The following is a 57,671-nucleotide window of genomic DNA, read 5'->3' as shown; positions in this document are numbered from 1 at the left end:
CTGGTAGAGGTCGACGAGCAGGGGGAAGTCCCGCGAGGGCAGGCAGTCGCCGTACCAGGAGGATTTCAGCGCGCCGCCGCGGCCGAACACGTCGAGCAGCGGCAGTTCCAGGGTCATCTCGGGGGTGGGGACGCCGACGAGGACGACCGTGCCGGCCAGGTCGCGGGCGTAGAACGCCTGCTTGTAGGTTTCGGGGCGGCCGACGGCCTCGATGACGACGTCGGCGCCGAACCCGCCGGTGAGTTCCTGGATGGCGGCGACCGGGTCGGTCTCCTTCGCGTTCACCGTGTGGGTGGCGCCGAAGCCCCTGGCCCATTCCAGCTTGCGCGGATCGGTGTCCACCGCGATGATCTTCGCCGCGCCGGCGAGACGCGCCCCGGCGACGGCACCGTCCCCGACTCCGCCGCAGCCGATCACGGCGACCGAGTCGCCCCGGCCGACCTGCCCGGTGTTGATCGCCGCGCCGAGGCCGGCCATCACCCCGCAGCCGAGCAGACCGACGGCCGCCGGACGCGCGCTCGGGTCGACCTTGGTGCACTGGCCGGCGTGCACGAGTGTCTTCTCGATGAACGCGCCGATACCGAGTGCGGGGGCCAGCGGCGTGCCGTCGGTGAGGGTCATCGGCTGGGTCGCGTTGTGGGTGTTGAAGCAGTACCAGGGCCGGCCGCGCAGACAGGCCCGACAGGTGCCGCAGACCGCCCGCCAGTTGAGGATGACGAAGTCGCCGGGCGCGACGTCGGTGACGCCGGCGCCGACGGTCTCGACGATCCCGGCCGCCTCGTGGCCGAGCAGGAACGGGAAGTCGTCGTTGATGCCGCCCTCGCGGTAGTGCAGGTCGGTGTGGCACACCCCGCAGGTCTGCACCCGGACCACCGCCTCCCCCGGGCCGGGATCGGGCACCCGGATCGTGGTCACCTCGACCGGCGCCCCCTTACCCCGGGCGATCACCCCACGGACTTCCTGCACGGTCGTCTCCTCTCGACGCTGGGATCACGCATCCACCTGCTCGGCGCACCGCGCGAGCCACCGAGATCTCCACGCCACCCGGCCACGCCAGCTACCCGACTACCCGGCTGTTCCGGCTCCGGCGTCCGGGCCGGGCGCGGATCTGGTCTCGGTGGCGTTCGGTGGGCCGGCGGCGGTGAAGGTGGTGCCGGGTGGGTCGATGGCCCAGGCGGGGGCCTCGCCCCAGGTCTCACCGTAGACGAGTTCGGCCAACGGCCGGCGCCGTACCGGGCCGTGCTGCCCGGCGGGCCGGCCGAGGGTGATCGCGCCGGCGATGACGGTGCCCTCGGGCACGTCGAGCAGCGCGCGTAGCTCGGCATCGACGGCGAGGCCGAAGCCGGTGAGCGCTCCCCCGTAGCCCAGCGCGCGTGCCGCGAGCAGCAGGTTCTGGCACGCCGGATACACCGAGGCGCCTTCCATCAGCGTCGGCTCCCGGTAGCGGACCAGACAGGGCAGGATCAGGACCGGTACCTGTTCGAAGGTGTCGACGTAGTGCCGCATGGTCCGCGCCAGCCGGGCCCGGGGCGATGCGGGTTCGGCGTCGGCCCGGTCGTAGCCGTCGGTGTGCTGCTTGGTCTGCCAGATCCGGCGGGCCGCGTCACCGACGAGCCGTTTGGCGGCGTCGGCGTTCGGGCCGTCGGCCAGCACGACGAACCGGAACGGCTGCCGGTTGGAGCCGCTCGGCGCGCGGGTGGCCGCGAACAGGATCGCTCGCAGCGCCTCGGCCGGCACCGGTTCGTCCCGGTAGCGGCGGATCGCCCGGGTGGTGGTGAGCCCGGCGAGCAACCCCACCGTGTCGGCCGGTAGCCCCGCCTCGAGCGGGGACGGCCCGCCCGGTGCGGCGGACTCGAGGGTGTCGGCGGCGGGTTCGAGGGTGTCGGCGGCGGTGGCGAGCAGACCGAGGTGGGTGCCGGCGGCGGCGGCGAGTTCCTTCGCGGTGGCCACGTCCTTGGCGATGTACCGGCCCGCGGCGGCGTGCAGGCCGGCGGACGAACCGGCGGCGCGCACCGTGCCGAGGGCGTAGCTGGCGCCGCTGCAGTGGCCGATCGCCTCGAGCGCGCGGGCGGGATCGATCCCGAGCTCTTCGGCGAGCCGCTCGGCCTCGGCGACCAGGGCGACGTTCGCGCCGAACAGGGCGTTGTTGACAAGTTTGACCCGCTGCCCGTCGCCAAGCCCGCCGACGTGCAGGATCGGCGACGCGTAACTGGCGAGCACCGGGCGGACCCGCTCGAGGACGGCCACCTCCCCGCCGACCAGCAGGGTGACGCGCCCGGCCGCCGCGTCCGCCGGGCCGCCACTGAACCCGGCGTCGAGCACGCTGACCCCGCGGGCCTGGCCCACCCGTGCGAGCTCCGTCGGGGTCTCGGGGCTGCAGGTGGTGTGAACGACCAGGGTGCTGCCCGCGGGCAGTGTGGCGAGCAGACCATCGTCGCCCCCGCACACCTCGTGGACCTGCGCGTCGCTGAAGACGCAGACCACGGCCACGTCAAGGGCGGCGCCGAGCTCCGCGGGCGACGCGACGCTGGTGGCCCCGCAGACGGCCACCTCCCGGGCCACCTCGGGTCGGCGGGCGTGGAACGACACCTCATGCCCAGCCCGAACCACCTGCTCCAGCATGGGCCGACCCACGCTGCCGACACCTACGAAGCCGACTCTCAACCCACGCTCCCGATCCGCCGATGACCGCCCGCGCACCATCCTGCGCCCGGTGCACCGCCTCACGAAAGCGGTTCAGACCGCCTGGGCCAACGTGGGGCCCCGCCGACCCGCGCGCTCCCGCCGGCGGGCGAGAAGCGCGTCGGCCAGGGCATCGGCCCGTTCCATGTCATCGAGCGTGGCGCGGGAACGACCCTCGACCGCGAGGATGGCGGCCAGCAGCTCCGCGGACAACCTCGTGCGCCCGGCCACCCGGGCCACGCTGGGCGGCAGAACGCCCGCGGCGGGTTGGGCCGCTTCGAGGCCGTCGCCGGTTGCGGCCCGCTGGGCGGGTACCTGCTCGCCAGAACCAGCCTGGCCCTCGGACCCACCCCGGGGACGTGCCCGGACCGCGAACACATCACGAACGCCGAAGGCACGCGCCGCGGAGGCCCGACTTCCGGGCGCACGGCTGTGAACGACACGAGATCCGGAGGCATCGAACATACATTCGATAATGCCCGGTGGGAGATCGTCCTGTCAAGGACGCCGACGCGGACGCGAGCCGTGCCGGGTCAGGGTCGTCCGGTGGCGCCGGGCAGGACAGTCGTCGAGGCTCCGGCGGAGGGCGGATCGGTGCCGGGCAGCAGCTGGCCGACGGCGCTGGCCATCGGGTGCGACGCCCCCCAGATCCGCACGATGTCGGCGAGCAGCGCGGCCAGCGTCTCGCCGGCGGCGACGCGCTGGCCGGCACCGAGCTGCAACAGCCCGATCTGACGACGCAGCTCGAGCACCCGGGGGTCGTCCACGCCGAACTCGCGTTCCTGGTCCGGCCGCAGGGCACCCAGCTGCGCCAGTGCCCGCTCGACGTCACCGGTCATCGCTCGGCAGGTCGCCTCCCGCAGGCGGACGTGCAGCAGCCGCTCGCTGTCCCGGTCGTCGCGGCGGGTCAGTTCGTCGACGAGCTGTGCGTAGCCTCGGGCGGCGCGGTGAAAGTCGCCCCCGTCGAACAGGATGTCGGCGAGCTCCAGACGCAGCGCGAGCACGTCGGCACCGGCCACCGAGGTGGCCCGCGCGGCCCGGTCGACCGCGTCGGCCAGCACGGCGGCGGCCTGGCTGTAGCGGGAGGCACGGGCGAGCCCGCGTGCCTCGTCCCGGGCCTGACGCAGCTCGGCGCGGCCGACCTCACCGGCGCTCCCGCCCTCGCGCGCGGCGGGCACCACCGGCATCGTCGGCCCGGCCGTCGCGGCTGGCCCGACGGTCACCGACACCCCCACCAGACCGGACGGACCAACCAGGCCGGACGGACCAACCAGGCCGGACGGACCAACCTGACCGGATGGGATGGACGGGACGGACGCCGGTGGCGAGGTGGCCGAGCCCGGTGCGTCGCAAGGCCGGGCTGGGTCGGTCCGCGCGTCGGCGAGAGCCGGCCCACCAGCACCGGCCGGCACCACCGGCGGGGGTGCGGGTGCGGTGTCCGGATGCACCTGGGCGGTGATGCGGGCGTAGGTCCGTACGGGATTGTTCGGCTCGGGGTCGATGACGCCGGGCAGCGGTTCGAGACCCGTGGCGATGCGGGCCAGCACCTCGTACACCGCCTCCACCCGCGCGGGACGATCCCGCGGCGCCTTGTGCAGCAGGTCGGCGACAAGCTGGTCGAGCTCTGCGGGCACGCCCGAGCGCAGGCTGGCGACCCGGGTGGGTATCTCCTCCACCTGACGGTGCATCACCGAGTAGGACGACGGGCCGCCGAACAGCCGCCGGCCGGTGAGCATCTCGAACAGCGTGGCGCCAAGGGCGTACAGGTCGGTGGCCGGGGTGCTGAGCCCGGCGAGGACCTGTTCGGGCGCCATGTAGGCGGGGGTACCCAGATGCTGCCCGGTCAGAGTGATCTTCGAGAGGTCGGCCCGGTCGAGCCCGACGGCGAGGCCGAAGTCGAGGACCTTCACCGTGCCGTCCGGTTCGAGCATCAGGTTCGCCGGCTTGAGATCACGGTGGACGAGCGAGGCCCGGTGTGCGACGGTCAGCACGGAGGCGACCTGCGCGCCGATCGCGGCCGCCCATCCGATCGGCAGGGCCCCGGCCTCGGCGACCAGATCCGCGACGCTGATGCCATGCACCCGCTGCATGACCAGATAGGGACGCCCGTCGTGCATGCCCGCGTCATAGACGGCCGGGACCCCGGGATGCACGAGCCGGGCGGTGATCCGTGACTCGCGGACGAATCGGCGCACCAGATCCTGATCGGTCTGGCCATCGGGAAAGCGGACGAACTTGACCGCGATCTCCCGGTCGAGTTTCACATCCCGGCCCGTCCAGACCTCGCCCATTCCGCCTTTGGCCAGCGGTAGCGCGTCCAGCTCGTACCGCCGGTCAATCAGCCGACGTTGACTCATCGGATCAACCCCCACCCCGCAGATCGCCGAACTATTCTCGCACGGACGAACCTCCCGTCAGGGGACGCATCCCCCGGATGCCCATCCGCTGTGTGGGGCCGTCCGGGTGGAGCTCGTCAGAGCGTCTCGGGCGGTCCGTCGGCCGGGGGGAACCGGTGGTCGGTGAAGCTGAGATAGCGCAGTCTGAGCAGCTCGGACCCGACGTTGTCGATGGTGCGGATGGCCGCCTCGAGCGCGGCGAGCTGACGCTGGTCGGCACCCAGCTCCCGCTGGTCGGCAGGTTCCAGGACGGGGATTCGTACGCGGTGGAGGTCTCCGCCGACGAGGGAGGCCGTGGCCGCGGCGGGCCGCGCGGAGGTACGGGCCGTCGCCGTGGCGTCCGCGCGATGTCCCGCGGCCTGGAGGCAGCCGGCGAGGAAATACGGGTCCAGCCGGCGGGTGTCGCCGCGCAGCAGGACGACTTTCGGCCCGAGCAGCGCACCCGGTTCCTCGATCACCCGCGCCACGATCAGGTCCGGTTCCACCAGGCAGACCACATCGGCGGGGCGTAGCCGCAGCATTCCGGGAATGTGCTCACCGCGGCCGGAGGCGGGCCGTCCGTGGCGCATGTCGGCGGCGGTGAGCATCGGCAGTTCACCATTGTCCGTTCTGGTCCGAACGGGCGCCGTCAGTACTGCCAGCACACCCTGTCGGGCCAGTTCGCCCACGGTGCACCATCCGGGCAGGGACGCGTTGGAAGGCGGAGCTGGACGAACAGCGGCCGCGGCGTCGGTGAGGGTGGCGGTCGCGGCCAGCAGGTCCGCGCGTACCGCGGTGAGATCGCGGGACCGCTCGGTGGCGGGATACGCGCTCCCCGGGGAGGTGACGGTGCCGTGGCGGCGCGGGCTCACGTCGACGTCGGCGTCGGCGTCGAGCAGGTCGGTGACCGCCACCCGGTGCACACCCGCTGGCAGCGCCAGCTCAGCCGCGGTGGGCGCCACGGCGGTGTCGGTATCGGCGGGTGCGGGCAGGACGGACGACCAGGTCCGGGCGAACGCGTCGAGGTCGGCGGTGGTCTCCCCGAGCAGCAGCACGCCGTCGCCGGGAACGCCGGTGGTCGCGCGCAGCAGCCACAGGTCCTGCGGGGAACCGGCGGTGAACAGCTCGCTCGGCAGGGCCAGCACCGCGCGCAGCACGCCGGCCCGCAGCAGGTTCGCCCTGATCCGCCGCCCGGCGGGTCGGGACGCGGCGGCCGCGGGCATGAGCAGCAGCACCGGCGCGCCGTCGGCGGCGTGTGCCAGGCAGTGCTGCACCCAGGCCAGTTCCGGTTCGCCGCGCGGCGGCACGCCATAGCGCCACCAGGGTGATCCGACCAGTTCGTCATGACCCCAGCCGCGCTGACCGAACGGCGGGCCACACAGGACGGCATCGGCCCGCACGGCGGCGAAGCCGTCCGCCAGCAGCGAGTCGGCGGCCACGATCCGGGCCCGCGCCCCGGCCAGCGCCAACCCGACGGCGGTGAGACGGGCCGCCGTGGCATCGACGTCCTGGCCCAGCAGGTGGCGCGCCCCGGTGTCCTGGGCGGCCCGCAGAAGACCACCGGTGCCGCAGGCGGGGTCGAGCACCCGCGGCCGCGCCGGGTTCGTTCCCACCTGCCCCTGGCCGGACTGGCCGGGCAGGCCGGGCAGTCCGGCGAGGGCGACCATCAGCCGCGCGACCGCCGGTGGTGTTTCGGCGAGCTGGCGGGCGTACACCTCGCGGTAGCGGGCGCGCAGCATCTCGAACACCGGGTGATGTCCCTGGCGGTCCGCGGCGGTGGCGGCGACCCGGGCCAACGGGATCAGGGACGGCGGCCACGGCGCACCCGGGTGGTCGGGCAGTTCGGGTGCGGCCCCTGCGATCGCCGCCGCGAGCTCGGCTGCCAGGGCATCGTCGGGCTGGCCGAGGCGCCGCAGCGCCCCCGGCCGATCCCGCTGGTGGTAGAGCAGGAATCCACCGAGCTGCCCGACGACCGCGCCGAGGTGCGGATCGTCGGCTGCCGCCCGGATCTGCTGCCAGAGTCGATCGCCGATGTCGACCTCGAAGGTGCGGTCGTGTCGGCCGAACCAGCCTTCGACCGCGTCGAGCGCGAACAGCGGGCTGCCGGACGTCCCCCCGACCGGCCGGGGGAAGTCGTCGAAGCGCCGCCGCCAGTTGCTGACCGCCGCGCGTCCCACACCGGCCAGCCGGGCGATGTCGGACGCGGTCACCGTCGCCGAAACGACCCCCGCGCCACCCGCGCCCGCGCCCGCGCCCGCGGCACCGTTGCCATCACGGCCGGTGCCGGTGCTGCCGCCCTCGCCGGGCCCGGTCCCGGTCACGGTGGGGTCTCGCGCTGCCGGGTCGAGGTCGGGGGCGGACCTGGGCTGACGGCCAGCCGGGCCAGTTCGCCGCTGGCGCGCAACGCGTGCACGTGTTCGGCGGCGCGGCGCGGCGGGATGCCGCCGCGGACGAGCAGGCCGGCCTCGATGCTGTCCTCGACGCCCGTGAGGGTCAGGTTGGCGCTGGACACCAGCAGCAGCCGCCGGTCGGCCACGGCGATCTTGGCATGCATGCGGGCACCGGGACGAGGCCGCCGCGCGGTGGGCCAGTGCCACAGGTCAATGCCACGAACCTGCGCGAATGCCGCCGCCGGTTCGCTGCCGGCGAGTCCGGAGCCGGCGCCCTGCAACGTCTCGACGACGACGCTGACCGCCACACCCCGCGCGATCGCGGTGTCCAGGGCGGTCAGCAGCGGCGGATAGGGCCGAGCCGCGTAGGTCATCAGCATCAGTTCCGTGGTGGCCTCGGTGACCAGCTCCATGAGCACCCGCGCGGTCGCCCGCACCGGCACGGTGTGGCTGCCCGGCCCGCTCCAGACAGCCTCGACCTGGGATTCCTGCGCCCGCTGCCCGTAACCGGCGGCGACCCCCCGCAGGTAGACGGCCGCCGGCACGGGTGCGATCCGCTCCGCTCGCCGGGCCGCCAGCACCGCCTGGACGGCCTGGCGCGCCGATGCCCCGGCGACCGCCGCCACCGTCGCCGCATCCTGCCCGGACGACCCGGATGGCGCGGTCGGGTCCGTCCCTTCCCGCACCTGGCCGGCGGGGGGGTCGATCCGGTCGGCGAGCTGGCCGAGCCGGGTGGGACCGAGCTCGCGCACCGCCGCGGCCACGGCCGCCACGAACCCGCCCTGGCCGGCCCCCGGGCCCGCGTCCGATCCGTGGGTCAAGGCAGGTCGCCGAACAGGGCGAGGGCGCGACTGTCCGGGTCGTCGGCGAGGGGGACGACGAAGCGCCGGTCGAGGAACCGGTTGCCCCGTTCGCAGGTGGTCTCGGAGACGAACAGGCAGACGTGGCAGGCGGCGCCGTGCAGGGCGTCGGTGGGAGCGTAGGGCAGGCGTTCGGCGCACAGCGGGTCGGACGAGCAGTGCCGGGCGTCGGTGAGAGCCCGACGGGTGAGCCGCAGCAGTTCGGCCGGTTCGGCCAGTGACACCAGACCACCGAGGGTGCCTTCGGCGTCGGGGACGGCGGTGTAGATGAGGATGCCGCCGCGCGGGTCGTCGTCGGTGCCGGCGTAGATCCGTTCGCTCAGGCTCGCGGAGCTGTAGCCGCATTCCAGCGCGATGGTGCGGATCAGCAGATGGGACAGCGAGTGCAGGGCCAGGTAACGTTCGCCGGGCCAGCCGTGCATCGGGTCGAAGTCACCGGTGAGACGGTCGGAGAACCGGTTCGCCCGGAACCGTCCGAAGGCGTCGCGGTGCTCACGCATCTCGGTGGTGTCGGCGACCCGCGCGGCCCAAGGGCCGACGATCTCCTCGGGAATCCGCAGGAAGATGCCTTCGCCGCGGACCTCGCTGGCCGGCACCCAGGTGGCACCGCCGCGGCTGATCGGTGCGCGCACGACAAGTTCGGGGTCGTCCGGGTCGGGCGCGTCCAACCGGGTGAAGCCGATCAGTGCCCGCACCTCACGGAGCCGTTCGGCCTGCACCACGTCCGCGTAGAACGGGGTGAGCCGCGGCGGCACACCGTCCGGTTCGCGACGCAGGGTGAAGTCGGCGGTGGGTTCGGGCAGCTCCGCCGCGGCGAAGATCTCCCATTCCGGGGTGCGCAGATCCGGGTGGCCCCTCTCCGGCGCGGTGTCGGCGCCGCCACCAGCACCGTTGCCAGCGTCCTGGCCCAGTGTCTGACGGTGACGTTCGACGGCGGCCCAGATCTCGGCGTCGGTCCAGCGGCCGAAGTGCGTGTGCACGGGGCTTGAGACCTGGCCCCGCGCGTAGGGCACGAAGCCCTGGTCCGGCATCGGTTCGAAGGCCGCCCAGTGCTGCTCCACCAGGGTGGCGAGCTCACTGGCGGCGGTGCGTGGGACGGAGAGCACCGACAGGGTCTGGGCGAACCACTGGTTGGACGCGCCGACGACGATGACCCGCGATTCGGCCGGGCAGCCACCGTCCGCGAAGGAGGACAGGTGCGGATGCCGGCCTCGGCAGCGGGGCAGGTTCTGCGCGCCGCGACGACCCATCGCGTCGCGGATGTTGCGGCGCGCCGAGCAGACGACGCACTGGATCTCCACGTTGGCGCCGAGGTTGCCGCCCCGGTCCTCCATCCGTAGCCGGGGATGGCTCGCCTTCGGGCACTGCCCGCCCCGGTGGACGAACAGTCGGTACGGGAAGTCGTCGAGATGCCCGTTGGTGCAGGCCAGTACGAACCGCGCGGCCACGGCGAGCGGACGGCGGCCGGTACGCCTGCGTCCGCAGCCGCCGTGGAAGAAGCGGGCGTCCTGCGGGCGGCTCGCCCACGGGTTCTCGAACGTGAACGTGCCGGAGGAGATGACGTCCAGCTCGTTGCAGGCGGTGCAGCGCAGCCAGTTCGGGAACGGGACGGTAGGCACGCCGATCCGGGCGTTCTGCCCGCCGTGGTCGCCGGGGGCGGTGTCCGCCCAGGGCGCCGAACGCAGCTCGCAGACTCCCCGGTCGTGGATGCGCCGCACGGCGGCGAGCAGCCGGGGCTCACTGATCTGGTAGTCCTGGGCGTCCCGGTAGTTCCAGTCGTCGAGCCCGCGGACCAGGGTGGCGAAACTCGGCAGGTCGACGAGCGCGCCGACGCCGCTGGTGAACATCAGATGGCTCGGCCGTACCGTGCCGACCCGCTGGTGGAACGCGGCGGCCATCAGGCTCCCCTCCCGTGGCGGGCACGCGGCGCGTCCAGCTGCGTCTCGCCCAGTTCGTCCCCGACCGGCGCGTCCTCGGAGTCAACGGAGTCCTCGGAGTCAGCGGAGTCAGCGGAGTCAGTCGGGTCTGCTGTGCCAGCGGAGTCGGCTGTGTCGTCGGGGGGTGGGCCGAACGTCCAGTCGGGTTCGTTGTAGCCAGCCTCGTAGATCTGGTCGGAGGCGGGGACGAGCAGGCCGATGTCATGTTCGGTCTCACGCATCGACTGGGCGACGGTGCGCCGTCCCCAGCGGCCGTGCCCGGCCGGTTCGAGGAGCTTCCTGAGCTTGCTCGCGCCGGTGCCGGGCTGGTAGCCGAGCCGGGTGTCACCGGTGCGCCGCAGTTCCCAGCAGTCGATGAACTCGGCCAGTTTCGCGCCCAGGTACTCGGCTCCCCGTGGTCCGGCGACGGCTTCGGCGCGGGCCAGCAGCCGGCCGATCAGCGCGGTGACGGCGGGGCCGGTGAGGTCGACGTCGTGGGCGTCGTGGTTGCGGCTGTTCGCGTCCTCGAGGTGGCGTACCGCGGCGACGAACATGCCGGTGGCGGTGCGGTCGAGTGAGCGGCGGGTGTACGGGGTGACCGACAGCGCTTCGACCTGCCGGTAGAAGCTGGCGTGGTAGGGCTCGAAGTCCTCGTAGTGGGCGAGGTCGCGGGGCCGCGCCCAGTTGTACAGGGTGACGACGAGCCCCGGCCGCTTCTCGTCACGGCCGACCCGCGACGACGCCTGGATGTACTCGGCGGTGTTCTTCGGTTGCCCGATGACGGCCATCAGCCCGAACCGGGAGACGTCCACGCCGACCTGCAGCATCGAGGTCGCGAGCACCACGTCCACGGGCACGCGGTCGGCCCGGCCGCGGGCCCTGGCGCGTTCGGCCACGGGATGCCCGTCGGGAAGTTCCCTGCCGCGGCCTGGGCGGGATCGGCCGTCGCGGGCACCCAGCAGCTCGCGCCAGTGATCGGCGATCGCACGCCGACGGGTGGACGTGTCGAGGTCGGGGTCGAAGGCGATCTCGAGGCGCTTCAGCACGTCGCTGATGTCCGCGGAGGACACCCGGGAGGTGAGCTCGGAGATGGTGAGCATGCCGGAGGCGGGGACGATCCGGTTGGACAGCCCCTTGCGGGTTCCGTGGGTGCGCACCCGGGTGGTCACGTCGTCGTCGAGGTAGCGACGCATACCGGCGAGCTCGCGGGTGGCGTTGAAGTAGCCGACCAGGGTCTGGTAGGCCTCGGCGGCGTCGCCGTGGCGATCGAACAGGGTCTGCCCGGCGATCAGCAGGATCTCGGCGAGACGGATCTCCGCCGACTTCATCCGCGTCCCGTGGGCGCAGACACCGAGGTAGCGCCGCCCAGGCGTGGCCGGGGTGACGGGAACCTGCCGGGAGAAGAACGTGTCACCGACATCGATGACCTGCGGTGGGAAGACCGCGAGCTGCCGACCGAACACGCCGAGTACCTGGTCACGCGCCCGCCTGGTGGTCGCCGTGGACGCCACGATCTTCGGCCCGACCAGTCGCGAGGCCACCGGCCAGGTGCACAGTTCGTCGACGGCGGCCTCGAACAGGCCGACGGTGGTGCCGAGCGCACCGGAGATGAGATGCAGCTCGTCCTGGATGATCAGATCGGGTGGCCGCAACCGGCGCACCGGGGTGCTGGTGACGGCGGGCAGGCCGCCGCGGGCGCGGTGGCGGCTGCCGCAGCCGGTGCGGGCGTCGAGGTCGTCGTGCCGGTAGCCATGCCGGGAGCAGTGCTGGTGGACCCGGCCGAACAGGATGCCGGCCTCACCGCGCCAGGGCAGTTGGGCGAGCTTGTCGACGGTGGCGATGACCAGGCTCGGCGCGTACCGGTAGATCTCCTCGTCGACGGTGAGCACGGGCAGCCCCTCGCCGCGGGCGAGCCGCTGGGAGAAGGGGCAGGCGTCGCCGCCCTCGCCGTTGGGGCAGTAGAGCAGAACCCGACGGCGATCCTCGTCGACGTGGGCGTCGGTGTGGGCGGCCAGTGCCGTGCCGCACCACGGGCAGCTCAACGTCTGCAGGACGTTCGCCCGCTTGCCGTTGCCGGCTTCCCGCGCCTGGCTGATCTGGTCGCGGGCCTCCTCGAACCGGTTCGGGGAGACACCCCCACCGACCCACAGTCCGATCCGGAACGGCTCCTGCCCCCAGGTGGCCGGGTCAGCCCGGCGCAGCACCTCGGCGGCGCAGACGAGGGCCGCGGCCCGCTGGAACTGCTGGGCGGTGAGCAGTCGCAGCGTGTAGCGCATGAGCACGGCGACCCCGGCCGCGCCGTCCCGCGCGTCCGGGCCGGTCCCGACGACGCCCCGCAGCCGACGGATCGCGAAGGTGAAGGCGGTCAGGCCCAGGTAGGCCTCGGTCTTGCCACCGCCGGTCGGGAAGAACAGCAGGTCGACGACGGCGCCTGCGTCGGCGGCCCGCTCCGGGTGTGTCGGGTCGACCAGCGACGGCAGGTTGACCAGCACGAACCCAAGCTGGAACGGCCGCCAACTGGCCGCTGCCGCACCCCTTTCCCGGACCGTCAGCGCCGCCTCGGCGTAGCTCAGACCCCGCTCGTCCCGTAGCCGGGCGATGGCGGTGTGCCGGCGCTGGGCGGCCATCGCGGCGTTGGCGAACCGGAACGCGGCGAGCGTTTCGGCGTGGCCGGGCTGGCTGGTGTCGGTGAGCAGCCCGATCCCGGCGCGGATGCGTGCGGCGGCGACCCGTGCCTGACCGAGCGCCGTGCGCGCGGCCGGCTGCAGCCGCGGCGGCAGGCTCGGCACCTGCGCGTCCCGCTCGTCGAGCCAGGTGACGTACTGCTCGACGAGTGGTGCCAGCCCCGTGCCGAGTTCCCGCGCGTCGGCGACAGCGAGCGCGTCCATGGACAGCTCAAGATCCGCCAACGGGCTGCCCGCGCCGGCCGGCGCGGTGGTGGACGGGACGTCGTAGGCCGGCAGCCAGGTCGTCTCGAGCCGGTAGGCGCGCCGCTGCCCGTCGCGCACCGACGGATGCACGGCCACGTTGCGACCGTTCGCGTAACGGCGCTGCTCCCGGTAGAGCAGCCGCAGATGCAGATCCTCATGATCGCTGTCGAGCTGGTCGCCGCCAGGCCGACCAGCGGCATCGCCCTCGTCGGCATCGCCCTCGTCGGGGTCGCCCTCGTCGGCATCGCCCTCGTCGGGGTCGCCCTCGTCGGCATCGCCCTCGTCGGGGTCGCCCTCCTCCGGGTCGTCGATGGGCAGGAAGATCGCACGCTCGCCGTCGAGGGCGGTCACGGTGAGCTGGGGCTGGAACAGCCAGGCGGTGTCCGCGTGCGACGGCGGCTCCGGCTGGCTGTTGACCAGGGTCAGCTCGACGATCCGCCGCCCGCCCCGCTCCCGCAGCACGACCGCGAGGAAGACACCGGACTCGGCGCTGAAGCCGCTCGCCCCGCCAAGCCCGCTACCACCAAACCCGCTGGCACCACCAAACCCGCTGGCAGCCCCGAAACCGCCGGCTCCGCTGAAACCGCCGGTCTGGCCGAAACCACCAGGCGCGTCCAGCGGGACGCGGAAGGCGTCGGCGCCGAGCGAGCCGTCCAGGCGGATCTCCCGGTTCGCGTGGACGACCGGCTCACGGGCCCAGACCGGGTGCGCCCTGCCCTCGTCGTCCTCGACCTCGCGGCGGACGTAGCGCCCCCAACTGGCGGTGACGGCGACAACATCGACCGACGCCCCATCCGCACCGGCGGAAACAGCGAACGACAGGCCCATCGACGAGGCCCAGATCCGCCCGCGGTTCTGCGGGGTGAGGATCTCGGGCAGCTCGCCCTCCGCATCGCCCTGCACCGCCGTCTCGGTATCGGCGACAGCCTCCACGGCCGCCGACTCGCGGGCTCCCCGCGGCGCCGGCTTCGGGCCGAGCATGCCGACGAGGTAGCGCTCCCGCGGACCCATCGCCCGTGGATGAAACTCCTCGTGCTCCCCCTCCCAGGGCCCGAGCAGATCACGCCGGACGAGCTCCTCGAACGCATCCCGCACCTCATACGGCGTCGCCGGAGCGAACGGCTGGGCCTGGTCAAGCAACTGCTCCGCCGACGGCCCGGACGCACCGCCGCCCCCACCAGCCCCAGCCCCAGCCCCAGCAGCCCCGCCGGCGGCACCTACGCCGCCCGCGCTCGCACCCCCCGATGCGAGCGTGAGCCCGGCGCTCTCACTCGAAGGAAACAGCCCGCCCTGACCAGCTCGCGTCACCACGGCGCCATCTCCCCCTCCGAAGCAGCCGGACCCCGCGCCTCACACGCCAACCCCGGCCGGGTGTGTATCGAGTTCACACGCTACACGATCTCACCCGACCGACACACCCGGACCCTCCCACCCAGACCCCCACCGACTCCCGCGGCGACGGCCGGAGCATCACACCTGCGCCGTTCCACCACACCCCGCAACCAGCCTCCAACAAGATCCGCCTACACGGGTCGTCGTGGGGGGCATATCGGACACGAACGGCCCCACGACGACCCGTGTGCACTCTGCACACCCGCGACCCCTACAAGATGCGTCACAGACCGTGACCCTGGTCAGGTCGTGGGCGCTGTTACGACTCCGGGAACGGGAACGGGCGTCAGTCGGTGGGGGGTGGGCCGGGGTGGACCTCGGGCTGGACGGGCGTGATCGTGAGGCCCATGGTCGTCGCGCGCTGTTCGCCCCAGGCCCACATGGCGGTGAGCACGGGCGAGAGGCCGCGACCGGCCTCGGTGAGGCTGTACTCGACGTGGGCGGGGGCGGCGCTCACCAGGGTGCGGTCGATGATTCCGGCACGCGCCAGCTCCCGCAGCCGCTGGGTCAGCATCTTGTCCGTGATGTCGGGGATCAGGCGCCGGATCTGCGCGAAGCGAAGGTGATCGTTCTCCTTGAGGTGGGCCAGGATCACCGGCGTCCACCTGCCACCGATCACCTCGAGGGTCACCTCCACCGCGCAGTGGTAGGCACGCTCGGCCATCGACTCTCCGTTTCGTCGTGCTCCGGCCTGCGCCGCACCGCCGCTCGACCACACCACACCACACCGCCACACACCGTGGGTACGCACCAGAAAGTGCGTACCCACGGTACCGCAACCTTCTGATAGCGTCTGCCGCGGGAGGTTCTGAAGAATGATTCTTGAGTACATCAGATATCGCATCCCAGAACATCGGGCGGACGAGTTCGAAGAGGCCTACAAGCAGGCATCAAAATCTCTCGAAGAATCGCCGGAGTGCCTGGACTTCGAACTTTCCCGGGGAGTCGAGAGCCCGGAGAGCTACATCCTTCGGATACGCTGGGAATCCCTCGAAAGCCATCTGAACGGATTCCGGAAAAGCGCACTTTTCCAGCCGTTCATCGCCCAGGTGGGCCAGTACATCGAGAGCATCGAGGAGATGCGGCACTACGCACCGACCGAGGTCGTGGGCGTGGGTGCCGGGACTCCCCGGCCGCCCACCCTCTACGAGTGGGCCGGTGGTCAGGATGCCTTCGAGCGGCTGTTCACGCGTTTCTACGAGACCGTCGCCGAGGACGAGCTTCTCATTCCGCTGTTCGCCGGCATGAACCCGGCCCACGCGCATCACGTCGCGATGTGGGTGGGTGAGGTCTTCGGCGGCCCGGCCGCCTACACCGATCTTCGCGGCGGCTACGAGAAGATGCTTGCCCATCATCTCGGCAAGGCCATCACGGAACAGCAGCGTCGACGGTGGATCAATCTGCTGGTCGATGCCGCCGACCACGTCGGACTGCCGGACGATCCGGAGTTTCGCGCGGCCTTCATGAGTTATCTCGAGTGGGGAACCCGCCTCGCGGTCGCCAATTCGCAGCCCGATGCGACGCCGATCCGGCGTGCTCCGGTTCCCCGCTGGGGATGGGGTGTGGCGCCGCCGTGGTCGCCGTGACCGGCTTTCAGGCGTGCTGGGCCTGGTGGTAGGCGTCCTGGATGGACTGGGCGATGCGGCCTCGGTCGGAGACCTCGTAGCCGTGGGCGCGGGCCCACGCCCGTATTTCGCCGGCGTCGTGGTCGGCTGCGGCGGGCGGGGTCCGGCGTCCGGATGTGGGCCGCTCGGGGGGCGGCTGGGTGTCGGGGGTGGGGTGAGCGTCGGTCGAGCCGTCGGTCCACTGGACGAGTGAGGCTCTGATCTGGTCGGCGTCACGCAGGTCCGCGGGCATGACGACCGGGGCGAGGCGGCTGATCCGCACGGATTCGCTGAGACTCGGATCCTCGAAGGAACGGATGATCTCGGCGAGATGGTCGTGGTGGGTGAAGACGATGATCTGCCAGTTCTGGGCCAGTTCCGCGAGGACCCGCAGGGTCGCGGCGGCGCGGCGGTCGTCGAAGGTGATCAGGATGTCGTCGAGGGCGACGGGTAGCGGTACCTCCCCGCGGGCGATCCGTTCGTTCTGCAACTGGCTGATCGCGGCGAGGCGCAGGGCGAGGTAGACCTGGTCGGCGGTGCCTTCGGACAGTTCACCGGGTTGACGCTCCACCTCGTCCGCACGAACGACACGCAGAAACCGCTGGTTTCCCTGTTCGATGGCGCGCAGACCCACGCAGAATCCGCCGGTGAGACGTTCGAGAACACGTCCGGCGGCGTCGAGCAGGGGGGAGGCGTGGCGGCTTTCGTAGGCTTCGAGCTGATCGCGTAGCAACCGGTACTGCATGGTGGTGACGAGGTAGCTCTCGGCCCGTTCCGCGACCAGCGCGAGGTGTTCCCGCGACTGGGCGAGCAGGACGTTGACGCTGGGTTTCTCCTGTAGCTGGCGCAGAATCGCCTCGCTGGCACCGCAGGCGTTGTCGGCTTCGGTCTGGGCGGCGGCGCAGGCGTCGCGATGGTCGCGGGCGGCTTCGAGTTCCTGGTCGAGGGTCGCCTCGTCGCGGGTCGCGAGGTGGTCGACGAGATCTTCGAGGTGGTGGTCGGGGGCGGTCGCCCGGATGCGCGCCGCGCTGGCCGCTTCCCTGTCCTGCCAGGTGTGGGCGGCGTGACTGCGTTCGAGGACGGGCGGCAGCGGCTCGTCGTCGGGGAGACCGGCCTCGGCGCGATGCTTCGCCGCGGCGGTGATCGCCAGGCCATGGCGGGTGTGGGCGTCGGCGAGTTCGGTGCTCAGATCGCCGATGACGCGGCGCACGGTCTCGGCGGCGGCCAGGTTCCTGCTGGCCGTGCCCAGCCGTGTCGCGAGGCGGTCCAGGGTGTCGGTGGGTGTGTCGGCGGTGTTTTCGCCGTGTCGTTCGGCGAGGACGGTGATGTCCTGGGCGAAGGTCTCGATCCGGCCGCGGGCCGCCGCCGCCCGGTCGCGAGCCTCGGTGGCGCTGTGATGGGCCGCCTGGGCCTGTGTGAGCCCGGTGTGCCAGGCCGTCCAGCCATCGGCGGTCATGACGGACGGCGGCCAGGTGGCGGGGCCGGTGGCGGTGGCGGGTCGGGTGGTGGCCCATCGCTGCTGGGTGTCGGCCCATGCGCGCAGTGCTTCGGCCAGGTCGCTTTCGGCGCGGGTGCGGGCGGTGCGGGCGTGCGCGGTGGCGGCCGCGTGGGTGGCGGCGCTGGCTCGGACTTCGCGGGCGCCGTCGTCCTCGGCGAGCAGGTGCCCGGCGGAGGCCAGGGCGGTGTCGAGGTCGGCGTCGGGGTAGGGATGGCCCAGCCGGGCGAGGGCTTCGGTCAGGGTGGCGCGTTGGGCTTCGGCCTGCCCGGTCAGGGCGGTGATGCGGCGTTCGGCGGCGAGCAGGGTGGTGTGGGCCTGGTGGGCCTCGTCGAGTGCGCGGTAGGCGTCGTCGGCGGCGTCCACCGTGGGTGGGGTGAGGCCGAGGTCGCGCCAGAAACCGTCCCACTGCTGGTGGGCCTGCTCGGCGGCGATGTGCGCGGCCGCGGCCGCGGCGGCGGTGGCGGTCCGGTGCTGCTCGGCTTCCTCGAGCAGGCGCTGTTTCTGGGCCTGTTTCGTGGCGGCGGAGGCGTGTTCGATCAGGTCGTCGGCGATCTCGTCGGCCCGGCTCGTCGCGAGGGCGAGGCTGGGCAGGAGTTCGGCGGCCCGCTCTGGGGTCAGGCCGCCCGCGGCGGCGCTCACGAGCCGATCCCACAGGTCGGCGCGGTGGGCGCGGGTCTGGGCGAGCTGGCCCGGGTCAGGTAGCCGCTTGCGGGTCGCGGCGGTGAGCTGGGTGCGGGCCGTGTCCACGGCCTGCTCGGCGCTGGCGTGCTCGCCATCGCACCTGGCCACCTCCGCGTCGGCCTTGACGCGCTGCTCGCGGGCGGTGCGCAGGGCGTCCCGTCCGGGCAGTGTGGACGGCTCGGCCTCGGGAAGCTGGGCGCCGGCGCGGCGCAGGGCGTCCCGGCGATCGGTGTAGGCCCCGGCGGCCTGGTCGGCCGCGGTTCGCTGCGCCCGGGTGGCCGATCCCTCCTGGTCGATCGCGGTGACCACTTCGCGCAGCAGCACGACGAGCAGCGGGTCGCGGGTGGCGGCGAGGGTCGGGGCGGCGGCGCGTTCCCGTTCCTCGGCCGTCTGGACGCTCTGGTCGGCGCGCGCCAGCTCGTCTCGCAGGGCGGCGATCCGGGTGCTGAGGGCGTCGAGGTCGGCGGCGACGTCCACCGGGACGTGCAGGGCGCTCAGCAGCTCCTCGACCGGGTGCTGGTCCTGCGGGCCGACGAGCTCGGCCAGCAGCGCGCGGGCCCGCGCGGTGAGTTCCTCGGCGCGGCGGTCGTCCTGCTCGGCCTGCCCGGTGTCACCGACGCGGGCCTCCACCAGCCGTTGTAGCCGGGTGATCTCGTCGTTGTCGGCCAGCAGTCGCTCGTCGACGGGCAGCGCGGCGAGGTTCTCCCGCTCGGTCTCGATGGCGGCGAGCAGCCGTCGGACGTCAGCCGCGGTCACACCCGACGTCTCGTCCGCGTCGCTCAGCGCTGTGACCTGCTCGGGTGTGAGCACCATCCCGGTGGCGAGCAGCTGGTCACGTGCCGCCCGCGCCTCGAGCATCGCCTGGACCTCGGGCAGGGCCCGGCGGCGCTGCTCGGCTTCGGTGTGGGCCCTGGTCGCCGCCGCCAGCCGGGTCTGCGCGGTCCGCGCGGCCAGCTGCCGGCGCGCCCGCTCCTGTTCGGCTTCCTGGACGGCCTGCCCTGAGCTCATCGCGGCCTTCGCTTCGCCCTGCAGCCGGTCGGACTCGGCCCAGGCCAGCCGGATCGGGCTGCGTTTGTTGCCGCGATGCGTCTTGTACAGCGCTTCGCTTTCGGCCTGCAACGTCCGCACCAGTTGGTGTACCGCCCGGCCGCTGCGGGCCGCGAAGACCAGTTCGGCCAGATCGCCGCTGCCTTCGAAGACCCGACTGCCGCCCTCGCGCAGTTCCCGTTGGGACAGGCCGAAGGCCCGCCGCCACTGGTCGCGGGCGTCCGGCTCCGGCGGCCCCCAGATCGGGTCGAACGGACTGCCGTCCGGGATGGTCTGCAGACCGGTGCCGCGCCGGCGGACGCGGACCTGCCGCCCGTCGGGGAGTTCGAGATCGGCGGTGAGACTCAGCCGGCCGGTGGAGAAACTGTAATCCCGGTGGCCGCGGCGAAATCCCCACAGCAGATCCGCGAGGCCGCTCAGCGTGGTGGACTTCCCGGTCTCGTTGTCGCCGATCACCACGGTCAGCCCGGGGCCGAAGGTGACCTCACGGTCCTCGAAGGCGCCGTACCGCTCCAACCCGAACGAACGAATCAACATCTCAGATCTCCATGTCGCCGGTGAGGCGGGCGAGCAGCCCGGTGCCGGCACGCTCGGCGAGCTCGGCAAGCACCGCGGTGTCGCGCAGGTTCAGCAGCTCCGCGTTCCGCAGGAGACGACCGAACTCGCGGTCCAGCGGCTCGGCGAACGCTGCCAGCCGGTCGCCGTCAGCGGCCAGATCCGCCCCGGCGGCGCGGATCGCGGCCACCAGATCGGCATCGACCGTGCTCGGAGCATGTGGGCTCTCGACCCGCACCCGGATCTTCTCGAATGCCACCGCCAGCGCGGCCGCGGCGCCGTGCAGCTCGTTTCGCAGCCGTTCCTCGTCCGTCAACGCCCCGGCCACCGCGGAACGCCCGACGAGTACCAGCCGGGCGGCCACCGGCCGTTCCCCCGCGTCCGCGCGGGTCGCCCGCAACCGCTCGTCGACGTTTTCCAGGACGTCATCCAGCGTGCGGCAGGACGAGACGTCGATCGTCAGCGACGCCCAGCGGATGTCATCGCAGGGCTCGAACCGGGTCACCGGCCGCCGCCCCGGTTCGATCTCGACGACGAGCGCCCCCTTGGGCCCGCTCTCCCGCGGCATCCGCCCCTGAAGGTTCCCGCTGAACGCGGCCACCCCTTCGCCGAGAACCTGATGGGTGTGGACGTGCCCCAGGGCGAAGTAGTCGTAGCCGGTGCGGGTCAGATCCTCCACCGTGCACGGCGCGTAGACGGCGTGCCCCTCGGCTCCCCCGACCGCGGTGTGCAACACCCCCACGTTGACCAGACCGCTGATCGCGTCGGGATAGGAACGGGCCAGGTTCGCGTACACATCCCGGGTCGCGTAGCTCTGGCCGTGCACCGCCAGACCGATCTCCTCGACGTGGGCGGTACCGGCGTTGTCCGCGTCGAAGACCGTGACGTTCGGCGGCAGGCTCAACGCCCGGGTGATCTCGCTCTGCGCGTCGTGGTTGCCCCGGACCAGGAACACCGGGATCCGCTCGTCGTGCAGCCGCCGCATCTGCTCGACGAAGAAGCGGCCCGTCCCGTAATCCTGCCAGTCGCCGTCGTAGATGTCGCCGGCGAGCAGCAGCGCGTCGGCCTCGGAACGCACCGCGAGCTCCACGAGGTTCTCCAACGCGCGCCGGGTGGCCAGCCGCAGCCGATCCGCCAGCGCGGGGTCCTCAAGCCGGCTCAGCCCGCGAAGAGGACTGTCCAGATGGACGTCGGCCGCATGAACGAGACGCACGCTCGATACCCCCAGAATCCATCGAGCCTTCCCCGGTGCCGGCGAAAAGCCGACTTGACCGAAGGAGTCTGGTACCGCGCCAGCCCGAAATCAACCCACCCCGACCACCCGAACCGCAACATGTCTGCAGATCGTTCAACTATTGTTTTCCTGTAGCGCCGACCGCCGAGATGGCACGCAAACGGCCGACCGCCCGACCCTGCGCACCCGGCCCCGTCGTTCACGGCAGCAGGCCGAACACTCAGTCGGTACTGGCGACCTGGCGGCGAGTCGCCCGCTCATCGAGGTATTCTTCGAACTTGTCAAGGATCGCGAACATCTCAGCGACTGGCATCGAGAACTCGTCCCACCTCTCGATCAGCGAGTCGAAAACAACCTCATCCCCAGCCAGAGTCTGATCGGTGACATTTCCAGAGGTTCCTTCGTACTTCCCCTGGAGAACCTCCCGCCAGCTCTCGCGAAACTCTTTCAGCGATTCTCGATTACGCTGGATATCTCCCATCAGCCAGTCGCGTACGGCAGTCATCCTGTTCTCGGAAAACACATCCGCAGGGTCGGTGTCGAGTCGATCGCGAACACCATCGACAAATTTCCATTCCACCACCATTTTCGCCTACCCTTCGTCCATGTCCGGAAACGCAGTCCGAACCGCGCCGTCCTGCCCTACAAAAAATTTGATATGCACACCCTCGTACGAGCCGCGCCACTGCTCGCCCACAAGATTTTCGCCTCGCTTGAGCATAGGGGCCAGCGTGGAATCATACACATCTTCGTATGATTTCTGCACCGCCTCGCGAACCTTCTCCCTACTCCAGGAGTCAGGAAACATTGTATGCTTTGGAACCTTCTTCTCACGCCATTCTCCCGAACCTGGCTCGAGAAAATCAACCTTGGCTCGGTAGACCCCTTCCGGGCTGGGGTCCCCGATCCGAGTCAGGCGCCGGTCAGGTGGTGCAACCCCGTCAGGGGCGCTGTGAAATCCGGTTGGCCTCCCCTTTTTGTTCCATTCCCCGTCAAGGATGTGAGTGAAGACCTTCTCTGGAATCGGGGGGCGCTGGTCGGTAGGTGTCGGGCGGTCCTTACCGGTGGAGGGCTCGCGGACGGGGCTCTGGTCTGCCGCGGGGGTGGATGAGCGCTCCTGCGGTGCTGGTCCGGGCGCCGCGGACGAACGCTGATCGGCTTGGCGGAGGCGGGCGACGGCCTGGTCGAGCAGGGACGCGCTTCGCTCGGCAGAGGAGACCTCCCGCGCAGGGGCGGGTGCAAGGCGGCGAAGGTCATCGGCGGAGACCGTTTTGGCCTCGTGGGGAACGGGATTCGCGGTGCGTGGGGTGGGCTCGGCGGCGCGGGGGCCGAGTACCAGCCGGTCCAGCGCCTGCGCCTTTGTCTCCGGGCCGCGAAGAACCGCGCCGGCGCGGTCCGCGGGAGAGCCGGCGCGGTCGGTGGAGACTCCCGCCTGGTCGGGCTTGGGCACGGACGCGCCGGGGCGGTCGGAATCCGCGGAGTGGTCCGAGCCGGACGTTTCCTCGGGGTCGGGGTTGCCTGCCCCGCGGGCCACTGCCCGGTCCAGGAGTTGTGCCTTCGCTTCGGCTCCGGTGATCTGCTCGGACAGGTCGGACGCGCCGTCCGAGGAGCGCCCGGAGACATCGGCGCCTGACGGCAGGCGGTCACGCGGCATCGGCACCCACCGCACCAGTATCGCCACAATATGCGCGATGTGTAGCGCACTAGCCACATAAAGTGCAAAAGTGGTTGCCGGCGCGGAGCAGGATCAGCGGCAGGACGGTGGACAGCGAGCCTACGGGTAGGCAGCTTCGCAGGTCAGCAGCAGATCCGCTGCGTCCGGCGGAACGAGGTCGGGCGGGCCACGGCTCGTGCTGGCCATAACCCGCCCGGCTGGCTGTGGCGGCGCTAGCGGCGCCGAGCTTTCAGCCAAGCGTCGATCTTTTCGTAGCCGTCCTCGCCGGGCCGCACCACCCGCATGGCGCCCAGCATGCAGTACTCCTCGGTGCTCAGTAGGACGGCCACTCGGCCAGGCTGGTGGAGGTGAACAGGTTGGACGCGTAGACCAGGGAGCCATGCGGGGCGTCGAAGGTCAGGCACCCCTGGTACTTCTCCCCCGCGCTCAACGTCGCCGCGCTGAACTGCGGCTCACAACCGATCGCCGGCTGGGCCCGCGCACCGTCGGGGGTCCGGACGTAGAAGTCGAACGCGTTGACGGTGAAACCCTGCTTCTGCGCGGTGAACGACACCAGGAAGGTCGCGAACGCCGGACCGCTGGTCGGCTTGGTGAACCCGCCGAAGAACGACGACACCGCCTGCGGCGCGGCCACGCTCACGGTCGCCGCGACCGCACCGTCCTTACGGATCTCCAGCACCTGCCCGTACTGGGCCTTCGCGGCGCCGCCCGATCCGGAACCGCCGGACCCGCCACTCTGCCCCGGTGCGGCGGTCGCCCCCGTCGCGGTGACGGACGTGTCCTCCAGACAGCCCGTCAACCCCACCATGCCAACCAGGACACCGACGAGAACAAACAGACGTGCCTTGCGCATGTGAAACCCCCGTGTGAGACAGCTGCCGGAATCACCTCACGGCAGCATCGAGAAAGCCTGCCCGAACTCCGGGTGAACCAGGAGCGGGGAGACGTGATTTCCGCCAGGTCAGATCCGCTACCTGGCGGTGTTCGGCCCCTTATCAAAGGAGCTCGACGATCGGTCTTCTACCGGAACCCGCCGGCCACAGCCATGGGCGAGTACAACGGCAGTGCGTGACGCATGGATCCCCCCAGAACCAGCGCGCACCAAGCGGCGTCCCAGCCACTCGGCAACAAAACGATCAACAGATGCACTCGATGCGGCCAGATGAGCACCGGCACCCGGCTACAGAAATATCCTACACGACCGATCGCCTGGTGTGACGTTTCAGGCCATGCGACGAAGATTACAGGTCGAACAGTGTTGCACCGGATTCCTCGGTCGGCACCGGATTGGCACGGGCACCCTTCTTCTTCGCGCCCTTCTCATGGAGACCGGCGGCGACCTCCTCAGCGTACCGAGCATGGTTCAGCTCCAGCAGCCGATCCAGCACCTCCCGCTGTGCCCACGGCCCGATCGTGTACCGCGTGTACTTCCCCGCCGGATGAAATCCATGATCGAGACCGCGCTCGACCATGTCATCCCAACCGTAGGCACGGAAGGTTGATTCATCGATGAGTCGGTGAATTTCTCTCAGCTCAACTATATCCCGATCTTTGCAATTTCCATCGAAGACAAGGTTATACAACTTCGTCAACCCCAGACTTCGAGTCAACATTACATCGCGCCGAATTTCATCCAACCGCTGGCCAATTTTTCGCATCGTACCGTCGAGAGCGGGCAGGGGAAGAGTTTCAAACACATCGGATGGCGAGTAATTCAAATCCGATTTCATAGTCGAACTCCGACTCATCGCCCACCAATAGTGCAACGAGGAAGAGACAAGAGACAGAAATGCCGTGTCGTCGATCGAGAAAATCGCGATCTTGTGCGCGAAAACCTGCCCAGTTGGAACCATCACTGGCATTACCGTACTACTCACGAGCGTAATGACTACAACTCTTTCGAGATTTTCAATCTCAGCATAGAGCTCTGGCCTGGATCTTTCGAATTTCCACCATTTCTCGCGCGCATTTTTGCTGTACCTATTCACCTCGCGCTCGGGCTTCACCAGTCGATAGACCTGGTCATAGCAGTCTCGATATTTTTTCGCCCGATCCTCCGACCAATCACGAAAATTGATTACCCATCGACTTCCAGAGAAATCTGGACGGGAGTTCAGATCCTGGCCGTTGACATATGGGAACAGAACCTCGGCGTTTCGAGGATCCTTCGCGATCAGATTCTGCGCGAATCCTGGATCCATCGTGAACCCAAGGCCCAGAACATAGCTTCCAATAAAGGAAATTCCCTCGCTTTCCGCAAGTCGATTCGGATTTCCCGAAAATCGAGACTCCGGAACTAGGGACGGGGAGATTGCCGAAACAGAGATATCGTCAGACAAGCGGATAGCGTTCTCGCCGATCTGGGTTGTAGTCCAGATAGCGCTGAACTCCAGGGTCGCAGACTTGGAGGGCCAGGGTCGAGTCTTTACGGAACGGCGGATGATGTGACCTCGGCGGACGATCTGGTCGAGGCCGACCTCACGGGTGTCGCCTTGGGCGATGGTGTTGGTGGCGATCAGGCCGGTCTGGCCGCCTGGGTTGAGCAGTTCGTGTGTGCGGAGGGTGAAGTAGGCGATCAGGTCGGCGCTGCCGCGGGCTGAGGCGCCGATGTCCTCGACCAGGTATTCGCGGTAGGCCACGCCCATCGCGCCGGTGAGCTTCTGGCCGCCCAGGAACGGGGGGTTGCCGATGATGGCGTCGAAGCCGCCCCGTTCGAAGACCTCGGGGAAGACGAGGGGCCAGTGGATGGGGACGCGGGTGAAGCTGCCGGGGACGTGGTCCGCGGCCAACCAGCGCTTGATCTGCCTGATGGCGTCGTCCACGGTCGTGGTGCCGGCGGTGAGGTCGGCTACCAGTTTGGCGGCGGCGACCGAGGCGTTGTTCTGGCCTCGGTCGCCGCGGCCGGCGTGGGCGAGGATGGCGCCGACCAGGGCGTCGGCGTGGTGGCGGAGCTGGGCGGTGCGGTTCTGGGCGTCGGTGAGCAGTTGGGCCTTCTCGTCCAGGCCGTCGAGGGTGGAGCCGTCCCGTGCGACGAGGGCGCGGCGTTCGTCGGCGACGGAGTGGACGAGTTCGCGGATGCCGGCCGTCCACTTGAAGAGATCCTTGTGGATCTCGCTGCCTCGGGCCGGGTCGAGGTGCATGTGTTCGAGCTGGTCCACCGAGGTGATGCCGAGCAGGGAGTCGCCGGCGACGAGTTTGTCGTCGAGGAAGGTGAAGGGGCGGTGGGGGTCCATGGAGACCAGCCACAGCGACAGTTTGGCCATCTCGACGGCCATCTCGTTGATGTCCGCGCCGTACAGGCAGTGTTCGATGATCTGGCGGCGGGCCTCGATGATGGCGCCGTCCTCCTCGGCATCGGCCGCGGCGGTGTCGGCCGGGCGTAGCGATGCCAGGTCAAGCGGGGAACGGCCGGTCAGGCCGGTGGGAAGGCGGCCGGCCTGCGTGATGCCGTCGGTTTCGGCCTCGGTGAATCGGCCGAGGGCTCGGGAGTCGCCTTCGAGCGTCCACGCTTCGACGAGGCGGGCGCCGAGGTAGCGGGCGGCGGCGACGAGGAAGGCGGCCGAGCCCATCGCGATGTCGGCGACCTTCAGCGCCAGGATCTCGGTGCTGGAACGCAGCTGCCAGGCCCTGGTGTCGGCGGTCTGGAGCGGGCCGGGGGCGTAGACGAGCGGTTCGAGGGCGTTGTTGGCGACCTCTTCGGCGAGGAAACGCGGGGTGTAATGGGTACCGGTGTTGCGGCGCAGCGGTGATTCGGTGACGTACAGGCCGCCCTCAAGGACGACGACCGGCTGGTCGCGCAGGTCCCGGCGGAGCAGGCCGTAGTACGGCAGCAGCCGTTCGGCCGTGGGGTAGTCGCCGCGGGTGACGGCGAGCAGGGCCTTGCGGGCCTCCTCCCGCTCGGTGGCGTCCAGTGGGATGAGCCGCTTCTCGACGGATCTCACCGAGCCGATGCCGCTGGACGCCCATTTCTCCGTGATGGCGGCGGCGAGCAGGGGGCGTCCACGGTGTTGGAAGGCGAGCCCCTCGAGGTCGGCGAGGGTCGTCTCGGCCTCGAGGCCCTCCTTGCCGACCAGACCGACGATGATCTCGTCGACGTCGGCGCAGCGCGCGTCGTAGGACAGCAGGCCCTCGTAGACGTAGCCGATCTGCTCGACGTCAAGGGAGCGGAAGCTCAGCGTCCGCCGTTCGCGGGAGCGGCCCGAGCCGACCTGGACGTGCTGGACGGCCCGCAGCATGTGCAGCACCGTGCGGTCGTCGACACCGAGTGGCAGCCAGGGGTGCGTGTCGGGGTCGAACAGCGAACCACCGTGGGCGTGCATGCGCAGGCGCGGGTGGTCGACGCCGGTGTGGACGGCGGTGAACAGCGCCCGCAGCCGGTGCCAGGCGGCACTGGACTGTTCCAGGTCGTCCTCGGTGGCGCCGTCGGAGATCTGGCCTTCGAGGTCGGCGCACAGGCGTCCCACCGAATAGGTGCCGGCGTAGAGCTCGTTGTCGGCGGGCAGCAGGCCGCGTTCCTCGGCGTAGAGCAGGAAGACGATCCGCATCATCACCGCGACCGCGCCGCGGTAGACATCGTGGGCGCTCAGGCCGGGTTCGCCAGCCGCGACCGCCATCGGGAGTCCGGGGCCGCCGCGGGCCCGGTCGGCGACATGCCAGCGGCCGAACGCGGCCACCAGCAGCTCGACGGCCTGGCGGACCTGCACGCCGAGCGCCTCGGTGATCTCCTCCTGGCTGCCGAGGCTCGCCTTGAGCAGCGACACCAGCGTCTCGTCGTCCGGGACGCCGAAGAACCGTCGCCGGCACAGCAGCGAGACGAAAGCGCGCACCACGTCCCGTTCCGCGGCCTCCGGCCAGGAGATCGCGTCGAACACCGCGGTGGACGTCACCCCGCCGCGCGGCGCCCAGACCAGCGCCCACTGCCGGCCGCTGGTGACCAGCGCCAGTTCCACCCCGTGCTGACGGCAGGCCAGCGCCGCGCGGTCCACCGGCGTGGCCGACCACGCCTCGCCGGTGATCCGCCCCGTCGGCGACTGCCCCGGCGCCACGACCAGCCCCAGCAGCCGCACCGACTCCGGCTTCACCCGCCCTGGCCGGGTCGGTCGGGACGCCCCGGCCAGGGCACCACCCGACATGGTCGGGCCGTCCGATGTGATCGGGCCGTCCAGTGTGGTCGGGCCGTCCAGTGTGGTCGGACCGTCCAGTGTGGTCGGGCCGTCCGAGGCTTCGTGGATCAGGGGGATTGTGGGGTCGACGAGGGCGAAGGAGGCGACGATCCGGGTGTCGTGCTGGTCGACGTCGACCGCCAGCGGTGCCAGCGTGTCGGCGGCACCGGGATCGGACGGCCAGAGCAGCGCGTCGCCCCAGCCGAGAAGATCGGTCAGGACGTGGCGAATCCAGGTGTGCTGGCCGGCGGCGGGGTCGTCCAACCAGGTGGTGTGGGCGCGGCGCAGGCGTTCGCGGGCCGGCTTGTCCAGCGGGTCGAGGGTCGGCCAGATCCGGCGCAGCACCGGCAGGCTCAGGAACGGGCCGGTGATGTCGATGAGGCTCAGCCAGTCGCGGTGCTGGGCCACCCCGTCCGGGACAGGCGGGCGCCGACGGGCTCCGCCCGAGGTGGGTGCCGGGGTCATCGTGCGGCCTCCCCGGTGGGCACGACCAGGACGACCGCGACCGGGAACTGGTGCTGCTGCGGGTCACGGTAGCGGCTGGCGATCACGTCAAGCTCCCGTTGCTTCTCCCGTTCGAGCCGGGTCAGGCGTTCCTCCCAGGACGAGCGGTCCCGGCGGAACTGGGCGAGCTCGTCGCGGCTGTGGGCGATCTCGGCGACGCTGAACAGGGCGTCCTCGTCGTTGTCGGGGTCGGCGAGGGCGGCGCGCAGGCCGGCGGCGAACTGGTCGAGGATGCCGACGATCCGGGCCTGCTCGGCGGACTGGCGCTGCGTCAGGATGCGAGCGAGTGACTCGCGGCGGGTCCTGGTCCGCCAGTTCAGGGCGGACAGCACCCCTTCGCGTGCCGCCGGCCAACGTTCGGCGAGACGGTCCGCGGTCTCCGCCGGGACGGCCCGGCCCGCACCCAGCGCGTCACCGACGATCTCACCGAGCACGGTGAGGTTCTCCAACCGGCGGAACCGTCCGGTGGCCGGCAGCCAGCCGCCGGCCTGCAGCACCTCCTCGTGCAGGCGCAGCCCGTCAGCGCCGACCAGGACGAACCGGGCGAACGCGCCGACGAGCACCTCCTCGCAGCGCGGATCCTCGCTGCGCACGACCGTCACCCGGTGCAGACCGACATCGGCGTTGGAGACCGCGCCGCGCAGCAGCCGGGTGGACATCTCCACCAGCCGGTGGCCCAGATGCGCGAGCACCACGTCGTCGCGGCCGCGGGCCAGCTCCGGGTCGAAGGTGACGGGCCGCTGGCGGGGCGGGGTGTCGTCCCGGTGCAGTTTCTCGGTGAGCCCGGCGGACGCCCGCGCCCACGACCCGGTCAGCGTCGGGACGTCGAACAGCCCCTCGTCCGCAGGACCGTCCCACGCGCCCGGCAGCAGCTCGCCCGGCTTTCCAGGCTTTCCAGGGTGGCCCGGCTGGCCCGGGTGGCCGAGTTGGGCCGGGTGGCGGCTCTCGTGCAGGTCGGCGCGCTCGTCGACGTGTGAGGTGAGGGGCTGCTGGCGGGCGAGGTCCAGCGCGGTGGACACCACCCGGTGCACCGCCCGCGGGGTCAGCCCAAGATCGTGAACTGTCTCGTCCAGCGTGGCGCGCAGCCGGCGCACCTGGTCACGGACGTTCTCCGCGACCGGCACGGTCGCCATGACCGCACCACCCCCACCTCCACCGGCAGCGCCCACCGGGGCGGGCAGGTCGAGCTCGGACGGGTCGACCAGGCGCTCGCCGAGCATCCGGCGCTGGACCCGGTCGGAGAGCACCGCGTTGACCGAACCGAGGTCGGCCTCCATCCGCACGACCTTCTTCACCACCCGGGACAGGAACTCCAGATCGGCCTCATAGGAATCGACCGCGCCCGTCCAGCCGGAACCGACGAAATGCCGGATCTCCGGCCGGTGACGCTGCCCGTAACGGTCGATCCGGCCGATGCGCTGTTCGAGCTTGTTCGGGTTGAACGGAATGTCGTAGTTCACCAGCCGGTGGCAGTGGTTCTGCAGGTCGATACCTTCGCTGGCGGCGTCGGTGGCAAGCAGAATCCGCACCGGGTGTTCGCTGGGATGGGCCTGGAACGCCAGCCGCAGCTGCTCACGTTCGTCGGCGGGCAGCCCGCCGTGCAGCAGACCGAGCCGAAGCCGGCCGTTCTCGTTGCCGGCGAGTCCGTCCTGGCGCAGCAGGCCGGCGAGCCACAGTTGCGTGTCACGGTATTCGGTGAACACGACGACCCGTTCGTCCGTCCAGTGCGTCCCGTCCGGGCGGCAGACCGCGTTCAGGTACTCGAGCAGGACGCGGGCCTTCGCGTCCGGCTGGGCTTCCTGGGCGTCAGCCCAGCTCCGCATCCGGTCGAGCAGGGCGAGTTCGGCGTCGGTCGGGTCCGGTGCCAGCGGGCCGACCCGGTTCAGGGCGTCGTCCTCGGCCTCGGCGAGCTGCTCGTCGTCAAGGGTGGCGACGTCATCGAAGTAGTCGTCCAGCCACTCCGGCACGTCGTCCGCGTCCTGGCCGGCGCGCGGCCCACCGGCGGGTCGGGCCCGGCGCGCACCGAGCGTCTCCCGGTAGACGGCGACGGTGTGCGCGAACGCGGCCGGGGAGGAGAACAGCCGCTTCTTGAGCAGCAGCGTCACCAGGTCGGTTGCCTTACGACCACGTTCGGAGTTCAGCCGGACGCGCCGCAGCGCCGCGAACTCCTTCACCAGGGCATGGATCTCCCGCTCGCTCTCGGGATAGACCACCGGCAGGTCACCCGGGGTTCGCGGCTGGAACCGCGGGGTGCCGTCGGCGTTCTCGATGCTGCCCTTGAGGCGACGGACGACCACCTCCTCCACGGCCCGACGGTCCGGCGCGACACCACGGGCGAAACGCTGGTCATCGAGAATCTCCAGCAGCGCGGTGAACGACGCCAGATAGCCGTTGTGCGGGGTCGCCGACAGGAACAGCCGGTGGGTGAAATGCGGTGCGAGCCGACGGATCAGCTTGGTCTGCTGCGAGTCGACCGCATACACCTGCCTGGGTGCGGCCGGGGCGACGTGATGCGCCTCGTCCAGAACAAGCAGGTCGAACGTGCGCGGATAGGTGGGCTGGCCGTCGCCGGGAAGCACCTCGTCGAGCAGGCGCTGCGCCTTGGGGCCGCGCAGCCATGGCAGGCTGACGATCGTCAGGCCGAACACCTCGAACGGGTTCGCCGCGCTGCCATGCGAACGGCGTACCGCCGCGCAGCGCTCCGCGTCGATGATGGTGAACTCGCGGCCGAACTTCTCGGCCATCTCGTCACGCCACTTCGTCGTCAGCCCCGCCGGGCAGACAATCATGATCCGCCGGGCCCGGTGGCGCAGCAGCAGCTCCTCGGCGACCAGCCCCGCCTCGATCGTCTTGCCCAGACCCACGTCATCGGCGAGCAGCAGGTTCACCCGCGGCGCCGCGATCGCCCGGGCCACCGGCTCGAGCTGGTAGTCCTCGACCGCGACCCCCGAGCGAAACGGCGCCTGCAACCTGCGGGCATCCGCGGACGTCACCGCCGACCACCGCAGTGCGTCCAGGAACGCGGCCAGCCGCCCCGGTGGATCGAACCGCCCCGCGACCACCTCCGGCAGCGACCCGCTGGGCAGCACCCGCCGCCCCGGCTCGACCTCCCAGATCACCTCGATCGTGTGCCCGTACCGCCCGTCCTCGACGCTCTGCAACGTGACCAGCGAACTCGGCATCCGCGGTCCCGCGGGCTCGGACCGTGCGGGCTCGGACCGTGGTGGCTCGGACCGTGGTGGCTCGGACCGTGGGGGGATGTCGACCCCGGCCACCACCCACTTCTGCCCCCGCACCTCGACCAGTGCGCCGATGCCCGGCAGGTCGCGCTCCGCGGCCTCGCGCCGTGTCGCCTCGCGTTCGGTGGTCGGCGTCGGCATCCACATCCCCCTTACGGACAGGCCGCCCATTCTGGCAGGACGCGAACACCCCCCGTGCTCGCGACGGCCCTCCGACCCCGGGACGACAGATCCGATCATCCCGACATCCAGCCCAACATACCCTGTGAATCGAGTTCACATCCAGTCAGATGGAAAAGGGATCTTCCATCTGGCACCCGGATGGAAAATTCTGGGCCCTAAACTTTCCATGTGGACAGATCGATCTTCGAGAGGAGCCCCACCGGCTCCCTGGTGAAGATCGCCGGCACCGACGCACGCACCGGGGAGTACGAACACGTCGCCTTCCAGCCGTATCCGCTGGGCGAGGAGGAGCCGAACCTGGCCGGGACGACCTGGCGCGCTGTCGCCGCGGCGGGAACCGAGCTGGGCCGGCTGGGCCAGGCCGGTCGCCAGATTCCCGATCCGACACTGCTTCGCCAGCCCACGTTGCGTGCCGAGGCGCAGAGCACCTCGGCGTTGGAAGGGACCTTCGCTCCCCTGGAGGACGTGCTTGCCGCCGACCTCACCGAACCAGGCGCGCGCAGCGCGTCTCTGCGCGAGGTCCTGAACTACGTGGAGGCCGCCGAGACAGCGTTCGCCTGGTTGCAGGAGGGGCGCCCGCTGTCCACGGCATCGCTGAGTTCGGTCCACGAGATCCTGGTCCAGGGCACCCCCGCGGACACCCGGGAGGCCGGACGTGTCCGGCGCATCCAGGTCGCGATCGGCAGTCACGGCGGACACATCTCCACGGCCCGTTTCGTTCCGCCGCCACCAGGGATGGAACTCGACGCCGCCTTCCGAGACCTGCTGGACTGGCTGAACGGGCCATCCCGGATGCTCGATCCCGTCGTGGCCGCGGCCATGGCCCACTATCAGTTCGAGACGCTGCATCCGTTCAACGACGGCAACGGGCGGATCGGACGTCTCCTGGTCGTCCTGCAGCTACTCGCCCGTGGCGCCCTCCCCCAGCCTCCACTGCTGACGATCTCGCCCTGGTTCGAGGCGCGTCGCGACAGCTATCAGGACCGGTTGCGGGCCGTCAGTGCCGTCGGCGACTGGGACGGCTGGGTCGGCTTCTTCGCGGACGGCCTCGCCGATTCCTGCCGCCGGACAGTACGGACCGTGACGGATCTGCTGGCGCTGGAAGCCGCCTATCTGGATCGGATCCGCGCCGCCGGGCTGAGCGGAGCACTGATTCGGGACATCACCGCGCAGCTGATCGGCAACCCCTTCGTGACAGCGGCCTCCGTCGCGCGGGCGACGGGAAAGACCACCGCCGGGGCACGCAATGCCATTGGCCAGCTGATCGGTCTCGGCGTGCTGCGGGAACGGACGACCCGAAGCTATGCCCGCGTCTACGAAGCCGTCGAGGTCTTCCAGATCCTGCAACGCCCATGACCGGCGGTGCGTTGCCGCCCGCCCGCGACAGCACCCGCGGGCCCATCGGCCGGTCGGGTCAGGCCGGGATGCGCACCGCGAAGACCTGCTCGTGATCCGCCGGGGTCCACATCCACCCGGCGCCCAGCCGCGAGCCCGGCATGTGGTTCGCCCGGACGGCGTACGGCTGCGTGGAGTTCGTCATCCCCCACCGTTTCGCGATCGTCTCCGCCTCTGACCGGGCGGATTCCACGGCCTGCTGCTCATCGCCGAAAATGCCGATGATCGCGAGGGCTGGATCTTCTATGACTCCGCATTCTATGCAGCCGACCTTGCAGACAAGCCAGTTTTCCTCGCCGCTCACATGCATTCCCTTCGGCCGCACCGATCCTGGCCGCAACAATGATATCCGGCGATTCGGGAGAGGGCCCGCCGCGACACCGCCGGATCGGCGCCGTACCGGCCCACGGTGACCCTCCTCTCACCCCCGGCGGCACTTCAGGGATGTCGACGGGACGTCAATGCGGGCGCCGCGCGTCGCCCCACCGCGGCCGCCTGCCGGTTGGCCCGGCCCGCCGGCACCTTTGAGTGGCCGAGCCACCTGGTCGACACCGGCCGTCCCCAGCTGCCCCGGGAGCCCGGCGACCAGTGTCATCACCCGCCGGCGGCCCGCCGAAGGCCGACTCCCGAAAATCCGCATTTCCGACCGGCCGCATGTCAAACCGGCCCGAACGGGCCACCGTCAACAGACCGTTCCGTACACCCCGGTTGACAGCCAATGACGACCCGCACTAACTTCTGGCCCCAGAATCACCATAATACCGGGGTACCGGGCATTCAATGTGGAAACCAGCCGCATCCAGCACCCTCTCGCGCTCACAACCCCCACCGCGCAAAAGGCTCCGCTGCCCGTTCGGAACCCTTCCGGTCAGGACAAACGAAATTCGCCATTTCCCCGGCGAAGCGAAACGAAGGAGTGATGATGAATTCCCGCAGAACGAGCAGGACCGGACCGGCATTACCGGCCGACGCCGAGTTACCCCCAGCCGCGGGCGGCGCACGACCCGGCCAGGCCGCGACGCGGCACGGCCGGACGGCAACGCGGCGCGGCGACGCACGGGGCAGCCGGCGGGGGGCATCCCGCCGGCTGAACGCCATCGCCGCGGCCCTGGTGACGGCCCTGATCGCCAGCCTGATCGCGCTGACCGGTCTGGCCGCACCGGCCCGGGCGGCCACCAGCTGGCCCGGGGGAACCTGGGAGCCGGCCCCGCCGACCTACGGCATGACCGTCGTCAGGGACGTACCGGTGACGATGGACGACGGGGTCGTCCTGCCGGCCGACATCGGCTACCCGGCGGATCTCGTGACCGGGCAACGCGCGACCGGCACGTTCCCCGTCATCGTCCAGCAGAATCCGTACGCGTTCGGCGGTGATCCCGATTCGTTCTTCGTGGGCCGGGGCTACATCTTCGTGTCGGTGGACGTCCGTGGCACACTCGACTCGCAGGCACCGGACAACGGGCCGCTGGTGAACCCACTGTTCGGTCCGCGAATCGCGAAGGACGGCGTCGAGGTCGTGGACTGGGCGGCGCATCACCTGGACGGGTCGAACGGCGCCATCGGGCTGTACGGCTGTTCCCAGCTCGGCATCAACCAGCTGTTCACCGCCGCCGCTGTGGGCCCGCATTCACCGGTCAAGACGATCATCCCGGCCTGTGCGTCGAACAGCTACGACATCTACTTCTCCGGAGGCGTCCCCTCCGCGACGGTCCCACTGTTCGGCCAGGACCTCGGGCTGAGCGGTGACCGACACCGCGCGGAGAATCTCGCCTACGGTCAGCAGACGGTCGCCGAGATCAATGCCAGCGGCCCACGGGCCTACAACGGCACCTTCTGGCGGGAACGCACGACCGACGCCGCGATGGCCGCGCGGATCGTGGGGAACGGAATCCCGGCGTTGTTGTGGAGCGGCTGGCAGGCCACGGAGAACCCCGGTGCCCTGCGGTTCTGGACCGCGCTGCAGAACGCCGCGAACGGCCGGCCCGCGGGCGGGCCGCTGCTGCCGGGCCAGTCGACCACGGGCCGCTATCAGATCGTGATCGGCAACGGAGGCCACGGCAGCGGACTCGACAAGAGCATCGAGCTGGAGTGGTACGACACCTGGCTGAAGGGCCAGAAGACCGGTATCGACGCCACGAAGACGCCGGCGCACCTCTACGAGCAGGGCAGCAACCGGTGGATCAACGCGGCCAGCTTCCCGGCGGTGGGCAGGTACACGCCGTACTACCTGAACGCGAACTCCGGGCTCACCCCGAAAGGGCCCGGTGCGACCGGCGCGGACACGGTGAAATGGTCCGCCCCCGACCAGGCCGGCAGCACGCTGACCTACACCACGTCCCCGTTCGCGTTCGGTCAGACGCTGGCGGGACCCGTTGCCGCGAGCATCTACGCGTCGTCGAGCACCAGCGACATCAACCTGATCGCGACGTTGCAGGACGTCTCGCCGCTCGGCGGTGTCACCACGATCGCGTCGGGATCGCTCATCGGCAGCCTGAGCACGCTCGATGAGAACGCGTCGTGGAAGGACAAGAACGGGCAGCTGATCCTGCCCACCCATCCGTACACGACCGACACGAAGATCGAGCCGGGAAGGACCAACCGCTACGACATCAGGATCAACCCGACGGTCTGGAGCGTGTCGCCACTGCACTCGCTGCGTCTGGTCGTCAGCACCCAGGCCAGCAGGAACGACTGCGGGGGGTTCCTCGGCATGCCGCAGCCGTGTGCCTACACCGCGGCCCAGCAGGCCGGTCTGGCCGGCGGTACCTACCAGATCGTGCGCAACAGCACCGGCCGTTCGGTGGTGAACCTGCCGCTGCTCCCCTGGCGGCAGCTCCCCGCGGCGCGCAGCGGCGTCACCCCCACCAGCGGCTTCGCCAGCGAGCCCCTGGGCTGGTGACGAGGGGCGCCGGGGCGCCGGGACCCGAGTGCCCCCCGGTCCGCAGGTGAGTCCGTCCTCCTCCCCGGGGCTCCCACCCGAGGAGGAGGACGTCGGGCCGCGCCCACCGGTTCCACATCTGCCTGGGTCTGGCCCGGGCGGACTGTCGAGGGTTCCGTAGACTACGGGCGTACTGTTGCCAGCCATTGAGGGCGTCCGCTGTGCGTGCATTGCTGCTTGAGAGTGTTCATCCTGACGCCGCGGCGATCCTGCGCTCCGCGGGGGCGACGGTTGAGACGCTTGACCGGGCCCTGGGTGAGCAGGCGCTGATCGAGGCGCTGGCCGACGTCCAGTTGCTGGGGATCCGGTCGAAGACCGAGGTCACCGAGACGGTCTTCGAGGAGGCGCACGATCTGCTGGCCGTCGGTGCGTTCTGCATCGGCACGAACCAGGTCGACCTGGCCGCCGCCGGTGATCGCGGTATCGCGGTGTTCAACGCGCCGTTCTCCAACACCCGCAGCGTCGTCGAGCTCGCGGTCGCCGAGATCATCGCGATGACCCGGCGACTGACCGAGAAGAACACCGGCATGCACGCCGGCCTGTGGGACAAGTCGGCCGAGGCGGCCCACGAGGTCCGCGGCCGCAGCCTCGGGATCGTCGGCTACGGCAACATCGGCGCGCAGCTGTCCGTGCTCGCCGAGGCCCTCGGGATGACCGTCTACTTCTACGACACCGCCGACAAACTGGCGCTGGGCAACGCACGGCGCTGCGCGACCCTGCCCGAACTGCTCGCCACGGCGGACGTCGTCACCCTGCACGTCGACGGCCGCCAGGGCAACCTCGGCATGTTCGGCGACGAGCAGTTCGCCCTGATGCGCCAGGGCAGCCTGTTCCTCAACCTCTCCCGCGGCTTCGTGGTGGACCATCGCGCGCTGCGCACGCACATCGAGTCCGGCCATCTGGCCGGCGCGGCGGTCGACGTCTTCCCGCAGGAGCCGGCGGGGCGGGGCGACGAGTTCGTCTCCGAGCTGCGCGGGCTGCCCAACGTCATCCTCACCCCGCACATCGGCGGGTCGACCGAGGAAGCCCAGCAGGACATCGGCCACTACGTCGCGAGCAAGCTGCGTGACTACGCCCGCGAGGGCAACACGACGATGAGCGTCAACCTGCCGCACCTGTCCCTGCCACCGCGCCACGGCGGGCGGCGGATCGTCCACCTGCATCGCAACGTCCCCGGCGTGCTCGCGAAGATCAACAGCCTGCTGGCCGAGCACAAGGTCAACATCGAGGGCCAGCTGCTCGACACCCGCGGCGAGTACGGCTACGCCCTGACCGACATCGCCGTCGACTACCCGTCGGCGCTGATCGACTCGCTGGCCGCGATGCCCGAGACCATCCGCGTCCGTTCCCTGGGCTGATCGGAACCGTGACCGTCGAAGTTCCTGATCTTGGCCGGGTGCTGCGGGCTGCGGGCCTGGAGGTTCGCGACGATCGCGCGACGCTGGCGATGTACGCCACCGACGCCTCGCTCTACCGCGTCCCGCCGCGGGCCGTGGTGCGACCCCGCCACGTCGACGAGGTGGCGGGGGCACTCGAGGTCGCCCGGGCGCACGGCGTCGCCTTCACCGCACGCGGCGGTGGCACGTCCATCGCGGGCAACGCGATCGGACCGGGAATGGTGCTGGACTTCAGCCGGCATCTGAACCAGGTCCTCGAGGTGGACGTCGACGCGCGCACCGCGGTGGTCCAGCCCGGGCTCGTGCACGCGGACCTGCAGAAGGCGGTGCTGCCCCGCGGGCTGCGGTTCGGCCCCGACCCGTCCAGTCACTCACGGTGCACCATCGGCGGGATGATCGGCAACAACGCCTGCGGCAGCCGGGCGCTGGGCTACGGCCGCACCAGCGACAACGTGGTCGCGATGAGCTACCTGCTGGCCTCGGGCGAGACGCTGCGCACCGAGTACGACAGCGCCGGCGTGCCCCTCGTCGACGGGCCACAGCCACTGCTGGACGCACTACGGGCCGCCGCCGGGCGGCATCTCGGCGCGGCGCGCACCGAGTTCGACACCTTCGGCCGCCAGCTGTCCGGCTACGCCGTCCAGCATCTGCTGCCCGAACGGTTCGACCTGGGGCAGGCGCTGATCGGCTCCGAAGGCACCCTCGGCATCCTCACCCAGGCCACCGTCCGGCTGGTGAAGGACCCTGACCATCGGGTTCTGGTCGCCCTGGGCTTCGCCGACATCGTCGCGGCCGGGCACGCGGCGCCGACGGTGGTGACGTTCGGTCCGACCGCCTGCGAGGGCATGGACCAGCGGCTGGTGGACGTCCTGCGTGCGCGGCGCGGCGACACCGCGGTTCCGCCGCTGCCCCGCGGCGGCGCCTGGCTGTTCGTGGAGATCGCCGGCGACGACCGCACCGACGTGCTGGACCGGGCGTCCGAACTGGCCGCGGCCGACCTGGGCACCGAGACCCGGATCGTCACCGACCCGGCGGAGCAGGCCCGGCTGTGGCGCATCCGCGAGGACGGCGCGGGCCTCGCCGGACGTGCGCCTTCGGGCCAACCGGCCTGGCCCGGGCTCGAGGATGCCGCGGTCCCGCCGGACCGACTCGGCGACTACCTCGCCCGCTTCGACGAACTGGTCGCCGACCACGGCATGACATCGGCGCCCTACGGCCATTTCGGTGACGGCTGCATGCACGTCCGGCTCGACTTCCCCCTGGCCCGTCCGGACGGGCTGACGGTGCTGCGCACGTTCCTGACCGCGGCCGCCGCCCTGGTGACGGAGTTCGGCGGTTCGATCTCCGGGGAACACGGCGACGGCCGGGCCCGCGGCGAACTGCTCGCCCAGATGTACTCCGCCGATGCCATCGCCCTGTTCGGCGAGGTCAAGCACGCCTTCGACCCCGACAACCGGCTCAACCCCGGAGTGCTCGTCAACCCCGATCCCTTCGACGCGGCCGTGCGGATGAGCGGGGTCACCTACCGCAGGGACCTCGCCTTCGCCTACCCGCACGACGACGGCGATCTCGCCCAGGCCCTGCACCGCTGCACCGGCGTGGGCCGCTGCCGGGCCGACAACAGCGCGGCCGGCGGCGTGATGTGCCCGTCCTACCTGGCCACCCGGGAGGAGAAGGACTCCACCCGTGGCCGGGCCCGGGTCCTGCAGGACGTCGTGCGCGGCGACCTGGACTGGCGGGCGCCCGCCGTCCTCGACGTGCTGGACCTGTGCCTGTCCTGCAAGGGCTGCGCCGTCGACTGCCCGACCGGCGTCGACATGGCCACCTACAAGTCCGAGGCCCTGCACCAGCGTTACCGGCGCCGGCCGCGGCCACGCTCCCACTACAGCCTGGGCTGGCTGCCCCGGTGGGCCCGCCTGGCCGGACGAGCACCGCGGCTGGCGAACCTGGCGGCGCGGACCCCCGTTCTCGGCAAGGCCGGCCTCACCCTGGCCGGCGTCGACCGCCGCCGCAGCGTCCCCCCCTTCGCCCCCGTCCCCTTCCGCCGCTGGTGGGCCGACCAGCCCCCCGCCAACACCGCACCGACTCGCGACACGACGCCGGTTCGCGACACGGAACCGGTTTCCGTGGCGACGCCGGTGCTGCTGTTCGTGGACTCCTTCTCCGAGTCCTTCTCACCGGACGCCGCCGCCGCGACCGTGCGCGTGCTGCGCGCGGCCGGCTACGAGCCCCGGCTACCCTCGTCCGGCACCTGCTGCGGGCTGACCTGGATCACCACCGGCCAGTTGGACGCGGCCCGCCGCATCCTGGGCCGCACCGTGGCCGAACTCGCGGCGGCGGTGCGCGACGGCGTCCAGATCGTCGGCATCGAGCCGTCCTGCACCGCGGTGCTGCGCGCCGACGCCGTCGAGCTGCTCGAGGGCACCCCCCAGGCCGAGGACGCCCGTCTGGTCGCGGCCGCCACCCGCACCCTCGCCGAACTGCTGACCGCCACCGCGGACTGGAGCCCACCCGACCTGACCGGCACCACCATCGTGGCCCAACCGCACTGCCACCACCACGCTGTCCTCGGCTGGGCGGCGGACAGGGCGCTGCTCACCCGCACCGGCGCCACCGTCACCACCCTCGCCGGCTGCTGCGGTCTCGCCGGCAACTTCGGCGTCGAGATCGGCCACTACGAGGTCTCGGTCGCCGTCGCCGGCCAGAACCTGCTCCCGGCGCTGGACGCCGCCCCCGACGCCGTCGTCCTCGCCGACGGCTTCTCGTGTCGCACCCAGATCGCCGACCTGCGCGACCGCCCCGCCCTCCACCTGGCAGAACTGCTGTCCCCGCGCCCCTGACCCCCACCTCCTGGGCTCACATCCCCGAGGCGTAGGCGCGGGTCAGGGGCGACGCACGGCGGCGCCGTCCGACCGGCATGTGCGCAGCCCGACGCAACGTACCGTCGCCGCCGACGCGGGCGGTTCTGGTCCGACCGGTAACCCTTGCTGGACGGACGGCGCGGGGAAATCCTGACGTCCAGCACACGGAAACGTGGTTCACGCAGAGAGGCAGGCCGATGACCAACGAGACGCCGACCAGCGAGACGTCAGCCGTCCAGCCGACGACGCTGGACGGCCTTGGGTGCTATCTGCTGGGCGGCCAGCCCGCGTCCGCCCGCGAGATCATCACCGAGGCGGCCGAGGCCGAGGCGCTCGGCCTCGAGGTCGCCTTCATCTCCGAGCGTTACAACAAAAAGGAGGCGGTGACCCTCTCCGGCGCGGCCGGCGCGGTCACCGAACGGATCACCATCGCCACCGGCGCCACGAACCACAACACACGCCACCCGATGGTGACCGCCGGTTTCGCCCGCACCATGCAGAGCCTCACCGGCGGACGTTTCGTGCTCGGTCTCGGCCGGGGTATCCCCAAGGTCCAGGACGCCCATGGCATCCCCCGTATCACCACCGCCGAGCTCGAGGACTTCGTCGGGATCATCCGCCGTCTCTTTCGCGGCGAGACCGTGCGCGACCACAACGGGCCGGCCGGTTCCTGGCCCGTCCTGAGCATTGATCCGACCCTGGACGAGTACCTGCCGATGGGTATCGTCGCGTTCGGTCAGAACACCCTCGAACTCGCCGGTCGCTGTTTCGATCAGGTCGTGCTGCACACCTACTTCACCGACGAGACGACGGTGCGCTGCGTCGAGACGGTCAAGCGGGCCGCGGAGAAGGCCGGACGCGACCCCGACGCGGTCAGGGTGTGGGCGTGCTTCGCCACGATCGGCGATCACATCCCCGAGCAGCGGCGCCTCATGAAGTCCGTCGGCCGCCTCGGTACCTATCTCCAGGGCTACGGCCGGCTGTTGGTGCGGACCAACGGCTGGGACGAGGCCGTCCTCGACCGGTTCCTGGCCGACCCGGTCGCCAGGGCCCGCGGTCTGGACATCGTCGGCACCCCCGAGCAGCTCGAGCACGCCGCCGAGCTGATCCCCCCGCAGTGGCTCGCCGCCGCCGCGACCGGCAGTCCCGCCCAGTGTGTCGCCGCCATCCGCCACCAGTTCGACCTGGGCTGCGACGGCGTGATCATGCACGGTTCCACGCCCGCCGAGCTCACTCCCATCGTCGAGGAGTACCGCCGCACCATCGACCGGTGATCGCTGGCTCCGCGGCGAGCCACGGTCGATCAGCCCTGGTCGGCCCGGGCTCGGGTGTCGCGCCGACGAGCAGGCGCTGACACCGGGTCGCCTTCGGTGGCCAAGGCCCGGCCGCGGTCCTCGCCGCCCGTCGGACACGTGCAGCGATCCGCAGGGGCGGCGAGGGCGGAGGCGATCCAGGTCGCGCAGGCTCGTCGAGCATGACCCTGCGCGACCAGGTGCGGATCGGCCATCAGGTTCGCCGCAAGGCCACGGATGAGCCCCTGCAGCAGTACGGCACTGGTCCGCGCGTCGATGTCGGTCCGGATCGAGGCGTCCCGCTGCCCGCTCTCGATCAGTTCGGTCCAGCCGTCACGGCTGCGCCGTTCGGCGTCGACCATCCCCGCCACCGAGGCCTCCACCGGGAACGTGGCTCCCCACATGACGATCAGAGCCCGGTCATCGCTGTCGGGATTCTCGAACCGCTTCAGGTAGGTGGTGACCGACAGAAGCAGCAGGTCGAGGCCGCGGGAGTTGCCGGTATGAAGCCCGTCCCGGGCCGCGTTGGCGCGGTTCTGCTCGTCGATGCGGTCCTGGGCCCGTTGCGCCAGCCGGGCTACCAGGGCGTCCTTGGAGCCGAAGTGATGGGTCGGCAGGCCCCGGCTTGCTCCGGCGCGGCTCCCGATGCGCGCCAGGGAGGCGCCATCGACCCCCCGTTCGGCCACCAGGTCGGCAGCCGCGTCGAGCAGGGCCTCCTCGGACTCGGCGCGCCGTTCGAGCTGGGTCCGGCGACGGGGAGCGGCGGCGGAATTCATGGCAGCAGAGTACTTTCCCGACCACGCGAAACATACTTGCCAAGCGACCAGCAAGAAATTATGGTGGCACTTAGGTGTGACATAAGTGTCACACTGGTGGGCATGCGGCGAGAGGAAGCGGAGCCGATGGCTTTATACGACATCGTGATCAAGGGGGGCACCGTCATCGACGGGCTCCGGACGCCTCGCTACAAGGCCGACGTGGCGATCAGGGACGGTAAGATCGTCCAGATCGGCCCGGTCGATGCCGCCGACGGCGACGAGGTGGTGGATGCCACCGGCAAGATCGTCGCCCCCGGGTTCGTCGACATCCACACCCACTACGACAGCCAGCTGTTCTGGGATCCGTGGTGCACGATGTCGGGTTGGCACGGCGTCACCACTGTGCTGGTCGGCAACTGCGGGTTCGGGTTCGCGCCGTGCCGGCCACAGGACCAGGACCGCGCGATGCTGAGCCTGTCCCGCAACGAGGCCGTGCCGATCAGGACGATGCGGGCCGGGATGCCCTGGGACTGGGAGACCTACCCGGAGTTCCTCGACAGCGTCGAGCGCACGCCCAAGGGCGTCAACGTCATGTCACTCGTGCCGCTGGCCCCCCTCTACGCCTACGTGGTCGGGGTCGACAAGGCCAAGAAGGACCGGGCGTCCGACGAGGAACTGGAGCGGATGTGCGAGCTCGTCATCGAGGGGATGGAGGCCGGCGCCGCCGGCTGGAGCTCGCAGATCTCCGGTGACCTGTTCAACGTCCAGCTCGATCATGACGGCACGCCGATGGTCACCGACCTGATGACCGAGCGGGAGATCACCGCGTTCGCGCGGGCCCTGCGCCGGGTCGGCCGCGGTACCACCCAGATCACCGGCCAGCTCGAGACGGCGGCGCTGATCGCCCGGGAGAGCGGTCGCCCGATCATCTGGAACGCCCTGGCGCCCACCGGATCGGTCAACCAGCACGGCGAGTCGCAGTTCCCCCACCTGGAGACCATCGACCGGCTGGAGGAGCTGAACGGGTCCGAGGGTCTTCGGGTCTTCGCGTCGGCGCAGATCGTGCGCTTCCAGTCCGAGATCGTCCTGGAGAACTACAACCTCATGGACATCTTCCCGGCCTGGAAGGAGGCCGGCCTCGGCACCCTCGAGGAGAAGATCGCCAAGTTCGCAGACCCGGAGCGTCGCCCGGCGCTGCGGGCGGCGATCGACGAGCTGGGCGGCGGTTTCGGCGCCGCCGGCTACCCGCTCGCCGAGATCACGGTGAACTGGATCACCAGCGACGCGAAGGACGCCCTGGCGCTCAAGGCGAAGTACGAGGGCTACACCATCGGCGAGATCGCGGCCCGTGAGGGCAAGCACCTGGCCGACGCCCTTCTCGACATCGCCGTCGCCGGTGACCTCAACGTCGGCTTCGGCACCACCATGATCGACATGGACACCCAGGCGGTCCGGGAGGTGACCTCCTGCTCGGTGGCCCTGCCCGGGATCAGCGACGGCGGCGCGCACACCAAGTTCGTCACCACCGCCCGCTTCGCCACCGAGCTGATCGGCCACTGGGTCCGCGAACACAGGATCATGTCCCTCGAGGAGGCGCACTGGCGCCTGTCGGCCTATCCGGCCATGGCCATCGGGCTGCGCGACCGGGGTTCCATCGGCGAGGGCCGGCCCGCGGACATCATCGTCTACGACCCCGAGACCGTCGACGCGCTCCCCCAGGAGCGGCTGTTCGACTATCCGGCGGACGAGTGGCGCCTCGTCCAGAAGGCCGTCGGCTACGACCGCATCATCGTGAACGGCAAAACCACCTTCATCAACGGTGTCTGCACGGACGAGACCCCCGGCAAGCTCCTGCGGCACGGCACCGCCTAACCCGACCACAGGCGCCAGCCCGACCACAGGCGGCCTCGGCGGTATCGCCGGCGTGGGCGGCACTGGCGGCATCGACAGCACTGACGGCATCGACAGCACTGACGGAGCAGGGAGACGGGCATGGCGGATGTGACCGATGCGGCCACCGGCGGCTTACGGCTTTTCGACGCGGACAACCACTACTGGGAGACGAGCGACGCCTTCACCCGTTTCCGCGACCCGAAGTTCGCCGACCGCGGTGTCCAGATCAAGGAAATCGACGGAGTACCGCGGTATGTCGTCGACGGTGTGCAGACCGAATGGCTTCCCGGGCCAGCCGACGTGCACCCACGGCCACTGCCGGGGGCATTCCTGGAGTTCTTCCAGGGCGGCACCAGCCGGGATGTCTTCCAGGCCGGATTCACCGAGCGGGCGGCGGACCATCCGGACTGGTTCGAACGTGATGCCCGGCTGAAGGTGATGGACACCCAGGGCGTCGAGGCGACCTGGGTCTTCCCATCCCAGGGTGTGGTGATCGAACCGCTGCTGCACACCGACATCGAGGCGGCGGTGGAATGCTACCGCGCCTTCAACCGGTGGATCGACGACCAGTGGGGCTTCGCCTACCAGAACCGCATTTTCAGCGCCCCGTTCATCACCATGTGCGATCCGGACGAGACCGTGCGGGAACTACGGTGGTGTCTCGACCGGGGTGCCCGGGTGGTGAACATCCGCCATGGTGCGGCGGTCACCCGGGACGGTAACCGGTCACCGGCCGATCCGATGTTCGACCGTTTCTGGGGTCTCGCCGCCGAGGCCGGCATCGTGGTCGCCAGCCATGACGGCTCCGATGAAACCTACACGCCCGTGAACGACCTGATGGACCGGGTGTGGGGCGAGGCGCACATGGGCGGTATCGCGCCCGGTGACACCGACAATCTCGGCCAGTTCTCGACCTTCGCCGGGCTCACGAAACACCGGACCGTCCACGACTTCGCCTACGTCCTCGTCGCGCACCGGCTGTTCGAGCGGTTCCCGACGCTGAAGGTCGCCTATATCGAGAGTGGCTGTTCCTGGGTGCCGTCGCTACTGCTCGCCCTCGACTACCTGGGCCACGGCCGTGGTTTCGCCACGAACCCGCGCGACCAGTTCATCGAACACTGCTGGGTCGCGCCGTTCGTCGAGGAGGACGTCCGCGAACTCGCCCGGCATCTGCCCGTCGAACGCATTCTTTTCGGTTCCGACTGGCCGCACGGCGAGGGATTCCCCGCCCCCCGGGACTTCCTGGCCAACGTCGCCGGGTTCACCCCGGCCGAACAGCAGCGCATCATGTACGGCAACGCCCAGGAACTCACCTTCCCAGGCTGACGCCTTCCCGCACTGACGACAGGCGCACCTCCCGGTGGGGGTGCGCCTGTCGGTGGGACGGGTGGGGCCGGTCGGCGCTGGCTAGGCCGCCGGTGGGTGAATGGCCGCGAGCGCCTCGAGCTGGTCGATGAAGTGCTCCGGGGAGTCGTGGACGACCCGGGCCGAGGCGATCGTCGTGCCGGCCGCGGCCAGGGTGGCGAGCTCCTCGAGGGCCCGGTCGGGCTCCTTGAGCGGGTCAAGGGCCTGGCTCGGCCCGAGCACGACCTCGAAGCCCGCGGGCAGCTCCTCCTGGTCGAGCCACTCCTTGGCCTGGGCCAGGCTGATCCCGAAGGGAGCCCAGGCGTCAGCCAGTGCGAGCGCGCGCCGCAGCGAACGGCGGGTACGCCCACCGATCCACAGCGGCACCTGGTCCTGCACCGCGCAGGGGTCCACGAGGAGCCCGCCGAACGAGTAGTACTCGCCCTCGTAGGCGGGCAGCGGCTGCGACAGTGCGGCGCGCAGTGCCCGCAGCGCGTCGTCGCCGCGGGACCCGCGGTCCTCAAACGGTACGTCGAGAAGGTCGAACTCGGCCTTGAGGGTGCCGACCCCCAGGCCGAGGATGAGCCGCCCGCCGCTGACCACGTCGAGGGTTCCATACCGCTTCGCGATCTCCAGCGGATGGTGGTAGCCCAGGACCAGCACCATGGTCGCCAGACGGATCCGGGTGGTCCGCGCGGCGATGTAGCCGAGCGTCGCGAGCGGATCGTAGTAACGCCCGCCGCGACGCACCGCCTCGTCGGCGGGAACGCCGACGTGCTCGCTACAGGTGAGGTGGTGGAAGCCCAACCGGTCCGCGGCCTGGGCTATCCGGGCCACGTCCTCGATCGTGCCGGTCTGCTCCCAGGGAGAGCTGGCTCCCGGCAGCATCGAGACAACCGGGGTGGGGATGGACAGTTTCAGTGTCGTCGCGCCGCTCATCCGACGTAGATGCCGCCGGCGTCCACCGGGATCGACTGCCCGGTGATCGTGCGGGCCTCGTCGCTGGCGAGGAACAGGGCGAAGTTGGCGACGTCCAGCGTGGAGGAGATGTCCCGCAGCGCGGTGTTCGCCAGGGTCTGGGCGCGCCGCTCCTCGTAGGAGATGCCGAGCTCGGCCGCGGTGCGCCGGACCCAGTTGCGGTAGAGCTCGGTGTCGATGCTGCCCGGCACCACGCAGTTGCACCGGATGCCGTACTCGCCGACCTCGTTCGCCACGGACTTGGTGAGCGCGCGCAGCCCGGTCTTCGCCATCACATAGTGCGACTTGCGGGGCATCGCCGCATAACTGGCCGTGGAGGAGAAGTTCAGGATGACGCCGGAGCGGCGCTCCAGCATCGACTGCTTCAGCACCTCACGGGTGCACAGCATCGCCGCGGTGACGTCGATGGCGATGGTGGAGTTCCAGTTCTCCAGGGTCTGCTCCCAGATGAAGGTGTCCTTGCCGGGTGCGGCCGCGTTGTTACACATGATGTCGACCTGGCCGAACTCCTTCACCGCCCGGGCGACCATGGCGATGACCTCGTCCTCCTTGGTCACGTCGGTGCGGATGCCGATGGCGTTCGGCCCGCAGGCCGCCGCCGCCTCCAGCACCAGCTCCTCGCGCCGGGCGCTGAGCAGGACCTTCGCCCCCTGCTCGACGAACAGCTTCGCCATCACCGGACCGAGCCCTGTGCTCGCACCGGTGATGATCGCGACCTTGCCCTCGAGTCGTCCCCCGCTCATCGGGCGTCCACCCCGCGCAGCTCCTTCAGCGTCGCGCCGAACAGTTCACGCCCGGCCGCGGTGTTGTCCAGAAGTCGGTTCGTGCGGCGCTTCACCGCCCAGGACCCGCCCTCGCGGACCAGATCCCAGCGCACGGCGCTCAGACGCCACAGGTAGAACCGGCCGGACTCCGCGTCCAGCCGGATGATCTGGGAGTAGGTGAGCGCGGTCGCCTCGTCACCGTCGAGCTCGATCAGCGGCGGGGTGGCGATGTGGCCGACCCCTTCCTTGGTCAGGGTCTGGTGCGGCTCGGTGAGCAGCATGGCCTCGACACCGGCCTGCCCCACATGCGGGGCGCCGTTCGCGTCCCAGTCGTAGAGGCCGTCCTCCTGCCACACCGACGCGGCCAGCGTGGCCAGGCCCGCGTCCGCCGCCGGACCGTAGGAAAGGATCAGCCGCCGGATCGCCAGCTCGTCCTCGACGGCCCGCAATCGGGCCTCGAGGGCGGCCAGATCATCTGTAGCAACCATATGCATCTCCTACTACCGAGAGTGACCGGAAAGATCGGACACCCTTGCCCTACTGTCCGATCCTCCCCCATGATGCCCCTGAAGGGGTGTCCCTGTCAGGCGGCTCCGCGCCGCTGGAGGTGCAACGATGATCAGAGTGCGCAACACGATCTTCAGCCTGACCGGATTGGAGCCACCCAAGACCGACTACCTGCGGTGGCACCTGCTGGACCACATGCCCGAGCAGTACCAGCTGCCGGGCCTGGTGTACGCGCTGCGCTACATCGCGGACGGCGACTACCCGGCCGCGCGCATCGCCGGCGAGGGGCCCCTGGCCGGCATCGGCAACCTGGTCAACTACTTCATCGGCGAACCTGTCGTGCGGAGCCACGAGGAGTTCCTCGAGCTCGGTGTGCGCCTCGCCGAGGCCGGCCGTTTCCCCGAACGGCGGACGCCACTGGGCCTGCGGTCGCTCGCCCTGACCCACTGGTATGCCGCACCGAGCGCCCTGGTGTCCGCCGAAGTGATCCCGATGCGACCGCACCGCGGGATCGTCCTGATCATCGAGGAACCGACCCAGGACGACGTCTCCCCCTGGCTGAACTGGCTGCACACCGAGCACATCCCCGCGGTGCTCGGCGTGCCCGGTGTGGCCGGCGCATGGCAGTACAGCTCGAGCGCGTACCCGGAACTGCACGAGGCCTACCTCGGCGACCCGCAGCACGCCACCGTCATCTACCTGGACGAGGACCCGCTCGAGACGCTCAAGGGGCTGACCCCGCTGCTCGAGCAGCGGTGGGCCTCCGGGCAGGCTCGACCGCTGTTCGCCGGCCCCCTGCGCACCCCGATCAGCTGGGAGGCCTGGCCGCGCTGACGGCGAGCAGGGCACGCACCACGTAGTGCTCGACGAACTCACGTTTGGCGGCGTCCGAGCGCTGCGTCCACGGTGGGGCGAGCAGCAGCAGCCCCACCGTGTTCAGCCACCGGCTCGTCTCCCGCAGGTCGAGATCGGCCCGCAGCTGACCCGTTGCCTGCCACCGGGTCAGCAGCGGGCGCAGGTGCTGGTGGTAGGTGTCCACGACGAGCTCGGACTGCACCTCGAGCGAGGTGACGAGCCATCGGCTGTCCGGGGAGAACAATGCCTCGTTGAACGGGTTGCCCGGCACCAGACCGTTGAAATGCATGATCAGGTCGCTGATCGACCGGCTGGCGTCGTCCGGATGTTCCAGCATCTCGGTGACCCGCCGCATCGCGGCATCGATCCGCTCCAGCAGGACGGCGAGAATGAGCTCGTCGCGCGACCCGAAGTAGCGATAGACCGTCGACCGCACCACCGCGGCCTCTCGGGCCACCTCGTCGACCGTCAGTCTGGCGGCCCCCCGCGCGAGCAGGCACCGACCGGCGGCCGCGACCAGCCGCCGCCGTGCCTCATCATCGTCCACCAGCGCGGTGTCACTACCCCACCGCACCCGGCCACCCGAACCGGCCACGCGGGAAACCCGGCCTTCCTGGTCGTCGGCCACAGCCCCGGCCGGACGCTCCGCCCGGCCCTGCACCAGCTGATCCCCGAAAGTCTACCGCCCACCGCCACCACAAGACCGCCCAAGCCACGCATTTCACCACATAACAGATAATCAGTGTAGGTGGTAGTGGCCGGATGTTCTTCGGTTCGCGGCCATGGCCGGTGGTGGCTCTCCCGCCGAACATCCGGAATCCCTTCGCTTCCGAGTGACAGTTCGATGTCGTGGTGCGACGCCCTGGTGCGGTATGTGGCGGTGAATACTGATCGGATGGCCGGCGGGGGCGGGGGCGGGGGCGGGGGCGCTACGGGCGAGGGCTGGGATTTCTTCGTGTCCTACACCGAGGTCGACCGGCCCTGGGCGGAATGGGTCGCCTGGACCCTCGAACAGGAGCGTTACCGGGTTCTCATCCAGGCGTGGGATTCGGTGCCGGGAACGGACTGGCCGCGGATGGTCCGGGATGGGGTCAGTCGCGGCCGCCGGCTGCTGGCCGTGGTGACCCCGGCGTATCTGGAGTCGGCGGGGGCGAGAGCGGAATGGCTGGCGGTCTGGGCCGCGGATATGGACGGTGCGGATCGCCGTCTCATTCCGCTGCTCATCGAGGACTGCGCCCCGACCGCCCTGTCCCTGCTCGGCACCCGCACCTGGATCGACCTCCGCCGCTACCGCGCCGAGCAGGGCGCCACCCACGCGGGGCCCGCACTGCTGGCCGGGCTGAAAGAAGCCGAAGCGGGCCGGGCCAAACCGACCCAGCCGGTCCCGCTACCCGCGCGGGTGCGGCGCACCAGAATGCCGCCCACCCCCGATTCCACGGCGCCGGCATCGGCCTCGACCTCGACCCCGACCCCGACGCCGACGCCGACGCGAGCCAGGACGGCCACGGTGTGGCACATGCCGCCGCGACTGCCCCACTTCGTCGGCCGGTCCGACCTGCTCGACGACATGGCTCGACGGCTCGCCGCGAGCGGGCGGGCCGCCGTGTGCGGCGTGCGGGGCCTCGGTGGGGTCGGCAAGACCGTGCTGGCCGTCGAATACGCCTACCAGCACGCGGCGGAATTCGACGCGGTGTGGTGGATTCCCGCCGAGGACCCGGACCTGATCCCCGGCTACGTCTCCGCGCTCGGTGTGGCGCTCGGCCTGCCCGACGGGGCCGCGTGGCCCTCGGTCGCGGGAGCGCTGCGCCAGCAACAGCGCCGTTGGCTGCTCGTTCTGGACAACGTCGAGGATCTTGCCGTGGTCGGCCCGTTCCAGCCCACGGACGCGTTCGGCCACCTGCTGGTGACGTCCCGGCGCAGCGGCCTGACCAGCTTCGGCCAGGTCGTCGAGGTGGCGGAGCTCAGCCGCGACGAGGCGGTGCTCATGCTGTCAGAACGGGTCGTGGGCATGGACCGATCGGCGGCGGACGAGATAGCCCGGCTCCTCGGGGATCTGCCCCTGGCGGTGGAACAGGCCATCGGTTTTCTCACCCAGACCGGGACACCGCCGAAAGAATACGCAGGTCTGCTCACCGAACGACTCGCGGACATGCTCAGTCGAGGGTGGGTCGCGAACCGCCCCCAGGTCACGGTGGCCAACCTCTGGGAGCTGTCCCTTACCCGGCTACAGGCCCAGCGGCCAGCGGCCGTGCACCTCCTGGAACTGTGCGCGTTCTGCGCGCCGGAACCGATCCCCCTCGACCTGTTCAGCCTGTTCACCTCGGATGTGGACGACCTGCCCGCCGGGCCGCTGCGGGACGCCGCCGGCGACCCGCTGGCCTGGGCGGAGACGGTCGGCGCCCTGGTCGGGTTCGGGTTGGCCCGCCGTGATGGCCGTGATGGAGCGGACCTGTCGGTGCACCGGTTGATCTCCGCGGCCGTCCAGTCCGGTGTCAGCGCGACAGACCGAACGGCCACCGCGGTCACGCTGATCAGACTGCTGCGCTCCACATTGCCCGGCGACACGAAGAATCCGCGGAGCTGGCCACGATGGCGGTCGCTGCTACCGCACGTCCGCGCCGTCCTGAACCTGGCCGATCCGGAAACAGGGGAGAACCAGGTCGCACAAGCAACGTTCTGGCTCAACGACCGTACCGGCAGCTATCTCGCCCAGCACGGTCAACTGGCTCCAGCGATCTCCTACCTCGGCCGCGGGCAGGCACTGAGCGCCTCCATCCTCGGCCCCGACCACACGATCACCAGGACCATCACGAACAATCTTGCCGCAGCGAAAGCAGGCCATGATCGACGTGGCTGATGGGGCAGGGTGCGGCGGCGCCGACCGCGGTGCGTTCCCCTCGCATCGCCCCCATGGGACGACCGGGTCAACGGTGCCGTGACCGGGACCGGATCTGCTCCTCGTAGCGGGAGTACCGGTCGGCCCCACCTCGGCGGCCCTCGAGGAACCGGTTCAGGCGGTCCGACTGGTACGCCGACCTCCCCCGGGTATCCGGCGTCGCCGGGGATCGGATCGAGCGCGGATCGGTACGCGCCGTCCCGGCGGCTCCCATGGTGGGCGCGCCGGCCGGCGACGTCGCCACGGCAGCTACGGTCGCGGCTCTCGCCCCGGCAGCCATGGGCCTCACGGCGGTCGCCAGGGCCGGTACGGGTGGTGCGGGCGCTGCGGGCGCTGCCGGTGCTGTCCGGGCGTCCTCGCCAGGCGCCGTGTCCGGCATCGTCGGGTCCGGCGTCGCGGTGTCGACCGGCGCGCTGATCTCCGCGGCGGCCGGGCTGTCACGGACGAAACCGCGACCGCTGCCGGGCTCGGAGGTCGCGCCGCCCGCGCCGAGACGGGGCTGCGTGGGCACCAGGACGGACGGTGGCCCGTCGGCCCGCGCATCGACCGACCTCGACGGCGATGACTGCGGCCGATCGGCACCCAGAGCGACCGGGACCGATGTGGCGACCAGGGCCAGCAGGGCCGCGGAACCCACCAGCACCGCTGCCCGGCGCCGCCGTCCACCTGCCTGGGCCGGGCCGGGACCACTGCGACGTCCACGCCGGCGCACCGACCGGCGCGGCGACCGGTCAGCCCCCGCACCCGCGACCGCCAGCTCCTCCACCATCGGCTGCCCGGCCACCGGCCGCCGCGCCACCGGCTGTTCGGCGGCCAACTGTTCGGCCGCCAGCTGCTCGGCCGCCAGCACGGCGATCAGCCCGAGGCCGCTGTCGTCGGATCCGGGTACCGCGGTCACCTCAGCCACCCCGGGTGCCCCGGGTGCCCCGGGTGCCCCGGGTGCCTCGGGTGCCTCGGGTGCCTCGGTGGTGATGGCCGCCGGCTGCTCGGCCGCCGGCTGTTCGGTCGGGGTGCGCCAGCCGTCCAGCGCACGGGCCACCGCGGGGTCGGAGGCGCCGTCGGTCTCGCCGAGCAGGGCGAGCAGGACCTCGCCGGCGCCGGGACGGTCGTCCGGGTTCGGCTGGAGCGCGCGGCGGACCAGGTCGAGCAGGGCGGGCGGCAGCCCCGGCGCGTCCGCCAGCATGTCCGCCAGAACCTCGTCGAGCACGTCTGGCGGGCCCTTCGGTGGGACGTCCCCGAAGGGCCGCCGGCCGGTCGCGGCGAAAAGCATGACCGCGGCCCAGGCGAACACGTCGGCCGCCGCTCCGATACGGCCCCCGCGGAACTGTTCCGGTGCCACGTATCCGGGGGTGCCGATCAGCCCGGTGTCCTCGTCCGGTGTCGTGGTCGTGCCGAGGGCGTGGGCGATACCGAAATCGATCACGCGCGGCCCGGTGGGATGAAGCAGGATGTTCGAGGGGGTGAGATCGTGATGGGCGATGCCGGCGGCGTGAATCGCCGTCAACGCCGATGCCATTCCGATGGCGAGCCGTTCCAGGTCGGCGGGTGCCAGCGGGCCGCCGTCGCGCACCGCGGCGGCGAGGGTCGGTCCAGGCACGAACTCGGTGACCAGATAGGGAAACTCCGCGTCCGGACAGACGTCGAGCACCTCGGCCGTGCAGAACCCGGCGACCTGGCGGGCATGCGTCATCTCCTGGCGAAACCGTTCGCGGAACTCCGCGACGTCCGCGTACTCCGGATGGATGACCTTGATGGCCACCGGCCGTCCGGTGGGTGATGCGCCCAGGTAGACCGTGCCCATGCCGCCCTCGCCGAGGCGGCGCAGAACCTGCCAGTCACCCATGGCCGTCGGGTCCGAGGCGCGCAGCGGGGCACCCGGCGGCATGGTCGTGAGGCCCCCCGGCGGATCGTCGACACCAGTGATCACGGTGCCCACGTCGGCGATATCGCTCGTCACAGGTGTGATTCTCCCTGGTCAGCGATAGGCCGCGGCGGACGCGTCCCTTCTGGCAACGGAAGCAAATCCACGCCCCAGAAATGGGGCAACCTTGACACCACACCAGCCCGATTCCGTCAAAATCACGGCCACCCGACGGCACCGCCCGGCGAGATACGCGCTGAGATCCCTCACGGGGCGGTGCGGACTCGTCCGGTTCGCACCGCCTGGGTCAATGCGGCGTGGTCGGCCTCGTTCTGGTCGGCATAGGCCTCGGCGAACCGTGCGATCGCGTGGTCGAATGTCTTTCCGGTGCCAAGGTAGGCGGCGATCGCGATGCGGTCGCCGGAGCGGGCATGAGCCCGGGCGAGGGTCGCGGCGCACAACCGTCCGAACTGTGTCATTGCCCGGGGGAACATGTTCTCCGGCACCGCGATGCCCTTCCAGTCCTGCAACTGGCGGACGTAGAAGTCACGCTGCTGATGGTCGAAGCCGTCCACCCGTTGCCAACCGAGAAAGATGTCGCTCGACGCCTGCATACGTCGTTGGCCCGCGACGACTCGTTCGCCCTGGTTGTCGAACGCGCTCGCGGGCAGATGGTCGGCGAGAACCGATGTCTGGGCCTCCTTGAGCTGCAACAGCAGCGGGTCGCCGCCGTCGCGGCCGAGCAGCAGCGCGACCCAGCACCGGGTGCCCACGCTGCCGACGCCGACGACCTTGCGCGCCACGTCGACCAGCCGGTACTGGGCGAGCAGGGAACGCCGATCGACCGACAGGGTGCTGGCATAGCGCTCGATGATGAAACCGAGCGAGGCGATCAGCTGGTCGCGTTCGGCCCCGGCGAGCAGTTCGCCGACCGGGATGAGCAGCGGCGGGTCGCTGTTGAACCGCCGCTGGCCGTCCACCACCTCGGTCAGCTTGGCGAACGCCCGCAGCTGGTCCCGGGAGCGGGCGTTCGCCGTCGCCTTCGCCAACTGTCTGGACGCCCGCCGCCCCAGCACATCGGCGAATCGCGTGGACAGGTCGGCGACGTCGATGTGCGTGTACCAGACGTCGAGATTGTTCATCGCCGCCAACCGGTGCATCCAGCTGCGATAGGCCCCGACCGCCGCGGTCACGATCGCGCGCCGCTCGGACGGGCGGAAGCCGTTGGCGCGCCCGGCGATGACCAGGCTGGCGGTGAGCCGTTTGAGGTCCCACTCCCAGGGGCCGGGATGGGTCTCGTCGAAGTCGTTGATGTCGAACACCAGGCGCCGTTCGGGCGAGGCGAGCAGCCGGAAGTTCAGCAGGTGCGCGTCGCCGCAGAGCTGGACGTCGATACCCGACGTCGGCGTTCCGGCGAGGTCCGCCGCCATGATCGCGGCGGCGCCCCGGTAGAACCGGAACGGCGACTCCAGCATCCGCTGGTAGCGCAGGGGAACGAGATCGGGTAGCCGCGTGTGTGACTGGCCCTCGAGCATGTCGATCGGATCGGCCCGTCTGGACGCCGGTTCGTATTCCGCGTGAGATCCGCGCGGCGCGTTGGCCCGCGCCGCCTTTCCCCGGGTCGCGCGCTCCGCCGGCGTCGGCCAGTCCCGGTCGAGGACCGCCCGGCTGGTCGCCGCCCGGTCGGTCGCTGGCCGGTCGGAGGCCGCGCTGGCTGGCCGTTGCGACTGGGAATCTCGCAGGGCGGGACGCGCGCCAACAATGGTCATTTCCGACCTTCCCCCCGACCGGTACCGAATCATTTTTTTCTACATGTTCCTGTTCCGCGCGAACCGGAACGGCTACTTCCCGGCAGTCATTCCCCACGACGGGCCACGCCAACCGAGCTGGATCGGTCCTCGGAGTGATTGGTTGACAGCCATGTCCGGTGACCCGTCGTTCGTGGTGGATGGGGAGCCTGCGCGACCGTCGGAGCCGGATCGGGCCGCGCGGCGGCGGCTGGCGCGACACACGATGCGACGGGCCGCGTTGAACATCACGGTGCTCATGGCGCTCTATTACCTTTTGCCGTTGCGGGGTGGCTGGGACCCCGTGGCGATCCTGCTGCTCGTCGTCGGACTGCTGGCGTTCACGGCCCTCGCCTGCTGGCAGCTGCGCTCGATCCTGCGGTCGCGGTACCCCGCGGTCCGGGCGATCGAGGCGCTGGCGCTGTCGATCCCGCTGTTCCTGACCCTGTTCGCGACCACGTACTACCTGCTGAGTCAGGCGGAACCGGGAGCCTTCACCGAACCGATGAACCGCACCGACGCGCTGTATTTCACCGTCACCGTGTTCGCCACCGTCGGGTTCGGCGACATCGCGCCCACATCACCCTCCGCCCGGATCGTCGCAACCGTGCAGATGCTGGCCGATCTACTGGTACTTGGCCTGCTTGTCCGCACCGTCTACAGCGCGGTCGAACACGGCCAACGCCACCGGGGCTCACGCCCGTAGTGCCGCGGCGAGCGCCTGCGTCCAGGTACGGACGGACGGCCGGCCCAGGCCCGTCGGTTTGGACCGGCCTTCCTGTCCGCGCTACGGGACGACCTTCAGCAGCCGACCACCCCGGTCGAAGACCCGGATCGTGGGAGTCTTCGAGTGCTCCCAGCTGCCGATACTCCCCAGGCCTCCTACCATCGCCCCCTGCCCCCCGCCGTTCGGAGAGGTATCGCCGGCCGGCGGGGTACCGTCGAGCTGAACGCTGCGGGCCAGGAAGTAGCCGTTCTGGATCGGCACATCGCTCACTCGCCCGTCAGGTGCGGTCACGGTGATCCGGCCCACCCGGGAGCTCACCCGACCGGAGACCGTGTGCACGGTCCGCAGCTCGTCGGGTCGGTACTTCCCGTCAAATCCGTGCGACATCACAAGATCGACGACAACGGGGTCGGGCGACCTGCTGTCCCACGTAGTTCCACCGTAGCCGTACGCCAGAAGGATGTCGGGGCGCCCCGTCGCATTGATGGGAATCTGGCACAGCGATACCCCGTAGTCATTACCCAGAAGCACGCTCACGCTTATCCCCAGGCTGTCGCGGACCGCCGCTTTCACAGTCATACCGAGTGTGGGCGACCGAGCCGGATCCGCCTTACCCGGACCTGACTGCGAGCATTCCAGCGGAATCTGCGCCGCTTCGGCCACAGAGAAGTGGATGGCCGTCAGAGTGGGGCCGGCCGGGGGCGACGCCAGTACCACCGCGACAGGATCGGACCTGCTCGACGCCGTCGCACCGAACATGATCGCGGCGACGGCCGCCGCGGTGGCGACCGCCGCGGTGGCCGGGAACACACGCCTCGCCGCGCGACGACGGCGCTCCCTGGGCACCCGCGCCTCGGCCCCGGTCCAGCTATCCGTCGAAGGGTGCGCCCGCAGATCCTGCGCCGCCGCACGCAACCAGGTGACCGTCGCATCGTCGTTCGTCACGCGGGGCCTCCGGCCATCGATGTGATCTCATCCTCCGTCGCACGTGCGCGGCGAGAACCGAGCGAATCCGGGGGCTGCCGCGGACCGGGCTGTTCCTCACGTAGCGAGGGATGCGTCCGCAACTTCGCCAGACCCCGGGATGCCTGGCTCTTCACGGTTCCGACCGACCGGCCGAGCACCTTGGCCACCTGCTCTTCGGAAAGGTCCTCGCAGTAGCGCAGAACCACCACCGTCCGCTGGCCCGCCGGCAGCATCGCCAATGCCGCGGCCAAGCCGGCCCGGTCCTCCACCGCGGTGAATCCACCGCCGTGTCCGCCCACGTCCGGCACCGTCGCCACGAGATCCTCGGGCACTCGTCGCCGACCGAACCGTCGCCTGTTCGCGTTCACGAGGATGCGGCGCACATAGGCATCCGGGTGATCACTGCTCTGGACCCGTCGCCACGCCACATACGCGCGTGCGAGCGTGACGGAACCCGTCAAGCTGTTTGAGGCAGTGTTGTTCGAAAACTAGCTACTTGCCGGTTCCGGGTCTGGCTGCTCCTCG

General features: G+C 70.7%; 37 protein-coding genes (1 of these 37 running past the window's edge). 11 read left to right on the top strand and 26 right to left on the bottom strand.

The window, feature by feature from the left end:
* The 9 genes from MXD61_RS13995 to MXD61_RS13950 form a co-directional block, all read right to left on the bottom strand.
* Window positions 1-966: the 5' portion of an S-(hydroxymethyl)mycothiol dehydrogenase gene (locus MXD61_RS13995; protein ID WP_248813481.1), read on the bottom strand. The gene continues 117 nt to the left of window position 1, outside the view; 966 of the gene's 1,083 nt are visible here — the first part of the coding sequence; its start codon is at window positions 964-966; its stop codon lies off the left edge, out of view.
* A 99-nt stretch (window positions 967-1,065) separates the two neighbouring features.
* Window positions 1,066-2,703 (bottom strand): NAD(P)-binding domain-containing protein, encoded by a 1,638-nt coding sequence (locus MXD61_RS28085; protein ID WP_285223262.1) that lies wholly within the window; start codon window positions 2,701-2,703, stop codon window positions 1,066-1,068.
* A gap of 33 nt (window positions 2,704-2,736) precedes the next feature.
* Complete coding sequence (locus MXD61_RS28485) at window positions 2,737-3,060, bottom strand: hypothetical protein (protein ID WP_248813479.1); 324 nt, start codon at window positions 3,058-3,060, stop codon at window positions 2,737-2,739.
* A gap of 155 nt (window positions 3,061-3,215) precedes the next feature.
* On the bottom strand, window positions 3,216-5,039 hold the full coding sequence (locus MXD61_RS13975) for a serine/threonine-protein kinase (protein WP_248813477.1): 1,824 nt from the start codon (window positions 5,037-5,039) through the stop codon (window positions 3,216-3,218).
* A gap of 116 nt (window positions 5,040-5,155) precedes the next feature.
* Window positions 5,156-7,378, bottom strand: a complete 2,223-nt coding sequence (locus MXD61_RS13970; protein WP_248813475.1) for a class I SAM-dependent DNA methyltransferase — start codon at window positions 7,376-7,378, stop codon at window positions 5,156-5,158.
* Window positions 7,375-8,268 (bottom strand): DISARM system phospholipase D-like protein DrmC, encoded by an 894-nt coding sequence (gene drmC / locus MXD61_RS13965; protein ID WP_248813473.1) that lies wholly within the window; start codon window positions 8,266-8,268, stop codon window positions 7,375-7,377. Before drmC ends, MXD61_RS13970 begins: the two co-directional genes overlap by 4 nt.
* Complete coding sequence (drmB, locus tag MXD61_RS13960; protein ID WP_248813471.1) at window positions 8,265-10,205, bottom strand: DUF1998 domain-containing protein; 1,941 nt, start codon at window positions 10,203-10,205, stop codon at window positions 8,265-8,267. Before drmB ends, drmC begins: the two co-directional genes overlap by 4 nt.
* A complete protein-coding gene (drmA, locus tag MXD61_RS13955; protein WP_248813469.1) occupies window positions 10,205-14,464 on the bottom strand; it encodes a DISARM system helicase DrmA in 4,260 nt (1,419 codons plus the stop codon). Before drmA ends, drmB begins: the two co-directional genes overlap by 1 nt.
* A gap of 367 nt (window positions 14,465-14,831) precedes the next feature.
* Window positions 14,832-15,209 (bottom strand): helix-turn-helix domain-containing protein, encoded by a 378-nt coding sequence (locus MXD61_RS13950; protein ID WP_248813466.1) that lies wholly within the window; start codon window positions 15,207-15,209, stop codon window positions 14,832-14,834.
* 151 nt (window positions 15,210-15,360) lie between these two features.
* Between MXD61_RS13950 and MXD61_RS13945 the strand changes: the two genes are divergently transcribed.
* Window positions 15,361-16,131 (top strand): antibiotic biosynthesis monooxygenase, encoded by a 771-nt coding sequence (locus MXD61_RS13945; protein ID WP_248813464.1) that lies wholly within the window; start codon window positions 15,361-15,363, stop codon window positions 16,129-16,131.
* A gap of 7 nt (window positions 16,132-16,138) precedes the next feature.
* Here MXD61_RS13945 and MXD61_RS13940 read toward each other — a convergent pair whose 3' ends face one another.
* From MXD61_RS13940 to drmD, 7 genes are all read right to left on the bottom strand, one after another.
* The gene (locus tag MXD61_RS13940; RefSeq protein WP_248813462.1) at window positions 16,139-19,912 is read right to left on the bottom strand and encodes a histone-like nucleoid-structuring protein Lsr2; all 3,774 of its coding nucleotides are present in this window, start codon (window positions 19,910-19,912) and stop codon (window positions 16,139-16,141) included.
* Window position 19,913: 1 nt separating this feature from the next.
* Window positions 19,914-21,143: a DNA repair exonuclease gene (locus MXD61_RS13935; RefSeq protein ID WP_248813460.1), complete on the bottom strand. Its 1,230-nt coding sequence runs from the start codon at window positions 21,141-21,143 to the stop codon at window positions 19,914-19,916.
* Window positions 21,144-21,384: 241 nt separating this feature from the next.
* On the bottom strand, window positions 21,385-21,750 hold the full coding sequence (locus MXD61_RS13930) for a hypothetical protein (protein ID WP_248813458.1): 366 nt from the start codon (window positions 21,748-21,750) through the stop codon (window positions 21,385-21,387).
* 6 nt (window positions 21,751-21,756) lie between these two features.
* Window positions 21,757-22,833: an EndoU domain-containing protein gene (locus MXD61_RS13925; protein WP_248813456.1), complete on the bottom strand. Its 1,077-nt coding sequence runs from the start codon at window positions 22,831-22,833 to the stop codon at window positions 21,757-21,759.
* A gap of 319 nt (window positions 22,834-23,152) precedes the next feature.
* Window positions 23,153-23,692 (bottom strand): DUF4352 domain-containing protein, encoded by a 540-nt coding sequence (locus MXD61_RS13920; protein WP_248813454.1) that lies wholly within the window; start codon window positions 23,690-23,692, stop codon window positions 23,153-23,155.
* 388 nt (window positions 23,693-24,080) lie between these two features.
* Window positions 24,081-28,466: an Eco57I restriction-modification methylase domain-containing protein gene (locus MXD61_RS13915; protein WP_374628921.1), complete on the bottom strand. Its 4,386-nt coding sequence runs from the start codon at window positions 28,464-28,466 to the stop codon at window positions 24,081-24,083.
* Window positions 28,463-31,885: a DISARM system SNF2-like helicase DrmD gene (gene drmD, locus MXD61_RS13910; RefSeq protein ID WP_248813449.1), complete on the bottom strand. Its 3,423-nt coding sequence runs from the start codon at window positions 31,883-31,885 to the stop codon at window positions 28,463-28,465. The genes MXD61_RS13915 and drmD overlap by 4 nt, the downstream gene beginning before the upstream one ends.
* 210 nt (window positions 31,886-32,095) lie before the next feature.
* Here drmD and MXD61_RS13905 point away from each other — a divergent pair, with 210 nt between their 5' ends.
* On the top strand, window positions 32,096-33,283 hold the full coding sequence (locus MXD61_RS13905) for a Fic family protein (RefSeq protein ID WP_248813446.1): 1,188 nt from the start codon (window positions 32,096-32,098) through the stop codon (window positions 33,281-33,283).
* Between the two features lie 58 nt (window positions 33,284-33,341).
* Here MXD61_RS13905 and MXD61_RS13900 read toward each other — a convergent pair whose 3' ends face one another.
* The gene (locus MXD61_RS13900; protein WP_248813526.1) at window positions 33,342-33,632 is read right to left on the bottom strand and encodes a hypothetical protein; all 291 of its coding nucleotides are present in this window, start codon (window positions 33,630-33,632) and stop codon (window positions 33,342-33,344) included.
* Between the two features lie 801 nt (window positions 33,633-34,433).
* Between MXD61_RS13900 and MXD61_RS13895 the strand changes: the two genes are divergently transcribed.
* The 4 genes from MXD61_RS13895 (at window position 34,434) to MXD61_RS13880 (ending at window position 41,792) form a co-directional block, all read left to right on the top strand.
* Window positions 34,434-36,221 (top strand): CocE/NonD family hydrolase, encoded by a 1,788-nt coding sequence (locus MXD61_RS13895; protein WP_248813444.1) that lies wholly within the window; start codon window positions 34,434-34,436, stop codon window positions 36,219-36,221.
* A gap of 200 nt (window positions 36,222-36,421) precedes the next feature.
* Window positions 36,422-37,618, top strand: a complete 1,197-nt coding sequence (serA, locus tag MXD61_RS13890; RefSeq protein WP_248813443.1) for a phosphoglycerate dehydrogenase — start codon at window positions 36,422-36,424, stop codon at window positions 37,616-37,618.
* 8 nt (window positions 37,619-37,626) lie between these two features.
* Window positions 37,627-40,497 (top strand): FAD-binding and (Fe-S)-binding domain-containing protein, encoded by a 2,871-nt coding sequence (locus MXD61_RS13885; RefSeq protein ID WP_248813442.1) that lies wholly within the window; start codon window positions 37,627-37,629, stop codon window positions 40,495-40,497.
* A 218-nt stretch (window positions 40,498-40,715) separates the two neighbouring features.
* Window positions 40,716-41,792, top strand: coding sequence for a TIGR03857 family LLM class F420-dependent oxidoreductase (locus tag MXD61_RS13880; protein ID WP_248813441.1), 1,077 nt, complete (start codon window positions 40,716-40,718; stop codon window positions 41,790-41,792).
* Between the two features lie 29 nt (window positions 41,793-41,821).
* Here the strand turns inward: MXD61_RS13880 and MXD61_RS13875 are convergent, their stop codons facing one another.
* Complete coding sequence (locus tag MXD61_RS13875) at window positions 41,822-42,586, bottom strand: TetR/AcrR family transcriptional regulator (RefSeq protein ID WP_248813440.1); 765 nt, start codon at window positions 42,584-42,586, stop codon at window positions 41,822-41,824.
* Window positions 42,587-42,712: 126 nt separating this feature from the next.
* On the opposite strand from MXD61_RS13875, the gene MXD61_RS13870 reads away from it, so the two are divergent.
* Together MXD61_RS13870 and MXD61_RS13865 are read left to right on the top strand one after the other, a co-directional pair.
* Window positions 42,713-44,440, top strand: coding sequence for an amidohydrolase family protein (locus MXD61_RS13870; RefSeq protein ID WP_248813439.1), 1,728 nt, complete (start codon window positions 42,713-42,715; stop codon window positions 44,438-44,440).
* Between the two features lie 120 nt (window positions 44,441-44,560).
* Window positions 44,561-45,787, top strand: a complete 1,227-nt coding sequence (locus MXD61_RS13865) for an amidohydrolase family protein (RefSeq protein WP_248813437.1) — start codon at window positions 44,561-44,563, stop codon at window positions 45,785-45,787.
* Between the two features lie 81 nt (window positions 45,788-45,868).
* Here MXD61_RS13865 and MXD61_RS13860 read toward each other — a convergent pair whose 3' ends face one another.
* The 3 genes from MXD61_RS13860 to MXD61_RS13850 are packed head-to-tail and all read right to left on the bottom strand — an operon-like array spanning window position 45,869 to window position 48,035.
* A complete protein-coding gene (locus tag MXD61_RS13860) occupies window positions 45,869-46,744 on the bottom strand; it encodes a TIGR03619 family F420-dependent LLM class oxidoreductase (RefSeq protein WP_248813435.1) in 876 nt (291 codons plus the stop codon).
* Window positions 46,741-47,526 (bottom strand): SDR family NAD(P)-dependent oxidoreductase, encoded by a 786-nt coding sequence (locus tag MXD61_RS13855; protein ID WP_248813432.1) that lies wholly within the window; start codon window positions 47,524-47,526, stop codon window positions 46,741-46,743. The genes MXD61_RS13860 and MXD61_RS13855 overlap by 4 nt, the downstream gene beginning before the upstream one ends.
* Entirely contained in the window at window positions 47,523-48,035 is a 513-nt protein-coding gene (locus tag MXD61_RS13850; protein ID WP_248813430.1) for a nuclear transport factor 2 family protein, read from the bottom strand. Before MXD61_RS13850 ends, MXD61_RS13855 begins: the two co-directional genes overlap by 4 nt.
* 127 nt (window positions 48,036-48,162) lie before the next feature.
* Here MXD61_RS13850 and MXD61_RS13845 point away from each other — a divergent pair, with 127 nt between their 5' ends.
* The gene (locus MXD61_RS13845; protein WP_248813427.1) at window positions 48,163-48,888 is read left to right on the top strand and encodes a hypothetical protein; all 726 of its coding nucleotides are present in this window, start codon (window positions 48,163-48,165) and stop codon (window positions 48,886-48,888) included.
* Here the strand turns inward: MXD61_RS13845 and MXD61_RS13840 are convergent.
* Complete coding sequence (locus tag MXD61_RS13840) at window positions 48,863-49,570, bottom strand: TetR/AcrR family transcriptional regulator (RefSeq protein ID WP_248813425.1); 708 nt, start codon at window positions 49,568-49,570, stop codon at window positions 48,863-48,865. The genes MXD61_RS13845 and MXD61_RS13840 overlap by 26 nt on opposite strands.
* A 294-nt stretch (window positions 49,571-49,864) precedes the next feature.
* Here MXD61_RS13840 and fxsT point away from each other — a divergent pair, with 294 nt between their 5' ends.
* The gene (gene fxsT / locus MXD61_RS13835; protein WP_248813423.1) at window positions 49,865-51,766 is read left to right on the top strand and encodes an FxSxx-COOH system tetratricopeptide repeat protein; all 1,902 of its coding nucleotides are present in this window, start codon (window positions 49,865-49,867) and stop codon (window positions 51,764-51,766) included.
* Window positions 51,767-51,833: 67 nt separating this feature from the next.
* Here fxsT and MXD61_RS13830 read toward each other — a convergent pair whose 3' ends face one another.
* A complete protein-coding gene (locus MXD61_RS13830; RefSeq protein ID WP_248813421.1) occupies window positions 51,834-53,762 on the bottom strand; it encodes a serine/threonine-protein kinase in 1,929 nt (642 codons plus the stop codon).
* A 170-nt stretch (window positions 53,763-53,932) separates the two neighbouring features.
* Window positions 53,933-55,435 (bottom strand): DUF2252 domain-containing protein, encoded by a 1,503-nt coding sequence (locus MXD61_RS13825; RefSeq protein WP_248813418.1) that lies wholly within the window; start codon window positions 55,433-55,435, stop codon window positions 53,933-53,935.
* Between the two features lie 259 nt (window positions 55,436-55,694).
* Here MXD61_RS13825 and MXD61_RS13820 point away from each other — a divergent pair, with 259 nt between their 5' ends.
* Window positions 55,695-56,159, top strand: a complete 465-nt coding sequence (locus MXD61_RS13820; RefSeq protein ID WP_248813417.1) for a potassium channel family protein — start codon at window positions 55,695-55,697, stop codon at window positions 56,157-56,159.
* Between the two features lie 81 nt (window positions 56,160-56,240).
* Here the strand turns inward: MXD61_RS13820 and MXD61_RS13815 are convergent, their stop codons facing one another.
* Window positions 56,241-57,095 carry a hypothetical protein gene (locus MXD61_RS13815; RefSeq protein WP_248813416.1) on the bottom strand — a complete coding sequence of 285 codons (855 nt, stop codon included), beginning with the start codon at window positions 57,093-57,095 and terminating at the stop codon, window positions 56,241-56,243.
* Between the two features lie 26 nt (window positions 57,096-57,121).
* Window positions 57,122-57,574 (bottom strand): sigma-70 family RNA polymerase sigma factor, encoded by a 453-nt coding sequence (locus MXD61_RS13810; protein WP_374628914.1) that lies wholly within the window; start codon window positions 57,572-57,574, stop codon window positions 57,122-57,124.
* Window positions 57,575-57,671: the final 97 nt, after the last annotated feature.

It is taken from the genome of Frankia sp. AgPm24 (assembly GCF_023243055.1).
Classification (GTDB): Bacteria; Actinomycetota; Actinomycetes; order Frankiales; family Frankiaceae; genus Frankia; species Frankia umida.
This window is presented reverse-complemented; position numbering and strand designations above follow the sequence as displayed.

Bases quoted from the DNA above. Each gene is read 5' to 3' on its own strand.
- MXD61_RS28085 (WP_285223262.1), bottom strand. From the start codon at position 2,703: ATGGTGCGCGGGCGGTCATCGGCGGATCGGGAGCGTGGGTTGAGAGTC.
- MXD61_RS13975 (WP_248813477.1), bottom strand. From the start codon at position 5,039: ATGAGTCAACGTCGGCTGATTGACCGGCGGTACGAGCTGGACGCGCTA.
- drmB (WP_248813471.1), bottom strand. From the start codon at position 10,205: ATGGCCGCCGCGTTCCACCAGCGGGTCGGCACGGTACGGCCGAGCCAT.
- MXD61_RS13950 (WP_248813466.1), bottom strand. From the start codon at position 15,209: ATGGCCGAGCGTGCCTACCACTGCGCGGTGGAGGTGACCCTCGAGGTG.
- MXD61_RS13945 (WP_248813464.1), top strand. From the start codon at position 15,361: ATGATTCTTGAGTACATCAGATATCGCATCCCAGAACATCGGGCGGAC.
- MXD61_RS13940 (WP_248813462.1), bottom strand. From the start codon at position 19,912: ATGTTGATTCGTTCGTTCGGGTTGGAGCGGTACGGCGCCTTCGAGGAC.
- MXD61_RS13930 (WP_248813458.1), bottom strand. From the start codon at position 21,750: ATGGTGGTGGAATGGAAATTTGTCGATGGTGTTCGCGATCGACTCGAC.
- MXD61_RS13920 (WP_248813454.1), bottom strand. From the start codon at position 23,692: ATGCGCAAGGCACGTCTGTTTGTTCTCGTCGGTGTCCTGGTTGGCATG.
- MXD61_RS13915 (WP_374628921.1), bottom strand. From the start codon at position 28,466: ATGACCCCGGCACCCACCTCGGGCGGAGCCCGTCGGCGCCCGCCTGTC.
- drmD (WP_248813449.1), bottom strand. From the start codon at position 31,885: ATGCCGACGCCGACCACCGAACGCGAGGCGACACGGCGCGAGGCCGCG.
- MXD61_RS13900 (WP_248813526.1), bottom strand. From the start codon at position 33,632: ATGCATGTGAGCGGCGAGGAAAACTGGCTTGTCTGCAAGGTCGGCTGC.
- MXD61_RS13880 (WP_248813441.1), top strand. From the start codon at position 40,716: ATGACCAACGAGACGCCGACCAGCGAGACGTCAGCCGTCCAGCCGACG.
- MXD61_RS13875 (WP_248813440.1), bottom strand. From the start codon at position 42,586: ATGAATTCCGCCGCCGCTCCCCGTCGCCGGACCCAGCTCGAACGGCGC.
- MXD61_RS13870 (WP_248813439.1), top strand. From the start codon at position 42,713: ATGGCTTTATACGACATCGTGATCAAGGGGGGCACCGTCATCGACGGG.
- MXD61_RS13865 (WP_248813437.1), top strand. From the start codon at position 44,561: ATGGCGGATGTGACCGATGCGGCCACCGGCGGCTTACGGCTTTTCGAC.
- MXD61_RS13860 (WP_248813435.1), bottom strand. From the start codon at position 46,744: ATGAGCGGCGCGACGACACTGAAACTGTCCATCCCCACCCCGGTTGTC.
- MXD61_RS13855 (WP_248813432.1), bottom strand. From the start codon at position 47,526: ATGAGCGGGGGACGACTCGAGGGCAAGGTCGCGATCATCACCGGTGCG.
- MXD61_RS13850 (WP_248813430.1), bottom strand. From the start codon at position 48,035: ATGGTTGCTACAGATGATCTGGCCGCCCTCGAGGCCCGATTGCGGGCC.
- MXD61_RS13845 (WP_248813427.1), top strand. From the start codon at position 48,163: ATGATCAGAGTGCGCAACACGATCTTCAGCCTGACCGGATTGGAGCCA.
- MXD61_RS13825 (WP_248813418.1), bottom strand. From the start codon at position 55,435: ATGACCATTGTTGGCGCGCGTCCCGCCCTGCGAGATTCCCAGTCGCAA.